The sequence below is a fragment of the Ruminococcus sp. RTP21204st1_B2_RTP21204_210225 genome (genome assembly GCF_040914135.1).
Taxonomy (GTDB): Bacteria; Bacillota; Clostridia; order Oscillospirales; family Ruminococcaceae; genus Hominimerdicola; species Hominimerdicola aceti.
Genome location: NZ_JBCPGA010000008.1, coordinates 57672 through 101494, shown reverse-complemented (window position 1 = coordinate 101494; position 43823 = coordinate 57672). Strand labels below are relative to the sequence as shown.

General features: G+C 44.9%; 40 protein-coding genes (1 of these 40 only partly in view). 23 read left to right on the top strand and 17 right to left on the bottom strand.

All coding sequences use genetic code 11. The annotated features are described in order from the left end of the window. Positions 1-97: 97 nt before the first annotated feature. On the bottom strand, positions 98-625 hold the full coding sequence (locus AB5123_RS05170) for a nitroreductase (protein WP_117863428.1): 528 nt from the start codon (positions 623-625) through the stop codon (positions 98-100). 432 nt (positions 626-1057) lie between these two features. Between AB5123_RS05170 and AB5123_RS05165 the strand changes: the two genes are divergently transcribed. The 7 genes from AB5123_RS05165 to AB5123_RS05135 all read left to right on the top strand — a co-directional run bounded on the left by AB5123_RS05165 (position 1058) and on the right by AB5123_RS05135 (position 11496). Further along, the gene (locus AB5123_RS05165) at positions 1058-2653 is read left to right on the top strand and encodes a peptide chain release factor 3 (protein ID WP_022287650.1); all 1596 of its coding nucleotides are present in this window, start codon (positions 1058-1060) and stop codon (positions 2651-2653) included. 170 nt (positions 2654-2823) lie between these two features. After that, entirely contained in the window at positions 2824-4377 is a 1554-nt protein-coding gene (locus tag AB5123_RS05160; RefSeq protein ID WP_337812588.1) for an NPXTG-anchored protein, read from the top strand. A 175-nt stretch (positions 4378-4552) separates the two neighbouring features. Beyond that, positions 4553-5272 (top strand): N-acetylmuramoyl-L-alanine amidase, encoded by a 720-nt coding sequence (locus AB5123_RS05155; RefSeq protein WP_303160178.1) that lies wholly within the window; start codon positions 4553-4555, stop codon positions 5270-5272. A 186-nt stretch (positions 5273-5458) separates the two neighbouring features. After that, the gene (gene secA, locus AB5123_RS05150) at positions 5459-8233 is read left to right on the top strand and encodes a preprotein translocase subunit SecA (protein ID WP_046439484.1); all 2775 of its coding nucleotides are present in this window, start codon (positions 5459-5461) and stop codon (positions 8231-8233) included. 68 nt (positions 8234-8301) lie between these two features. After that, positions 8302-9564: a DUF1015 domain-containing protein gene (locus tag AB5123_RS05145; RefSeq protein WP_368364581.1), complete on the top strand. Its 1263-nt coding sequence runs from the start codon at positions 8302-8304 to the stop codon at positions 9562-9564. A gap of 64 nt (positions 9565-9628) precedes the next feature. Beyond that, complete coding sequence (locus tag AB5123_RS05140) at positions 9629-10798, top strand: AGE family epimerase/isomerase (protein ID WP_041337365.1); 1170 nt, start codon at positions 9629-9631, stop codon at positions 10796-10798. Beyond that, entirely contained in the window at positions 10798-11496 is a 699-nt protein-coding gene (locus tag AB5123_RS05135; protein WP_278340352.1) for a PHP domain-containing protein, read from the top strand. The genes AB5123_RS05140 and AB5123_RS05135 overlap by 1 nt, the downstream gene beginning before the upstream one ends. 51 nt (positions 11497-11547) lie before the next feature. On the opposite strand, the gene AB5123_RS05130 is transcribed toward AB5123_RS05135, so the two are convergent. Continuing rightward, the gene (locus AB5123_RS05130) at positions 11548-12117 is read right to left on the bottom strand and encodes a hypothetical protein (RefSeq protein ID WP_041337367.1); all 570 of its coding nucleotides are present in this window, start codon (positions 12115-12117) and stop codon (positions 11548-11550) included. Positions 12118-12354: 237 nt separating this feature from the next. Between AB5123_RS05130 and AB5123_RS05125 the strand changes: the two genes are divergently transcribed. Next, positions 12355-13509, top strand: a complete 1155-nt coding sequence (locus tag AB5123_RS05125) for a glycoside hydrolase family 5 protein (RefSeq protein ID WP_368364580.1) — start codon at positions 12355-12357, stop codon at positions 13507-13509. Between the two features lie 309 nt (positions 13510-13818). Here the strand turns inward: AB5123_RS05125 and AB5123_RS05120 are convergent, their stop codons facing one another. Together AB5123_RS05120 and nadA are read right to left on the bottom strand one after the other, a co-directional pair. Beyond that, positions 13819-14253 carry a GNAT family N-acetyltransferase gene (locus AB5123_RS05120; protein WP_195247315.1) on the bottom strand — a complete coding sequence of 145 codons (435 nt, stop codon included), beginning with the start codon at positions 14251-14253 and terminating at the stop codon, positions 13819-13821. A gap of 4 nt (positions 14254-14257) precedes the next feature. Continuing rightward, a complete protein-coding gene (gene nadA / locus AB5123_RS05115; RefSeq protein WP_046439472.1) occupies positions 14258-15181 on the bottom strand; it encodes a quinolinate synthase NadA in 924 nt (307 codons plus the stop codon). Positions 15182-15395: 214 nt separating this feature from the next. Here nadA and AB5123_RS05110 point away from each other — a divergent pair, with 214 nt between their 5' ends. The 6 genes from AB5123_RS05110 to AB5123_RS05085 all read left to right on the top strand — a co-directional run bounded on the left by AB5123_RS05110 (position 15396) and on the right by AB5123_RS05085 (position 22354). Beyond that, entirely contained in the window at positions 15396-15839 is a 444-nt protein-coding gene (locus AB5123_RS05110; protein WP_117891553.1) for a MarR family winged helix-turn-helix transcriptional regulator, read from the top strand. Between the two features lie 20 nt (positions 15840-15859). Next, a complete protein-coding gene (locus tag AB5123_RS05105) occupies positions 15860-18391 on the top strand; it encodes an AMP-binding protein (RefSeq protein ID WP_117891552.1) in 2532 nt (843 codons plus the stop codon). Between the two features lie 277 nt (positions 18392-18668). Beyond that, entirely contained in the window at positions 18669-19379 is a 711-nt protein-coding gene (locus AB5123_RS05100; protein WP_022287742.1) for an amino acid ABC transporter permease, read from the top strand. A gap of 11 nt (positions 19380-19390) precedes the next feature. Then, positions 19391-20152, top strand: a complete 762-nt coding sequence (locus tag AB5123_RS05095; protein WP_041337373.1) for an amino acid ABC transporter ATP-binding protein — start codon at positions 19391-19393, stop codon at positions 20150-20152. Between the two features lie 206 nt (positions 20153-20358). Continuing rightward, positions 20359-21231, top strand: a complete 873-nt coding sequence (locus AB5123_RS05090) for an NPXTG-anchored protein (RefSeq protein WP_287286615.1) — start codon at positions 20359-20361, stop codon at positions 21229-21231. A gap of 250 nt (positions 21232-21481) precedes the next feature. Continuing rightward, positions 21482-22354, top strand: a complete 873-nt coding sequence (locus tag AB5123_RS05085) for a hypothetical protein (RefSeq protein ID WP_117857849.1) — start codon at positions 21482-21484, stop codon at positions 22352-22354. A gap of 46 nt (positions 22355-22400) precedes the next feature. Here the strand turns inward: AB5123_RS05085 and AB5123_RS05080 are convergent, their stop codons facing one another. From AB5123_RS05080 to AB5123_RS05040, 9 genes are all read right to left on the bottom strand, one after another. Beyond that, the gene (locus tag AB5123_RS05080) at positions 22401-22895 is read right to left on the bottom strand and encodes a hypothetical protein (RefSeq protein WP_288163006.1); all 495 of its coding nucleotides are present in this window, start codon (positions 22893-22895) and stop codon (positions 22401-22403) included. 60 nt (positions 22896-22955) lie between these two features. After that, positions 22956-24479 carry an NAD(P)H-hydrate dehydratase gene (locus tag AB5123_RS05075; RefSeq protein WP_337812384.1) on the bottom strand — a complete coding sequence of 508 codons (1524 nt, stop codon included), beginning with the start codon at positions 24477-24479 and terminating at the stop codon, positions 22956-22958. Continuing rightward, the gene (gene acpS / locus AB5123_RS05070; protein ID WP_337812383.1) at positions 24472-24855 is read right to left on the bottom strand and encodes a holo-ACP synthase; all 384 of its coding nucleotides are present in this window, start codon (positions 24853-24855) and stop codon (positions 24472-24474) included. Before acpS ends, AB5123_RS05075 begins: the two co-directional genes overlap by 8 nt. A 2-nt stretch (positions 24856-24857) precedes the next feature. Further along, positions 24858-25364 carry a DUF6106 family protein gene (locus tag AB5123_RS05065; RefSeq protein ID WP_117857854.1) on the bottom strand — a complete coding sequence of 169 codons (507 nt, stop codon included), beginning with the start codon at positions 25362-25364 and terminating at the stop codon, positions 24858-24860. A gap of 14 nt (positions 25365-25378) precedes the next feature. Further along, positions 25379-25606: an SH3 domain-containing protein gene (locus AB5123_RS05060; RefSeq protein WP_368364582.1), complete on the bottom strand. Its 228-nt coding sequence runs from the start codon at positions 25604-25606 to the stop codon at positions 25379-25381. 432 nt (positions 25607-26038) lie between these two features. Next, entirely contained in the window at positions 26039-26833 is a 795-nt protein-coding gene (locus AB5123_RS05055) for an amidohydrolase family protein (RefSeq protein ID WP_368364579.1), read from the bottom strand. 104 nt (positions 26834-26937) lie between these two features. Beyond that, positions 26938-27279: an arsenate reductase family protein gene (locus AB5123_RS05050; protein ID WP_022287732.1), complete on the bottom strand. Its 342-nt coding sequence runs from the start codon at positions 27277-27279 to the stop codon at positions 26938-26940. Then, the gene (gene dtd, locus AB5123_RS05045) at positions 27276-27737 is read right to left on the bottom strand and encodes a D-aminoacyl-tRNA deacylase (protein WP_041337381.1); all 462 of its coding nucleotides are present in this window, start codon (positions 27735-27737) and stop codon (positions 27276-27278) included. The genes AB5123_RS05050 and dtd overlap by 4 nt, the downstream gene beginning before the upstream one ends. Beyond that, complete coding sequence (locus AB5123_RS05040; RefSeq protein ID WP_117924546.1) at positions 27737-28579, bottom strand: aldose 1-epimerase family protein; 843 nt, start codon at positions 28577-28579, stop codon at positions 27737-27739. Before AB5123_RS05040 ends, dtd begins: the two co-directional genes overlap by 1 nt. A 354-nt stretch (positions 28580-28933) precedes the next feature. Between AB5123_RS05040 and AB5123_RS05035 the strand changes: the two genes are divergently transcribed. The 3 genes from AB5123_RS05035 to AB5123_RS05025 all read left to right on the top strand — a co-directional run bounded on the left by AB5123_RS05035 (position 28934) and on the right by AB5123_RS05025 (position 34911). Next, positions 28934-30460, top strand: a complete 1527-nt coding sequence (locus tag AB5123_RS05035) for an AAA family ATPase (protein WP_022287729.1) — start codon at positions 28934-28936, stop codon at positions 30458-30460. A 207-nt stretch (positions 30461-30667) separates the two neighbouring features. Further along, on the top strand, positions 30668-33646 hold the full coding sequence (locus tag AB5123_RS05030; protein ID WP_337812264.1) for an acyl-CoA dehydratase activase-related protein: 2979 nt from the start codon (positions 30668-30670) through the stop codon (positions 33644-33646). Then, positions 33646-34911, top strand: coding sequence for a 2-hydroxyacyl-CoA dehydratase (locus tag AB5123_RS05025; protein WP_022287727.1), 1266 nt, complete (start codon positions 33646-33648; stop codon positions 34909-34911). Before AB5123_RS05030 ends, AB5123_RS05025 begins: the two co-directional genes overlap by 1 nt. Before the next feature lie 52 nt (positions 34912-34963). Here AB5123_RS05025 and AB5123_RS05020 read toward each other — a convergent pair whose 3' ends face one another. From AB5123_RS05020 to AB5123_RS05010, 3 genes are read right to left on the bottom strand one after another with little or no spacing between them, the layout of a single operon-like run. Beyond that, entirely contained in the window at positions 34964-36448 is a 1485-nt protein-coding gene (locus AB5123_RS05020; RefSeq protein ID WP_368364578.1) for a hypothetical protein, read from the bottom strand. After that, positions 36429-37343, bottom strand: coding sequence for an ABC transporter ATP-binding protein (locus AB5123_RS05015; protein WP_368364577.1), 915 nt, complete (start codon positions 37341-37343; stop codon positions 36429-36431). Before AB5123_RS05015 ends, AB5123_RS05020 begins: the two co-directional genes overlap by 20 nt. Next, a complete protein-coding gene (locus tag AB5123_RS05010) occupies positions 37340-37717 on the bottom strand; it encodes a GntR family transcriptional regulator (protein ID WP_046439432.1) in 378 nt (125 codons plus the stop codon). The genes AB5123_RS05015 and AB5123_RS05010 overlap by 4 nt, the downstream gene beginning before the upstream one ends. Positions 37718-38083: 366 nt before the next feature. On the opposite strand from AB5123_RS05010, the gene AB5123_RS05005 reads away from it, so the two are divergent. The 3 genes from AB5123_RS05005 to AB5123_RS04995 all read left to right on the top strand — a co-directional run bounded on the left by AB5123_RS05005 (position 38084) and on the right by AB5123_RS04995 (position 41312). After that, a complete protein-coding gene (locus AB5123_RS05005) occupies positions 38084-39082 on the top strand; it encodes an aldolase catalytic domain-containing protein (protein ID WP_178086269.1) in 999 nt (332 codons plus the stop codon). A 200-nt stretch (positions 39083-39282) separates the two neighbouring features. Continuing rightward, positions 39283-39843, top strand: coding sequence for an RNA polymerase sigma factor (locus tag AB5123_RS05000; protein ID WP_022287725.1), 561 nt, complete (start codon positions 39283-39285; stop codon positions 39841-39843). After that, positions 39840-41312 carry a hypothetical protein gene (locus AB5123_RS04995; RefSeq protein WP_195220931.1) on the top strand — a complete coding sequence of 491 codons (1473 nt, stop codon included), beginning with the start codon at positions 39840-39842 and terminating at the stop codon, positions 41310-41312. Before AB5123_RS05000 ends, AB5123_RS04995 begins: the two co-directional genes overlap by 4 nt. A 90-nt stretch (positions 41313-41402) precedes the next feature. On the opposite strand, the gene AB5123_RS04990 is transcribed toward AB5123_RS04995, so the two are convergent. After that, on the bottom strand, positions 41403-41951 hold the full coding sequence (locus AB5123_RS04990) for a hypothetical protein (RefSeq protein ID WP_195220932.1): 549 nt from the start codon (positions 41949-41951) through the stop codon (positions 41403-41405). Between the two features lie 139 nt (positions 41952-42090). On the opposite strand from AB5123_RS04990, the gene AB5123_RS04985 reads away from it, so the two are divergent. The 3 genes from AB5123_RS04985 to AB5123_RS04975 form a co-directional block, all read left to right on the top strand. Continuing rightward, the gene (locus AB5123_RS04985; RefSeq protein WP_117897322.1) at positions 42091-42285 is read left to right on the top strand and encodes a hypothetical protein; all 195 of its coding nucleotides are present in this window, start codon (positions 42091-42093) and stop codon (positions 42283-42285) included. Positions 42286-42349: 64 nt separating this feature from the next. Beyond that, positions 42350-43081, top strand: a complete 732-nt coding sequence (fabG, locus tag AB5123_RS04980; protein ID WP_286960911.1) for a 3-oxoacyl-ACP reductase FabG — start codon at positions 42350-42352, stop codon at positions 43079-43081. Positions 43082-43535: 454 nt separating this feature from the next. Continuing rightward, on the top strand, positions 43536-43823 hold the beginning of the coding sequence (locus AB5123_RS04975; RefSeq protein WP_349197721.1) for a M15 family metallopeptidase. Its footprint extends 288 nt past the window's final position; 288 of the gene's 576 nt are visible here — the first part of the coding sequence; it begins with the start codon at positions 43536-43538; the stop codon falls past the right edge of the window.

The window sequence follows — 43823 nt, the reverse complement described above, 5'->3', positions numbered from 1 at the left end:
TGATATATTAAAGCCCGTGGGCTTCCATATCGAGGGAATCCACGGGCTTTGTTGCGCTTTTTTTACAGCGCCTTTTTTGTTAGATAGTTTGTCAGGATTATTTGATATAGTATACCCAATTGTCTTTTCTTTCGTGACCCTCGGGATATTCACCCTCAGTGTAGCCGAGTGCGCAGTGACCGATGCCCTCGTATTCGCCCTCGATACCAAGGCTGCGGAGGATCTCCTTGCCTTCTTCGGACTCAAATTCTTCCTTTGCACGATGTATCCAGCAGCTTCCAACGCCCTCGTTGTGAGCGGCAAGCATAAGATTTCCCATAACAAGACTTCCGTCATAAATATAAGTCGGGCAGGATTTGTCAGCTAGTACAATAAGAATAACAGGCGCACCATAGAACGGGTCGAAGCCCTCAGCCCAGCCGCCTATCTTTCTGTTCATCTCAGAAATTTTGTCACGCATTTCCTTGTTGGTGACAGCAATTATAATAGGTGACTGCAAGTTTCTTCCTGTGGCGGAATAAGTTCCTGCTATTATGATGCGGTCGAGAACGTCCTGAGGTATCATGTCAGGCTTGTATTTTCGTACACTCCTTCTGGTTTTCATAAGTTCGAGCAGATCTTTCATAAAACAGCCTCCTTTGTAGGTTTGATAGTTGATTGCTTATAATTTGATTTTAGCACAGTTTGTGGAGAATGTCAACGGCTGTTTAAGTGAGGAACGAAGTTAAGTGAGGAGCGGTTTAAGTGAGGAGTGAGGAGTGAGGAGTGAGGAGTGAGGAGTGAGGAATGACAGCGTCGCTCCCCTACATGGATTGAAAAATGCAAAAAATAATATGGGGGATAACGCAAGTTTGGCAAACAAGAAACAGGCGACCAGCGGTCGCCTCTACAAAAAAATTATCGCCGACAGGCGATACCATAATTCCTCATTCCTCATTCCTCACTCCTCATTCTACAAACGCCGCTTTCTTCATAAAAAATCTCTTGCAATTTAAGCGATACTGTGCTATACTAACAAGGTATGTTTAAAAATGCAATGAAATATGGAGGAATAATTTTGGGTAAGCTTGAAGATGAGATCAAACGCCGCCGTACTTTTGCGATAATTTCCCACCCTGACGCAGGTAAAACAACTCTTACGGAAAAATTTCTGCTCTATGGTGGTGCAATAGCTCAGGCAGGTGCTGTTAAAGGTAAAAAGAACTCCCGCCATGCTGTTTCAGACTGGATGGAAATAGAAAAACAAAGAGGTATCTCTGTTACTTCTTCTGTTATGCAGTTTCAGTATAAAAATTATTGTATAAATATCCTGGATACTCCTGGACATCAGGACTTCTCTGAGGATACCTACCGTACTCTTATGGCTGCAGACTCAGCCGTAATGGTAATAGACGCTTCAAAGGGTGTGGAAAATCAGACCAGAAAGCTTTTCAAGGTCTGCGTTATGCGCCATATCCCTATATTTACTTTCGTAAATAAAATGGACCGTGAGTCCAGAAATCCTTTCGATCTTATGGAGCAGATAGAGTCTGAGCTTGGTATCCAGACCTATCCTGTGAACTGGCCTATCGGCTCGGGCAAAGAGTTTAAGGGCGTTTATGACAGAGATAAAAAGCATATAATCTCTTTTGAGGCAAGCGGTGGACAGCATCAGGTGGCAGCTACAGAAGTCGACCTCTCCGACCCGTCACTTGACAGCCTTATCGGCGAGGATCTCCACTCAACTCTCTGCGATGATATCGAGCTTCTCGATGGCGCAAGCTATGAGTTCGATATCGAAAAGGTGAGAAAGGGTGAGCTTTCGCCTGTGTTCTTTGGCTCTGCTCTTACAAACTTCGGCGTCGAGCCGTTTTTGGAAAACTTCCTCGAAATGACAACTTCTCCTACTCCGAGAAATTCCTCTGCCGGTATCATAGATCCGTTCGACCCTGAGTTCTCGGCTTTCGTGTTCAAGATACAAGCTAATATGAACAAGGCTCACCGTGACCGTATCACTTTCCTGCGTATCTGCTCAGGAAAGTTCGATAAGGATATGGAAGTTCTCCATGTTCAGGGCAATAAAAAGCTCAGACTTTCTCAGCCTCAGCAGATAATGGCTCAGGAAAGAGAGATAATCGACGAAGCCTATGCAGGAGATATAATCGGTGTGTTTGACCCAGGTATCTTCGCTATTGGCGATACGATCTGCTCGCCAAAGAAAAAGTTCGAGTTCGAGTCTATCCCGACCTTTGCACCTGAGCATTTTATGAGAGTCCGTCAGAAGGATACCCTCAAAAGAAAGCAGTTCGTAAAGGGTACAACACAGATCGCACAAGAGGGTGCGATACAGATATTCCATGAGCCTGACAGCGGTATGGAAGAAGTTATCGTGGGCGTTGTGGGCGTTCTTCAGCTTGAAGTTTTTGAATACAGAATGAAAAATGAGTACAACGTTGACCTCTTCAAAGAGGGTCTGCCTTATTCTTATATCCGCTGGATAGATAACAAGGATATCGACCCTAAGACATTGAAGCTTTCAAGTGACACAAAGCTTGTCAAGGACTTCCGTGACAACTATCTGCTTCTTTTCACAAGCGAGTGGAATATCCGCTGGGCGCTTGAAAGAAACGAGGGTCTTGAGCTTTCAGAATTTAACAGAGGCGACCTGCAATAATACAATATTGCTAAATACCCTTTCCTAAAAAGTGATAAACTGACCAAAGTGTGTGCTTTGGTCAGTTTTTTTCTTGACTTTTTATTTGATATATGTTATATATTAAGTAGGTATATGTATGAAATATTAAGTAGGTATATGTATGAAAACTATTTTATGGGGTGATATGTATGATAAAAAAGATAAGTGCGGCGGCAATTGCGGTCATTATGTCAGCGAGCATGATGTTCACTACAGCTTCGGCAGACGCTTCCTATGTTCTTGATAAGGACGCAGGAGAAGACTTCGTCAATTTCATAGACGGCAAGCTGCCTGATATTTTAAAGAGTATGGACAGTGTTGCAGACGGCGATAAGACCTATTTCGACTATGGCTCATGGTTCATGGATCTGGATTATGACGGTGTGCCTGAGTTTATAATAGGCGGTGAAATGGCTGACGGCGACAGACATTATTCTATTCTTACCAGGGACGGCAAGGAGATAAAGATAGATGACACTGTTGCAAACGGACAGTATTTTCCGGGATTTATGGGCTTTGATTATATGCCTTACAGAGATCTTTATACAGGGGAGGTATCATATTTTTCAAGTAACGATAAGATAAAAACTATGACCTTTGACCCTGAAAAAGGCGTTACTGAAAAGGAGCTTTGCTCGGAAGAATACGATTTGGAAACTGACAGCACTGTTTACAAAACAGACGGCAAAGAGGTCAGCGAGAGCGAGTATTATAACTATAAATCCACCCTCAGCAGATTTATCCCTCTTGAAGTGGAAAATACAGAGCTGACATCAGATGAAACTGCAAAGGCTGACGCTGATAAGCTTCTGGAAATGTATAACGAGTATAACTGCGTTGTCATGACGGCGGAGAACAAAAAGGACGATATGACAAGCGTAATAGTCGAGATGCTCGATCTTCTTAAAGAGATAATGGCTGACGCTCCTTATGAAATTGCTAGTGATGTTGATTGGAGCTATAACAGTTGGTTTGAGGATTTAAACTTTGACGGCGTTCCTGACTTTGTTATCGGCGGTATTGCTGACCTCTTAGATGAAGGTACTGCTTTAAGGCTTTATGACGTTATCGGTATGGGCAATGCAGGCTTTTTGGCGGATACCAATGTGTCGAACGACCATGGCGACGGTGAGAACGGCTTCGGCTTCAAGCCTTATGTAAACAAGCAGACTGGCGAAAAAACATACCTCTCAGAGGATAGATATGCAGAGGACGGCAAGGAGCATTACGCAGTGAGAAAGCTTTTTAGCTGTCTTGGTGAATGTCTTACCGCTGATATCTGCACCGCAGAATATGACAGCAAAAAAGGCGTGACTTCATACACCATCAAGGGAAAGGAAGTCACATCAGAGGAGTTTCAGGCGTATCTTGCAAAGCTTAACAGCGACTATGATGAGCTTTCTGTAACAATAAGCACCATGGGCGAAAACAAAGTCCCTAATAATGAAAGCACCCTTGCAGAGTCATATGACGAGTATAAGCTTGGGGACGTTGTGGGCGGAGCAAACTTTACATATGTAGAAAAGAAGAACACTTCAAATGATATTTCTAACCCTGACAAAACAGCAGGCTCTCAGGCTTCAAAGAATTATAATACCGATTCGTCAACAAATCCGTCAACAGGTGCGGCGGCAGGCGTTACAGCCGCAATAATAGCCGCTGGAGCAGGTTTGGCGATATGTGCAAAGCGTAAAAAGAAATAGTCTTTTCAGCCTGATATATGCTGAGGTGAACAGCGTTCACCCGTATATTGGCATATTATCTGTGTGCTGAATATTTTATCACCGTACCCTCTCGTGGTGCGGTGATTTTTTTTTGCATAAGCCGTCCTTTGTCCGCATAACTTGTACAAAGGACAAAAACTAGGAGGGCGGATTTATGTTCAGAAGATTGCAGAATATTTTGTGCTGTGTGGTGATAGCAGGCTTTGCGGCAGTGTGCTGGTATGGCAAAAACAACGGTGAAGCCGTCATGACAGGTGGGGCGGTGAAAACGACCATGGATAAGCCTGTGGTGGTCATCGACCCAGGTCACGGCGGTATGGACGGAGGCTGTGTATCCGTTGACGGCACGCCTGAAAAGGGGATAAACCTTGCGGTGGCGGAAAGCCTCCGTGACGGTCTGAAGCTTCTCGGCTATGATGTTGTTTGCACCCGTGAAAGCGATATCTCTATCTATGACAAAGGCACAGAGGGGCTTGGGGAGCAGAAAAAGTCCGATATGAAAAACCGCCTTGCCATATTCTCGAAATATTCCGATGGTATATCAGTTTCCATACACCAAAATCAGTTTACCGACAGCCGCTACAGCGGTGCGCAGATGTTCTATTCTAAAGACAATGCCGAGGGTGAGAAGCTTGCGGGAGTGATGCAAAAACAGTTCGTTGCCCTCTTGCAGCCTGACAATACCAGAGAAACTAAACCCGTGGGCGACGAGCTTTATCTACTTAATAATACCAAAAATCCTGCGGTTATGATAGAGTGTGGTTTTCTTTCAAACCCTGAGGAGGCTCAGAAATTGGAGAACGAGGACTATCAGCGTCAGGTGGCGTTTACAGTGCTGACAGGTATCAGCGAATACAGGCTAATGCAGAAATAGTCCATTGGTGCAGCGGCAGTGAGAAAACACTGTCCGTCGTTTTTTGTTTGTAAAACGTCACATAAATTGCTTGACTTTTAAAAGGGGATATTGTATAATATAATAGTGTATTTATAGCATAGTATATTTTTTAACTTTTTCCTGCCATAAATTCTGGCAGGAGAATAAATAAAGGTGGATTGAAACATGGGATTATTTGATAAAATATTCGGCAACTATTCTAAAAAAGAGCTTGCCAAGATCGAGCCTATAAAGAATAAGGTACTCGAGCTTGAAAGTAAGTATGCCGATATGTCTGACGAGGAGCTGGGCGGACAGACTGCCATTCTGAGGGGCAAGCTGGACGAGCTTTCAACTCTTGATGACGTTCTTCCTGACGCTCTTGCGGTTTGCCGTGAAGCTGCGTTCAGAGTGCTTGGCAAAAAGCCTTATCCTGTTCAGATAATCGGTGCTATCGTTCTTCATCAGGGACGTATCGCCGAAATGAAAACAGGTGAAGGTAAAACTCTCGTTGCTTGTCTGGCGGCTTATGCTAACTCCCTTACAGGAAATGGCGTTCACGTTGTAACAGTAAACGACTATCTTGCTAAGTTCCAGTCTGAGGAAATGGGCAAGGTGTTCCACTTCCTGAACACTTCTATCGGCGTTGTGCTTACGGGCATGAACAAGGAGCAGAAGAGGGAAGCTTATAACGCCGATATTACATATGGTACAAATAACGAGTTCGGATTTGATTACCTCCGTGACAACATGGTTATCTATAAGAAAGATAAGGTTCAGAGAGAGCACGCTTTCGCTATCGTGGACGAGGTGGACTCTATCCTCATAGACGAAGCAAGAACTCCGCTTATCATTTCAGGTCAGGGCGACAAGTCAACAAAACTTTATTCACTTGCCGACAGATTTGCAAAGACCCTGAAACCTGTTACAGTTGTTGAAATGGACGATAAGGCAGATAACGACCTTCTGGACGGCGACTATATCATCGACGAAAAGGCTAAGACCGCAACTCTTACAAAGAGCGGTGTTAAGAAAGCAGAAAAGGCGTTCAACGTTATAAACCTTATGGACGCTGATAATATGACCCTTGCTCATCACATCAATCAGGCTATCAAGGCAAACGGCGTTATGAAAAAGGATATCGACTACGTTGTTAAGGACGGAGAAGTTCTTATCGTAGACGAGTTCACAGGCCGTATCATGCAGGGCAGACGTTTCAATGACGGTCTGCATCAGGCTATCGAAGCAAAAGAGGGCGTTGAGATAGCAAGAGAGTCAAAGACTATCGCTACTATCACATATCAGAACTACTTCCGTCTGTATGGCAAGCTGTCAGGTATGACAGGTACTGCACTTACTGAGGAGGACGAGTTCAGAGAGATCTATAAGCTCGACGTTATCGAGATACCGACAAATAAGCCTGTTATCAGAATTGACCACCCTGACGTTGTTTTCAAAACAGAAAAGGGCAAGTTCAACGCTGTTATCGAGCAGGTGATAGAGTGCCATAAAAAGGGACAGCCTGTCCTCGTTGGTACTGTTTCCGTTGAGAAGTCAGAGTATCTTTCAAGACTGCTGAAAAATAAGGGCATCAAGCATGAAGTGCTTAATGCCAAGCACCATGACCGTGAGGCTATGATAGTTGCACAGGCAGGTAAATACGGTGCTGTTACTATCGCTACCAACATGGCAGGACGTGGTACTGATATCATGCTTGGCGGTAATGCTGAGTATAAGTCCCTTGCAGATCTTCAGAAAATGGGCTATTCTGAGGAAGTGGCTGTCGAGGCAGCAGGCTTCTCAAATACTCAGGACGAGGAAGTTCTGGCTGCAAGAGCAGAGTATAAGAAGCTCTATGCAAAGTATTCAGAAGAGGTAAAGGAGCTTGCAGAAAAGGTTAGAGAAGCAGGCGGACTTTATATCATCGGTACAGAAAGACACGAGTCAAGACGTATCGACAATCAGCTCAGAGGACGTTCAGGCCGTCAGGGCGACCCGGGCGAAAGCACATTCTTCCTCTCACTTGAAGACGACCTTATGAGAATTTTCGGCGGCGAGAGAATAACAGCCATGATGGACACTCTCAAGGTGGACGAGAATACTCCTATCCAGTCAAAAATGCTCACAGGTGTTATCGAATCTTCACAGAAGAAGATAGAGGGCAGAAACTTCAACATCAGAAAGAACGTCCTTAACTACGACGACGTTATGAACACACAGCGTGAGATAATCTATAAGCAAAGACAGCAGGTGCTTGACGGAGAAGATCTCCATGAAAATATCCTCGGCATGATAAAGGAGTTCGTTGAGGATTCTGTAAATATGTATATCACTGACGAGGACGTTCAGGATAACTGGAACCTGCAGGGTCTTAAGGACAGACTTATGGGCATAATCACAGTTGAGGACGACTTCAACTATACCCCACAGGAGCTTGACGAGATAACAAAGAAGGATATCGTTGACCTCCTTGAAGACAGAGCTTTGAAGATATACGCAAAGCGTGAGGAAGACCTTGGTCAGGAGCTTCTTCATGAGATAGAGAGAGTCGTTTTGCTTAAAGTTGTCGATACAAAGTGGATGGCACATATCGACGATATGGACGAGCTGAAAAAGGGTATCGGTCTGCGTTCATACGGTCAGAAGAACCCAGTAGTCGAGTATCGTATGGAAGGTATGGATATGTTCGACGATATGGTAGCTTCTATCCGTGAAGATACTGTAAGAATGTTGTTCACCATTCAGGTAAGGAAGAACAGCGCCGCTCCAAAGAGAGAGGACGTTCTCAAGCCGGGCGAGCATCATAACATGACCGTAAGAAAAGCTAAGAAGCCGGGCAGGAACGATCTTTGCCCATGCGGAAGCGGCAAGAAGTATAAGAACTGCTGTGGTGCTGGAAACGGTGTACAGGCTGACGAAGCCGAGCAGGCAGAGAATAGCTCTGACAGCTCTGAGAAATAAAAACAATATGCAGGACGGTGAAAACAGCCGTCCTGTTTTGGATATAAGAATAATAGGAGTGTAGTGAAATGTCAACAGCATTTAAAAGCGCAGATATACTTCTGCCTAAGAACGCCGATATGTCAAAATGGGCAGTAGTTGCCTGCGACCAGTATACCTCTGAGCCTGAGTATTGGGCTGACGTGGAAAAGATAACAGAGGGTGCAAAAAGCGCACTTAACCTTATCCTGCCTGAGGTCTATCTGGAGGACGATAACGTTGATGAAAGAATAGCCGACATACATAAGAATATGGACAGCTATATCAGCGAGGGCGTTTTTGAAGAGTATAAGGACGCTATGATATACGTTGAAAGAACACAGTCTGACGGAAAGGTCAGAGCAGGCATTGTTGGCGCTATCGACCTTGAAGAGTATGACTACCGCAAAGGCTCGAAGTCTGCCGTAAGAGCAACAGAAGCCACAGTTGTGGAGAGAATACCGCCTAGAATAAAGGTAAGACGTGGCGCACCTGTTGAGCTGCCGCATATCATGATACTCGTTGACGATACAGAAAAAAACGTTGTTGAGCCGCTTGAAGCCCACAAGGGAGAAATGAAAAAGCTCTATGACTTTGACCTTATGAAAAAGGGTGGTCATATCGCAGGCTATCTTATTGAAAAGCCTATGCAGGAAAAGATAATAGCCGCACTTGAAAAGCTTGGTGATATCGACGCTTGCAATACAAAGTATGGTCTTAAGGAAACTTCACCGCTCGTTTACGCTATGGGTGACGGCAACCATTCTCTTGCTACTGCAAAGGAATTTTACGAGGAGCAGAAGAGAGAGAACCCTGATAAGGACATGAGCAATGCACTTTGCAGATATGCCCTTGTGGAGATAGTGAATCTCCATTCGCCTGCACTTGAATTTGAAGCTATCCATAGGATAGTTACAGACGTTGATACAAAGGCTCTTATGAGCGAAATGACAGCGGCTCTTGAGCTTTCTGAGGAAAAGTCAGAGCAGGCAATAGTTGTCTGCGACAACGGCGAGGAAAAGACTCTCTATATACATAAGCCAACTTCAAAGCTCACTGTCGGCTCATTGCAGAATTTCCTTGACAGCTATATCAAGGAAAAGGGCGGCAAGGTGGACTATATCCACGGTGCAGAGGTCATAAGAGAGCTTTCCGCAAAGGAAAACTCAATAGGCTTTATGCTCCCTGACATGGGCAAGGAAGAGCTTTTCCCTACAGTTATCGTTGACGGCGCACTGCCAAGAAAAACGTTCTCCATGGGTCATGCCGAGGATAAGAGATTTTATGTTGAGGCAAGAAAAATATTGAAATAGAAATATTAAAGAAATGTTGAAATAGAAAAATCGTAGACAATATATTTTAAAAGGAGTTTTTACGATGATAATTGAAGAAGTCAAAAAGGAACTTACAGGACATATCATTCCCTTCTGGAACAAGCTGAGAGATGATGAGAACGGTGGATTTTACGGTTTTATGAGCTATGACCTCAAGCTGGATAAGCAGGCTGATAAGGGCGTTATCCTCCACGCAAGAATACTTTGGTTCTATTCAAAAGCGTATATCACTCTGGGCGATAAGACACTTCTTGACAACGCACGCCACGCTTACGAGTTTATCAAAAACCACTGTATCGACTATGAGTACGGCGGAGTTTATTGGATGATGAACTATAAGGGCGAGCCTGCCGACACTATGAAGCATACATACAACATCGCATTTGCTATCTATGCACTGTCATGCTACTATAACGCAAGCGGAGATAAGGAAGCTCTGGAGCTTGCATATAAGCTTTTCCACGATATCGAGAACAACACTCTCGACGAGTATGGCTACAGAGAAGCTTTTGACAGACAGTGGAACCTGGTATCAAATGACGCTCTTTCTGAGAATGGCTTGCATGCTGATAAGACAATGAACGCTATCCTCCACCTTATCGAAGCTTATACCGAGCTTTATAAGGCAGACCACAACGAGGAAGTTGCTAAAAGGCTTAAATTCCAGCTTGGTCAGATGAGAGATATTGTTTATACTCCTGAAACAAACGCTCTGAAAGTTTTCTTTGACACAAAGTTTGACCTTGTGGGAGATATCCATTCATTTGGTCACGATATCGAAGCAACATGGCTTATGGACCTTGCCTGCGATACTTTGGGTGACGAGGAGCTTAAAAAGCAGTTTGCTGAAATGGATCTTAAGATCTCTCATAATATTCAGAACATCGCCCTTGATAACGGCGCACTGAACAACGAGCGTGAGAACGATAAGATAGACAAGAAGCGTGTATGGTGGGTAGAAGCCGAGTCTGTTGTTGGCTTCATCAACGCTTATCAGCACAGCGGAGAAAAGAAGTTCCTTGAAAGTGCAAGAAGCGTGTGGGAATATATCAAGGCTGAGATAATCGACAAGAGAGAAGGCTCAGAGTGGTATGCCGAGGTTTCCTATGACCATAAGCCGCATGATTGGAAAGAGATAGTAGGTCCATGGAAATGCCCTTATCATAACGGCAGAATGTGCATGGAGGTCATCAACAGAGGCGTGGACTTCTGATGTTCAGGTATGAAACACACCTGCATACCGCCGAGGGAAGCGGCTGTGCCTCTGCAAGCGGAGCAGAGCAGGCAAGGCGTTATAAAGCCCTAGGCTATGACGGGATCATCGTCACCGATCACTTTTTCAACGGCAACTGTGCTGTCACCAACTTTGACAGTTGGGAGGACAGAGTGAACAAGTTCTGCAAGGGCTATGAGAATGCCAAAGAAGTGGGTGACAAGATAGGTCTGAAAGTCTTTTTCGGTCTGGAGTATTCTTACTTTGGCGCAGACCTTTTGACCTATGGTATCGACAAGGACTTTCTTCTTGCCAATGATAACATCAGTGATATAAGCTTTTATCAGTTTGCCGACAGAGTGCATAAAGCAGGTGGCGTGTTAGTCCATGCCCACCCTTTTCGTGAAGCGGATTGGTATATCCATGAAATAAAGCTCCTGCCGAAGTGGATAGACGGCGTTGAGGTCTATAACAGCGGCAACGGCAAAGAGGTCTATAATCAGCGTGCAAAGTGGTATGCCGAACAGTTCGGCTTCAAGCAAACAGGCGGTACGGACAATCACCACCTGTGGGTGGAGGACAGCCGTATCAGCGGTGTTGCAACTGACGAGCCTATCAATTCCATAGAAGATTACATAGAATTTCTCCGTGACGGAAAGCTTACCCCGATAATTCCGGAAAAGCCGGCTGAAACATAAAACATAAATAAAAACTTCAATGACGTTTTTTCGCCATTGAAGTTTTTTTTACTATGAAATTTTGCTTTCATTTACCGAAACATCGTCGGAATAAGATTCCGATTCAGCGGCAGAATCGTCGGGAACACGAATGTAAGTATCAACGGCGACGAATGTGTTTTCATCAACATAATTAAATGCTAAAGCGAAAGCATTTTCATGTTTTCCATAGTCAAATTCAATTAGTATCTGATCTCTTGCTTCGTGATAGGTTTTAATAGTATATGTTCTGGTTTCAGACCACATTTTTATCGTATCCTGCTTTGCGGTCTCGTCATAAAACGTAAACAGCTTATTGCAAAGATATTCCGAATCTCCGCTGTATTTCAGAGTGTTGTTTTCTCCTATTATAAAATAATCTTTGCTTGTATCTCCGTTTGGATAATATTTTCCCATATTCAGCGTTGGTTCCTGATAGGTATCGTCATGGGGACAGCTGTAGTTAAAGGTATTTATCCCGCTTTCATCATCTTCAGGTTCATCAGAAGAAACTATGTTCTTTATGCCAAAATACCAAAAACAAAATATAAAAGAGGCAGCAACGATTATCCATATTATTATGCCAACGTGTTTAGCTTTCATAGTTGTACCCCCCCATATAATTTTCAAATTAAATACTCTATGTTTAAATTATACAGTTTATGATTATAATTGTCAATGGGCAAAATGAATAACAAAAAACAAATTTTGTATATATAGTCACATTTCAACAGAACTTTGTGCGTTTATCTAATTTTATTATTCCTATTGACAAATCCACATTAATGAGCTAAAATATAAATGTTATTATTTTATATGGTGAGAAAGGAAAACCAAAATATGAAAATCAAAAGACTACTTGCAGCAGTGCTTTCCCTTGCAATGGGCGTATCAATGATGACAGCCTGTGGCAGTTCGGACAACTCCTCAAAGGCTGAGAAAGATTCCTCAGCTACAGAAAATACTCAGAAGCATACCAATGACCCTATGACAGTGACCACTGCAAAAGACCTTGTGGCTCAGATGAAAGTGGGCTGGAGTCTTGGCAATACCATGGATTCCACAGGCGGCTCAGGCGTTGACGCTGAAACCTCATGGGGAAATGTGGAAACCACAAAATTGATGATAGACCAGGTCAAGGACGCAGGCTTCAACGTGTTCAGACTTCCTGTTTCATGGGGTACTCACATGGACGAGAACTATACAGTTGACGAAGCATGGATGAACAGAGTTCAGGAAATTGTCGATTACGGTATCGACAACGGAATGTTCGTTATCCTCAACACCCACCACGAGGAGTGGTATATGCCTAAGAAAGACCGTGCCGATAAGGATATAGAGCAGCTCAAAGCCCTCTGGAAGCAGATATGCGACAGATTTCAGGGCTATGACGAACACCTCATTTTCGAGGGCGTGAACGAGCCTAGACTTAGAGGCGAGGGCAACGAGTGGATAGGCGACGCTGAGTCAAGAGAGGTCGTAAATCAGTATGCAAAGGCGTTTGTTGAAACTGTCCGTGCTTCTGGCGGAAACAATCCTAACAGATGTATAATGGTGACACCATATGCCGCATCATCAACAAAGCAGAACATGGAAGCTTTGGAAGTTCCGCAGGGCGACGATAAGATAATAGTTTCTATCCACGCTTATCTGCCATATTCATTTGCACTTGATACCGCAGGCACAGATCAGTATACAAGTATCGACTCTTCTATCACAACACTCTTTACCGATATCAATGAAGTGTTCCTCAGCAAGGGAATACCTGTAATAATCGGTGAGTTCGGCTCTGTAAATAAGGTTAATACAGAAGCGAGAGTTCAGTGTGTAAAGGATTATCTCAGCACCGCAAAGCAGTATGGCGTACCATGCTGTTGGTGGGATAACGGCACAAGAATAGGAAACGGTGAGAACTTCGGACTTCTCAACAGATCCGAGGGCGGCTGGTATTTCCCTGAAATAGTTGACGCTATCAAGGAAACAGTAAATAGCTAAAAAAATCAAGGACGGAATCGCTTCCGTCCTTTTTTTGTGCGCAAATTATGTGCAATTTTTGTGGGGCGAATTGGTATCTTGCGAGCGGTGGGCAATCTTGCGGTAAACGGGCGAACGCTGTTCGCCCCTACAAAAATTTATATTATTATCGTTTTTTATCAATACATTTATGTAGGGGAGCGGCGCAATTTTTTTGTGTAGGGGACGGCGCCCTCGACGTCCCGCCACTCTCGTTCGTTTCAATTACAAACTGTTTTGTTCATTAAACGCCACAAAAAAAGGACGACCCCAAGTCGTCCTTTTTCATATCTATTCCCCTGAAAGGGTCTTTTTCATTGCAATGTGCGGACAGTATTCGTCCTTGTAAACATCACCATACGCAGTGTAGCCAAGCTTCTCGTAAAATTGCTGTACTCTCGTTTGCGCCGATAAGCCGACTTCCTTGTAGCCCACTTTTTCAGCCTGCTTTTCAAGGGCTTCCACTATCATTCTGCCAAGATCTCTGCCACGATATGCCTTTCTCACGCAGATACGTCCAATGTGCGCTTCGCCATTTTCGTCAAACAGCCTGCCTGTTGCAATGGGATATCCTCCTGTGTAGATAACAGCATGATAAGCCTCATGGTCGATATCGTCAAATTCGTTCACAAAGCCCTGCTCCTCAACGAATACCTGCTGTCTTATGAGTCTGGCGTCTGCGTTGTTTGCAAGCCCTTTTGCGATCTTTATGGTGTAATTATCCATTATATCAGCCCCCAAGACGTATCATTTCGTCGATACATTTTCTTGCAGAGGTTATCTCCTCGTCTGTCATCTTTATCTCAAAACCGCCGCCGTTGCCGATGCCCTCGCAAGTCTTGTAAACATCCATAAGAGTGGTGAGCTTCATGTTAGGACAAAGTATCTTCTTTGAGAGTATGTAAAACTCCTTCTCAGGGAATCTGTACTGCAAATGCTCCGCAATAGATATCTCAGTGCCTATGATGAACTCCTTTGCGTCAGACTCAGCCGCAAAATTCATTATTCCAGAAGTCGAACCAACATAATCAGCCATTTCGCTTACAGCAGGGATACACTCAGGGTGACAAAGCACCAGTGCATCAGGGTGAGCCGTCTTAGCCGCTATCATGTCAGCCTTTGTTACCGACGCATGAACAGGACATCCGCCCTGCAAAAGCATTATATCCTTTTCAGGACAGGCTTTTTTTACGAATGCACCAAGATTGCAGTCAGGAATGAACAGTATCTTGTCAGCGTCCATGTTCTTTACTATCTTCACCGCAGATGAGGAAGTAACGCAAACGTCGCAAACCCTCTTGAGTGCGGCTGTGGTGTTTATGTAGCATACTACCTTTCTGTCAGGCTCCTGCGCCTTTATCATTTCTATCATCTCAGGTTCCATTTGCTCTGCCATTGGACAGCCTGCCGATGGATTTGCAAGATATACGTTCTTGTCAGGGTTGAGCATTTTTGCCGCCTCAGCCATAAAATGCACTCCGCACATAAGTATATTTTTGTTTGAGACCTTCTGCGCCTCAACGCTTAGCTTGTATGAATCACCTGTAATATCTGCTATCTCCACTATCTCCTTAGCCTGATAGCTGTGCGCAAGTATACAAATATCGTTTTCTTTCTTTAACTGAAGAATTTTTTCCTGTACGTCCTTTATCATATCCAGATCATGCCTTTCGACCTTTGAAAAGCATATCCTCCTTTCGGTGTTTCGGCATTTGCCGAAAGATTTATACCATATTATTATAGTATGATATAGACATTTTGTCAAGGGCATTTGTACCATACCGCCCATAGCACTTGACAAATTCATCAACAGGGTGTATAATCAACAGTGTTGACGATCAACCGCCTTGACATTTGGAGGAATAACAATGAACGATAAAACAGCCCAGCGTTTTGGAGAAGTTTTCAGACGATTTTTTGAAACAGGATATATGGACGACCTTGCAGAGCTTTTTCAGGGCGAAAGCAAAGTGATAGTCTATCTTAGCACAGCCGAGGGCATAGTCTACCCCTCAGACATAAGCCGTGACCTTATGATATCACGTCAGCGTGTGACCTCTGTTCTCAGCACAATGGAGAAAAAAGGCTTTGTTAGCCTTGTGCGTGACCCTGAGGATAAACGCCGTGTGCAGGTGAAACTCCTCCCAAAAGGTGAAAAGTCAATTGAAGAAAAGCAGCAGCGTCTTGAAAAATATTTCAGCGTGTTCGTTGACGCACTGGGTGAGGAAAATCTCAAAAACCTCCTTGACAGCTCCGAAAAAGCTGTCGAGGCACTTGAACATACAATGAAGGGCAACTCTCAGAAAGTCTGAGGTGCGGAAAGGAAACTGCCATGAACATTTATAACGAATTTAGAAAAACGGCAATAAACCGCTATAGCAAGACCGCTCTCGTGATGATGAATGACGAGGGTGAAACAAAGGAATATACATTCGGACAAACTTTGCAGCAGGCTGATATTTTTTGCAGCCGCCTTAAAGCCATGGGCGTCGTGGCAGGGGATAGGGTCTGTATCGCCTCCGAGGGCAGACCTGAGTGGAATATCGCATTTCTCGCCTGTGCAAAGCTAAACGCCACAGCCGTCCTTTTGGATTATTCGCTTCCTGCGGCAGAGCTTGTCGCACTGGTGAAAAAGTCACAGCCTGTGTGCGTTGTCGCTTCTCAAAAGGCGGCAAAGAAGCTTACAAGCGTGAAAAATATACCTGTTCTCGATATCCAAAACCAGCTTGACAGACTAGACGGTTCAGGGGAAAATATACTCCGCCAAGGTGAAGTAGGCGACCCTGATATCGCAGTGATAATCTTCTCCAGCGGTACGACAAGAACAGCCTCAGGCATCATGCACACCCACGATTCACAAATAAATTCCTGCAAAATGGTCTGCCAGTGCAACGGCATAACCGATAACGAACGCTATCTCGGAATCCTGCCAAACAGCCATATCTACGGACTTTTTGCACAGGTCTTAGCCCCTCTCCTCACAGGTGGAACAGTGTGCTTTATTGAGTCTCTCAGTGCAAAGGGTCTTTCCGCAGGCTTCCAAAACTTCAAGCCGACAGTTTTCCCAGGCGTGCCAAAGGTCTATGAGCTTTTGAAAACCCAGATAATGCAGCAGATCAACGCAAGCAAAGTATCTTCAGCACTTTTCAAGAAAATGTTTCCTGTTGCACTTCATCAGCGTAAGATCTACGGCATAAACAGCGGCAAAAAGATCTTTGCAAAGATACACAAAGCCTTGGGCGGTGAGCTTAGATTTCTCTGCTCCGCAGGCTCGCCAATGTCAAAGGATACATTTGATTTCTTCTACGGCACAGGCTTTAATATTGTGAACAACTACGGTGCGACCGAAACGAGCATACCAACTATCGGCACATATGGCAAGCACGTCTATGCTGACACCTGCGGCAAGCCGTATCCTGATATAAAAGTCAAAATCGACCGCAGCGGTGAGCTTCTCATAAAGTCACCTTATATGATGATAGGCTACTATGGCGACAAAAAGTCCACAGATGAAGCTTTCAATCCTGACGGCTGGTTCAAGTCAGGAGACCTTGCAAGGTTCGATAAGCATAAAAATATCGTCATTCTCGGCAGATGTAAAGAAAATATCGTCCTATCCACAGGCAAAAAAGCCGCCCCTGACGATATCGAACAGGTCTATAGGGGCATCGAGAGCGTTGACGAGCTTGTGGTCTGCGGAGTGCCTGCGAAAGAGGGAAGCTATGACGAGGTGCACGCCTTTGTGGTCTGTGCTGAGGATAAGCGTGAGCAGACGGAAGAAAAGCTAAAAGAGATAAGCTCCTCCGCAGGTCAGGCAATGAAACTAAGCGGCATACATTTTGTGGATTCTATACCAAGAACAGCTATCGGCAAGCCAAAGCGTTATCTGCTGAAGAAAATGGTCATGGAGGATAACCTTGACAGCCTTACAAAGCAGGCGAAAAATAGTATCGACCCGTCGGATATCCCGTCAATGGTGAGAAACGCCGTGGCAAAAATAGCACACGTTCAGCCGAATGAAGTCAAGCTCAGTACAAAATTTTTGCAGGAGTTCACCATAGACTCCCTCTCAGCTATCGAGCTTGCATTGGAGATAGAGGAGTTCAGTGGTGTGCGTGTTGACGGCTGCATGGATAAAAACATGACAGTGGGCAAGCTTATCGCCCTCGTTCAAAACCCAAACCGCATAAAGCCGCAAACAGTGAGATCAATGCTCTATCCTCTGGACAAGAAGAAGATAGACTATCGTATTTACCGCTTTTACAGAAATCTCGTAACGGCGTTCTATGAGGTCAGGGTCACCAACGAGGAAAATCTACCTGATAAGGACGGTTATATAATCTGTGCAAATCACGTTTCAAATTTTGATTTTATCTTCCTCACCCTGAATTTCAGATACGAGCGTTTTGCAAAATTCTGCTGTATGGCGAAAAAAGAGCTTTTCAACGGCAGTTTAGCCAGCCGACTTATAGTAAGAATAGGCGGTATGGTGCCTGTTGACAGGGGCGGAAGAGTAGACGAAACCATGGCGGCTCTGCGTAAAAAGCTTGGTCAGAAATGGGGTGTGCTAGTTCACCCGGAGGGTACAAGAAGCAAAACTGGTGAAATGGGCAAGTTCAAAAGCGGTGCAGCCGTCCTTGCTATCGAAGCCAATGTACCTATAGTACCAGCCTACATCAAAGGCGGACACGAGATATTCCCGCCAGACAGAAAGCTCCCAAGGCTTTTCAACTGGAAGCGTCTTAGCAAATATAAAGTAAAAGTCGTTTACGGTGAGCCTATTTATCCTAATGGCGAAACCCCCGAAGAGCTTATGGCGAAAGTCCGTGATTCTGTGCTTGCCTTGAAAAACGAAGAGAACTGATTTAAAGTGAGGAGTGAGGAATGACAAATGAGAAATTAGGAATTAGCATAGCTGTGGTTTGAGATACTTCAAGAGGTAAGTTAATAAGAACGTTGGTGAGTTAATTGTACGAACGCAGTTCGCAATAAAAAAATCATCGCCGCAGGCGATACCTTCATTCCTCACTCCTCATTCCTCACTCTTTCCGTTTGACAAGTCGCAAAATATGTAGTATAATGTATTAATACGCTGATACGGTGACGTGTTATCGTAATATTTTGTTAAGGAATGAATATTTATGACTTTTGAGGAAGTAAAAAAGGTCACGGAGATCCTGCTGGAGTTCCTGCCTAATACACTGAAGCTTTTCGCATGGACCATCGTGCTTTCAATACCTGTGGGAGTGCTTGTGACAATGCTGAAAAAATGCCGCTTCAAGCCTATCTCGTGGCTGACAAATCTCTATATACTTGTCATGCGTGGCACACCGCTCATGCTTCAGATAATCGCTATCTACTATGCAGTACCGCTTATTATCGCAAGTGCTGCAAAGCAGGGCAAAACAGGCGGTATCTATGACGTGCTCACCAATATAAAAAACAACGAGAACTATATGTTTATCGCCCTTGTTACGGCTTTTGTCCTTAACTATGCGGCGTATTTCGCAGAGATATTCAGAGGCGGTATCGAGGCTATCCCAAAGGGACAGTACGAAGCGGCTTCAATGCTCGGCATGACGAAAATGCAGACATTTTTCAGAATAATCCTGCCCCAGGTCACAAAGCGTGTTATCCCTGCCACATCGAATGAGGTCATCGTCCTTGTAAAGGATACCTCACTCGCAAACGTTATCGCATTCGCTGAGATAACAATGAAGGCAAAACAGCAAATGAACCTGTATAGCTCAATAACACCGCTTTTTATCGCAGGCGCATTCTATTTTGTACTCAACGCTATTGTGACGGTGGCATTTGCCGTTATCGAAAAGAAATTCGATTATTATAAATAAGGAGAACTCATATGGCTATTCTTGAAGTGAAAAATATTTCTAAAAGCTTTGACAGCCTTAAGGTACTCAAAGATATTTCTTTTAACGTTGAGGTGGGCGAGGTAGTCGCAATAATAGGTCCGTCAGGAAGCGGTAAATCAACGCTTCTGCGCTGTATAAACCAGCTTGAAAAAGCAGACGGCGGAGAGATAAACGTTGACGGCGTGAATATGTTCCATACAGAAAATGGCAAGGCAGTGTATGCACCCTCTAAGACCCTCAGGGATATCCGCCTGAAAATAGGTCTTGTGTTCCAGAATTTCAACCTTTTTCCGCACTTTTCTGTAAATCAGAATATAATGGAAGCCCCTCTCCATGTCCTTAAACAGCCAAAAGCCGAGGCAAAAGCCAACTGTGAAGAGCTTCTGAAGAAAATGGGACTCGAAACTAAAGGCAAGTCTTATCCATGCGAGCTTTCAGGCGGTCAGCAGCAGCGAGTTTCTATCGCAAGAGCATTGGCTTTGAAACCGCAGATACTTTTCTTTGACGAGCCGACCTCCGCACTTGACCCTGAGCTGACGGGGGAGATATTAAAGGTAATAAAAGAGCTTGCCAAAGAGAAAATGACCATGGTCATCGTCACCCATGAAATGGCATTTGCCCGTGACGTGGCAAATCATGTTATCTTTATGGACGACGGCTATATCGTGGAGGAGGGTACTCCGGAGGAAGTTTTCGGTCAGACCCAGAATGAAAGAACAAAGCAGTTCTTGCAGAGATTCAATGACAGATAGGACGGGAAATTGTTGTAAAATATAAGAGATGATAACGTTTTCTGTGATTAATGCACAAAAGAAGTGTGACAATATTGTTAGAAATTTCAACACTTTTTGGAATAAAAAAAGTGAAAACCCCTTGATTTTAGGGAGAAAGTCTGCTATAATAAGACTAGAATTGAATGACAATTCATAAAACTATATTCATATGGAGGAGATTAACGATGAAAATTTCTAAGATTCTCGCTGGTATGTCAGCAGCAGCTATCGTAGCTTCTATGGCAATGATCCCAGCATCCGCAGCAGGCACAAAGCTCAACGTAAGCGATGACCTTCTTAAAATCGCTAGACAGACTCAGGATGACCTCTTCGCTGTATACTTCAATGGTAAGGACGAAGATATGCCTAACAAGGATGCTATTGCTGACCTTGGAACTGTTTACGGTGCTTCATTCACAATCAAGGTTGACAACAACGATTGGAACACGATCGGCGGTGGCGGATCAATCAACTTCAACTCAAAGTCTGGTGGCTGGAACGCTAAGGACTGGGCTGGCGGCTCATGGGTTGAGGACGATAAGCCAAAGGATACTCTCTGCTACACAACAGAAGAGGAAGGCACATACGTTCTTGAATACCTCGGCGACGCTCCTGTTTTCGCAACAACAGACGGCGATGCTGATAATTACGCAGCAGTTGGTATCAACAACTGGGCAGCAGACCTTAAGGGTATCGACGTTGTAGGTATGAAGGTTCTTGGCGCTGACGGCAACGTTCTCTTCGAGGCTGGTTCTAACAAGGACAAGAAGGAAGTTCAGAAGAAGCCAGTAGCTGAGGAGTCAAGCTCTGGAGCTGATTCAACACCTTCAGGCACAGATTCTAAGAAGGACGATTCTAAGAAGGACGACAAGTCTTCTGCAGCAGCTACATCTTCAACAGCAGCTGGCACAACATCTTCAAAGGCTGGCACAACAACAACAGCTACTTCTTCAGCAGCAGCTTCTGACAACGTAGCAGCTACAGGCGCAACAGCTGGTCTTGCACTCGCTGGCGTAGCACTTGCTGGTGCAGCTATCGTTATTTCTAAGAGAAAGTAATCTCTCACAGATAACACACTTGAATAAGTGAATTTATACAGAGCTTTCTGTCATTCGGGAAGCTCTGTTTTTTTGTTCGTTTGTGTAACCTGCACTAATTTGTAAACGATTTCTGTGCAAAACATATGAAATCATGTGCTTAAATTGTGCAAATAGTATATTGAAAATATGTGACAGTTGTGTTATAATACAAAGGTAAATATAGGTCAGGCTATGTGTATAGCATGACAATTAAACGGAGGTTATTAAAATGAAAAAGTTTTTAGCTTGCGCTCTTGCACTTACACTTACAAGTGCTATGTTCGCTTCTTGCGGCAGCTCTGATGATTCTTCATCAAAGGCTGAGGCAAAAACTACTACAACAACAACTACAGCTGCTACAACAACAGAGGCTACTACAACAACAGCCGCTCCCGAGTCAACAGCTGATTCAACAGCTGCTTCTGGCACAGAGTCTGAGGGCGATGCTGCAAAGGATATTTCCGAAATGCCAGCTACTCTGAAGAACTATGAGGAGGCTTCTGTATATTTCAAGAAGGATATGGACGTTGCTTCTATCGTTGAGCCTTTCGCTGAGAAGGATTACGAGAACGATGAGTCTCATGTAAACCTCTCTGTTGAGGAGCTTGCAGGCGTTCCAATGCTCAAGGTCGAGGTTCTTGATCAGGACGATCAGGGCAACTACAAGATCCCTAAGATCAAGTTCCACATGGAGAAGTTCTTTGAGGGTCACGAGGCTGATCTTGAGAAGATCTTCACTATCAAGGCTGATGTAGTTACAAAGGCAGTTGGCGAGTTCACAGGTGACGACGGCACAAAATCACTCGTTCCTGGTAACTTCATGGGTGCATTCGTTACACAGCCTACAACAGGTGAAGGTGAAAACAGTTGGAACGACCTCTATGACTTCGGCGAGGCTGAGTGGACTTCTGAGTGGGGTTCCTATGAGCTTACAATGAGACCTGGTATCAAGGACGGCGCTACATTTGTAAACTCAACTGAACCACAGTATGTTTCACTTATGAGATGGGGCATTCCAAACCAGGCTGATTTCTACATTGCTGACCTCAGATTTGAGGACGAGGACGGTAACGTTATCGCTTGCGCAAACTTTGGTAAATAATTCATTTCCATACATAAGAAAGGTGCAGATTTTCTCTGCACCTTTTTTATGTGAATTTTACGCTTATCTCCCCTGATATCTCCAAGCTTTTTACCTTTCCGCCTTTGATTTTAGCCGAAAAATCCTGCCCTTTTATTTGACCCGTGGCGGTGATATCTCCCTTGTCATTTTTGAGATACGTCACGCCTTTCTGCGAAATAAGCTTGTCAAGCACAGCGGCAGTCATTGTGACAGCGGAGCTTTCGGGTATGTTCCCTCGGTCAGTTTCGTAGGTCAAACCCTTGTATTCAAGTCGTGCGCTTTCTCCTGAGCAGGTTATCACCATACCGCTGACAGTTTCCGGCGCAGTTATCTCACACTCCCACATATCTGCGCCCTCACGGGTGAAGCTTGCGACGTATTCCGTGCCGTCAATGGTGAACTCAGCCGGGGTCTTGTAATCCTCTGCCAGCTTTACGGGTTTGACTTCGGTGCTTTCACCGCATGAGCATAAGCCCATTACCGCCAAAATCGTGAGAAAAAATGCCTTTGTTCTTTTCATTTTGCCCTCCATTAAAAAAGACCCTCTTCATAAGAAGAAGGTCTTTGTTTTTAGTACAGCCTAGTCGGCGTTTTCAAGGTCATACAAAAATCGTGGCAAAGCGTCAATAACATCTCTTGCAATGATTCCACGCTCAGATCTTTTGTATCCTGCAAGTAGAGCCGTCGAGCCAAGTGTGAACGACCCAAGTGCCGCCGCATCAAGAGCATCGCACCCCTGAGCCACATAGGAGGAAACAATGCCTGCAAGCATATCCCCTGAGCCACCCTTTGCAAGCGCAGTTGTGCCTTCGGTGCAAAGATAAACTTTCCCACCGTCCACAGCAAAGGTGTCAGCCGACTTCGCAAGCACTGTCACACCATATTTTTCTGACAGCCTATATGCAAACCCAAGTCTGTCCGACATGACCTCGCCCATCGTCACGCCACAAAGCCTTGCAAGCTCCGCAGGGTGAGGGGTGAGGATAACTGTACTTTTCTTCTTCAACAGTACATCTATATTCGGACAAAGTGAATTTATTCCGTCAGCGTCCAAAACTATGGGTATCTCCGCATTTTCAATAAGCTCCGCCACAAGCTTCTCTGTCTGAGCCGTGTGACCAAGCCCACAGCCTATCAGCAAACAGCTTGCCTTTTCACACTTTTTCAGTATCGCCTCCGCATTTTCAGCCACCATAAAGCCGTCCTTGTCGGTTTTCATTGCCGAGTATGTACATTCATACATACTCGCCGACAGGGAGTTGACTACGCTTTTTGCAGTGCAAAGCTCAAAAAGCCCCACGCCTGTTCGCATTGCCGCCATTGCTGAAAGCCCTGCCGCACCTATATAGCTCTCCGAGCCTGCCACGCTCACCACCTTGCCGAACGTGCCCTTGTGTCCGTCAGCAGGTCTAAAAGGCAGTGCCGCCCTTGCTTTTACCACGTCAAAAGGCGTTATAACAGGGTATAGGGTATTCTCGCAACGCTCGTCAATACCGATATCTTTTACCAGAATTTCACCGCAAACGTCCACCGCAGGCTGTAAATAAAGACCCAGCTTGCCACGATGAAAGGTCACTGTCACGTCAGCCATGAACGATAGCTTGTCAGCCTGACCATTCCGTGCATTGACTCCCGACGGCAGGTCGCAGGCTATCTTCATGCCTTCACATTTTTCACAAGCTCTGAACACTGGCAGGATATTTTCACGCAGGCTTCCGTGAAAACCCGTTCCGAAAATGCAGTCCACAAGCACGTCTGCACCCTCGATAAAATCCAGCGCATTTTCAGCTTTCAGCACCTCTACGCTCTTATCGAGCCTAGCATACGCTGCCGAGGAGAGGTCAGTGTCAGGCTCACCACAGCATAGGACCACCGCAGGCTTGAGGCCTTGTTCCGCAAGCAAATTTGCCGCCACAAGTCCGTCACCGCCATTGTTTCCCTTGCCAATAAGAAGCACTATCTTTGAGGACGAAGACGAGTTGCTTGCAATGACCTCCGAAAGCTGTGCCGCCGCATTGTCCATGAGCTGAGCAAGGCTCACGCCATATTTTTCAGCCTCATGCTCGCAAAATGTCATTTGCTCCACTGTTAATATCCTATCCATTTTTATCCTCCTTTTCATAAGCTATCACCACTGCCGAAGCGATATCCTTGATGTGGGAAAGTGACACCGCAAAGGTCAGCCCGCTATTTTCAGCCGCCAAAAGCGCATTCCCTGTAAGCTCCAGATAAGGACAGCCAAGCTCGTCACGCAAGCAGGACACCTCGTTTAAGGCGAAGCCCTCAACCCCCGTGCCTAAAGCCTTTGCGAAGCTTTCCTTAGCCGCCCAATTCGCCGCCATGGATTCGTATGGGTTTTTCTTCTGCGAAAAAAGGGTCAGCTCCTTTTCGGAGTAAACCCTTTCACAGAAACGTCGGCTCTGACAGCTTTTTTTTATGCGTTCGATCTCAATAAGATCAGTTCCGACAAATATTTTCATTTTTATTTCCTCAGTGTTCTCGGAAGCGCAGGCTTCATAAGCTCCAGCATATCGTCATCTGGTGTGAAAATAACAGTTGTAAGCCCGAGATTTTTGTGGTTGAATGTTATGTAGTAGTCTGTAAGGCTATCGTCACAAGCGCAGGCAAGGACCTGTGTTGCGCCCTCAGGTACAGAGAAATTCTCGTCAGCAATGCCGAAATCTGTCGCACTGCCGCAACGGAATGTGATAAGGCGTTTTCTTGAACGCTGAGCCGTTATCTTGTCAACGTCTATTTCTCCGTTTGTGAAAATGTATTCATACTCCACATCGAGTTTTGTTGTAAGATAATAACCGCCATAAAGTGCGGCGGCGGCAAGAAAAATGCCTATTACAGAAAACTGCGTGCCGAAAGGGAAGATAAAGCACAGTGCGGCAAGTGCCACGCTTGCTATCATGATGAAAATTTTCTGTATCTTATCGTTCTTTGTGGGAATCTTGCGAACTATCTGTTCCTTGAAGCTGTCCATTATTTGTCCTCCGTTTATTCAGTGCCGCTGAGAAGCTCTTTCATTACCCAGCCGCTTTTATTGTTATATTTTACATATACCCATATGTTTCCGTCACCGTCTGTTCTCTCGCCGTAGCCGTTTATGGTCTTTCCGTCAGGTATCTTTTCTATCACGTCATATTTCTTTGACGGACCGTATCTGAGATTAAGGTAAGAGATGTCTGACTTTACAAGAAATGGGATAGAATCAGGGTATTTCACATCATCACCCAAAGGGAAAAGTGCGTCCTTTTTGAACTTTGTGGTGGTGGTCTTTTTAGTCGCCTTTGTTTCGGCAGATGTTGTGGTTGTGGTGGTGGTCGTCCTCTTTGTTGCCGTTGCGATTATGTCAGGGTCGTAGCCTTCGTCAATGCTTACGTCTGGGTTTTCAAGTGTGCCTGCCGTCACGGAAGTGGTGGTGGTGTAGCCCTCGTAATCCTCATCGTCCTCATCATAATCGTCGCCCATTGTGGCGGTCTTTGTGGTCTCTATAACTCTCTGGGCGGCAGTACCCGTGGTGGTCTCCGTTTCGGAGGAGCTTTCTGGAAGCATTGCCCCACATGACGCAAGCCCGAAAACCGCAGAACAAGCCAGCACAGCCACAAGCAGTTTTGATCTCATTTTTTATATCCTCTTTTCAGAATTTACACAATTTTATTTTAAGCCAAGAAGTCTTTCTGCGTTGCCGCCGAGAATTTTATCTTTGTTATCCTCGGAAATGTTCAAACGCAGTATCTTTTCTTTTATAAGGTAGGAACTGTCCCAAGGGCAGTCGCTTGCAAAAAGTATCCTGTCAGCCCCATGCTTTTCAACGATAGCCTGCATAAGCTCGTCAGGACACATACTTGTGAAAGCGGTGTCAAAATAAACTTCACCGTCAACTCCTGCCAAAACGTCACGCACCTGCTCCCACATCATGTTTGCACCAAGATGTGCAAGAATGACCTTGAGCTTAGGGTGCTTTTTTATCATGTTCAGCGCCCTCTCAGGTGTGGAGTGGATAAGGTCAGGGGAAACGCAGTCATAGCCAGAATGGAATATAACAGGCAGGTCGGCTCTTTCAATGGCGTCATATATCTTGTCCATGCGCTCATCATCTATCATAAAGCCCTGATAATCAGGGTGAAGCTTTATGCCGTGAAGTCCAAGCTCCTTTATGTGGGCTATCTCCTGCTCATAGTCCTCAGCGTCAGGGTGTATTCCACCGAAGCTTATAAATCTTCCGCCGTCTTGCTCAGCGCACCAATCGTTTATAACTCTCTGCTGAGTAGGTTTTGTTGCCACTGATAACAGCACGCCCTTGTCAACGCCCCATTCGTCAAAACGCTGTATGGTTTCCTCTGCAGTGCCTCTTGTGAAAGGAGTTATTCCACTGCAAGCCTGAAGCTTTTCAACAGCCTTTTCCGCTACCTTTGGATTAAAGGCGTGAACGTGAAAATCAATTACCATTTAAAACATCTCTTTCTGAAATTACTTTTCCATATGGTATTATACCACACTTTCAAGCTTCTTTCAACGAATATCGGCAATTTTCACAGTATTTTCATCTAGGGCTATTCCCAGCTTTTCCACACCTCGGGGCAGAAGCCTACTGTGGCTTTCTTGCCGTTTCTTACGATAGGTGCGGCAAAAAGCTCGGGATAGTCAAGAAGCTTTTCTATTTTCTCTTCGGTGCTTCCAAGATATTTTATGAGCATTGCCTGTTCGCCCTTTGCCTTTGGGTCGATAAGCTTGTCGATATCGCCGACAGCCGCAAGCACTGAGTTAAGCTCGCCCTTGCTAAGCCCCTTTGTAGGCAGGTCAACAGATTGGAACTTTATTCCACGCTCTTTGAAATAACGCTCAGCCTTTTTGGTGTCAAAGGATTTTGACTTGCCGAATATCTGTATGTTCATGGAATTATCTCTCCGTTTCTGCATTCAAGAATGATAGTAAAAGGACCGTCATTGAGCAGTGAAACTTTCATGTCTGCACCGAAAACACCCTTTTCTACCTTGCCTGAAATTTTCTCACCGCAGACCTTGCAGAAGTATTCATAAAGTCTGTTGGCTTCATCAGGCTTGCCTGCATAGATAAATGACGGGCGGTTGCCGTGGTGACAATCTGCATAAAGGGTGAACTGTGAAACACAAAGAATATCTCCGCCAACATCATTTATAGAAAGATTTGTCTTGTCGTTCTCGTCAGCGAAAATGCGAAGCTTTGATATCTTGTCTGCAAGCTTGTCGCAGTCAGCCTCAGTGTCCTCCTGACCTACTCCGAAAAGTATCAGAAAGCCCTTTTCTATCTCGCCTGTGACCTTGCCCTCGACCTCAACTTTTGCACTTGTGACCCTCTGTATTACCGCTCTCATCAGCCCACCTCCACGGTGTAGCTGTAGGTGTAAACAGCTTCAGGCGCAAGCTTGATAGCGTGAGGCTTGTTTTCGATATCCTCAAAAGCGTCGTCCTCGTAAACAGGCACGCTAGTCCAAGGCTCAAGGCAGATAAACTGAGCATCAGGGTCACCGGTGGAAGTCCATACGGCAATGCAGTCAGAGTGTGGGAATGACAGCTTTACGAAACCGCCGTCAGACTTTTTCAGGGTGACAGCCTTTGAAGCAGGGTGGTCTTTCATGATAACGTCATAGTCGAAAAGCTCTCTTGTGAGAGTGATAGTCTTTTCACCGTCAAGAATAGTCCTCTCGCCGTTTGGGATAGGCTGAACGATATGCTCGTTTTTCTCGTACTCAACTGTGCATTTGCCACCTTGGATATCGCAGATAAAAGCAGGGTGACCGCCGAGATAAAAGTACATAGCCTTTTCATCAGTGTTTTTTACTGTGTTTGTGACGGTGACTTTTGAACCTTTTATGGAGTAGGTGACTTCAAGCTCAAAGTGGTATGGGTATTGAGCAAGTGTCACGTCATTGTCTTTGAGGAGAAAGCTCAGTGAATTTTTGGTGCTTCCAGCGTATGTAAATTCGCTGTCACGGGCGAAGCCGTGGTTTGCAGCCATGTGATATTCCTGACCGCCAGCCTTGTAGGTGCGGTCTTTAGGGGAGCATATGAACGGGAAGAGGATAGGAGCGTAGCGTTTCCAAGCGTCACCGCATTGCCAGAGATATTCTTTGCCGTCCAGTTTGATAGAGTGAAGCTCAGCACCGAAAGTGTCGGCTGAGATAGAGAGTTTATCATTTTTTATTTCATAAAGCATAGATCAGACCTCCGAGGGATAAATTTTATACCTTATTATTATAGCACATTGTTTGGGAGATGTCAAAACCAAGTGAGCAGTGAGGTTATGAGGTCTGCTGGGGTATGGGCGAAAACGTTTGAAAAAACTTAAAAGTCTGTTGAAAATTCTGTTTTGATATCAATATTTTAACAGTTAAATTTTATGACTTTGATACAGAATAACTAAAATATTTTCAATTGTTTGTGTAAGCTGACAAAACTTGTGATGACTATTGACTTTAATTTGGAGATAGTCTATAATAAAATGGTAAGATTATTTAATTGTGCAGTGCTTTTTGTTCACAGCTTCAGACTGCACTGAGGAGAAATGTTTATGAATATTAAAGAAGCAAAACAACAGATACTTAATGCAATACAAGCCTATCTCATTAAAGACGAATTTGGCGATTATCGAATTAGCATAGAACATCAGAGACCTGTGTTCCTGCTTGGCGCACCTGGTATCGGTAAGACCGCTATCATGGAGCAGATAGCTCAGGAGACTGGCGTAAACCTTGTTACCTACTCGATGTCCCACCACACAAGAGAGTCTGCCCTCGGTCTTCCTGTTATTGTACATAGAAACTACACCGGTGCTGACGTGCAGATATCCGAGTACACGATGAGTGAGATCGTGGCTACTCTTTATGACACTATCGAAGCCACTGGCATTAAAGAGGGTATTCTCTTCCTCGATGAGATCAACTGCGTTTCCGAGTCCCTTGCTCCTGCAATGCTCCAGTTCTTGCAGTATAAGGTTTTCGGACTTCATCAGGTTCCGGCAGGTTGGGTAGTTGTTACAGCAGGTAACCCGCCTGAGTTCAACAAGTCTGTTTCTGAGTTCGATATCGTTACTCTCGACCGTGTTAAGAGGGTCGAGTGTCAGCCTGATTTCGACGTTTGGAAAGAATATGCTTACTATGCAGGCGTTCACCCAGCTATCATATCATATCTTGAGCTTCACCCTGACCACTATTATATGGTAGACGCAAGCGATAAGAACAACTACCGCTTTGTTACTGCCCGTGGCTGGGAGGACCTTTCTGAAATGATGCAGCTTTATGAGGAGAGTGGTATCCTTGTTGACCACGCTCTTGCTGCTCAGTATGTACAGAACCCAGAGTTCTCAAAGGGCTTTGCGGAATATTATGACAGATTCAACTACTATCGTGAGAAATATGACGTTGACGCTATCCTCGAGGGCGGCATAACTGCTCAGAACATTGCTGACGCAAGAGCGGCAGGCACTGAAGAAGCTGTGGCTCTTATGAATCTGCTTATGGACGGCATCACATACACAATGAGAAGCTGTATCCAAATGGAGAAGATGATAAGACTTATCCACCCAAGAATGGAAGATATCCTTGTGAAGATAAACAATGGTCTTTCATGCCGTCAGATAATCAGTGAACACATCATGGACTGCAACAAGAGCCTTGACAAGGCGGTAAGAGCAAGAAACATCTCGCCGTCTAACAAGAAGATCCAGCACTGGATACTCCACAATCTGGAAGCTTATCTTGATAAGTGTACCAACGAGGGAAGAGATAACAAAAACCGCTGTACTGTTATTTTGCAGAACTCCTTCAACAATCTGCTCCATGGCGCAAACAACGTTACACAGCAGTCTATGAACGGTCTGAAATATGCTTTTGACTTCCTTGAGAATGCTTATGGCGCTGACAGCAATGTTATGAAGAAGTTTATCGAGGAGCTGAAAATAAATTGCCACACCACAAACTTCATCAAGAAGTACGGCTCAGAGCAGTTCTACAGACTTGCAGGTGAGCCTGTTCAGCAGCCTACCTACAACAATCTCTATGACCTTAATCTTACTGATTGCCTTTTAGAGCAGGAATAAGCATAGATAAAAAATGAATATTTACGGGCGAACGCATTTTGCCATACATTGTAATAGTTGCATTGTAGGGGCGAACAGTGTTCGCCCGTTTTAGCTTTATAGGTAGTTTTCAGATACATATTTGTTAATATAAAAAGCTTGTAATTTGCGAAAAAGTGTGATATAATAACTAAGAGTGTACAAACGAGAATCAGTGAGGTTTTTACTATGGGCAAGATTTATGATTTAGGCATAGACGTAGGTTCGACCACGGTCAAGACGGTAATTCTTGACGAGGGCGAGTTTATTTATAACAAATATGAAAGACACTTTTCAAAGGTCAGGGAAACGGTGGCTGAGCAGCTGCGTGCTATCAGAGAGCTTTATCCTGAGGACAAGTTCAGGATAGCCATAACAGGCTCGGCAGGTCTTGGCATCGCTGAGGCAAGCGGTATCTCTTTCGTGCAGGAGGTCTTTTCTGCTTTTATCGCTGTAAACAAGAAGTATCCAAAGGCTGACGTTGTGGTTGAGCTTGGCGGTGAGGACGCTAAGATAATCTTCCTCACAGGGGGCGTTGAACAGCGTATGAACGGCTCTTGCGCAGGTGGCACAGGTGCTTTTATCGACCAAATGGCAGGACTTTTGGGCGTTACCCCTGACGAGATGAACGACCTTGCTCTTAAGGCTGAAAAGACTTATCCTATCGCTTCAAGATGTGGTGTTTTCGCAAAGTCTGATATTCAGCCGCTTCTTAATCAGGGCGCAAGAAAAGAGGACATATCTGCGTCTATCTTTCAGGCTGTTGTGGATCAGACTGTTTCAGGTCTGGCGCAGGGCAGAAAGATCGGCGGTCAGGTGCTTTTCCTTGGGGGTCCGCTTACATATCTCAGTGCACTGAGAAAGGCATTCAGAACTACTTTAAACCTTGACGAGGAACACGCTATACTTCCTGAAAATTCTTCATGCTATATGGCTTTCGGTGCGGCACTTCATGCTGACACTCTTGCTGAGGAAATGACTATAGACGAAGCCCTTGACAAGATAGTGAACGCAAAGGCTACTGACAATATCGTGGTAGGCAAGCCACTGTTTGCAAGCCGTGAGGAATATAATGCTTTCGTGGAAAGACACAAGAAGTCTGACCTTAAATATGAAGACATCAGAACTTACAGGGGCGACGCTTATCTTGGCATCGACGCAGGCTCGACAACCACAAAGCTTGTGCTTATCACACCTGACGGAAAGCTTCTTTATCAGCACTACTGCTCAAACAAGGGTCAGCCGCTGGATATAATCGCTTCAAAGCTTGAGGAGATCTACAGCCTTGCTACCCCTGAGCTTAACATAAAGGCTTCTGCGGTAACAGGCTACGGTGAGGATCTTATAAAGGCAGGTCTGGGCGTTGACTATGGTATAGTTGAAACTGTTGCGCACTATAAGGCGGCGGCTTATTTCTGCCCTGACGTTGATTTTATCATCGACATCGGCGGACAGGATATAAAGTGCTTCAAGATAAAAAACAACGCTATCGACAGCATTATGCTCAACGAGGCTTGTTCATCAGGCTGTGGCTCGTTCATTCAGACTTTTGCAGGTGCAATGGGATATGATATCGCAGAGTTTGCAAGGCTCGGTCTGTTTGCAAAAGCACCTGTGGAGCTTGGCTCAAGATGTACAGTGTTCATGAACTCATCTGTAAAGCAGGCGCAAAAGGACGGAGCTTCCGTTGAGGATATCTCTGCAGGACTTTCTTCGTCTATCATCAAGAACGCAGTTTACAAGGTAATAAGAGCCAAGTCTATTGACGAGCTTGGCAAGAATATAGTCGTTCAGGGCGGAACGTTCCTTAACGACGCTGTGCTAAGGTCATTTGAAATGGAGCTTGGCAGAAACGTTATAAGACCTGCCATTGCGGGACTTATGGGTGCGTTCGGCTGTGCGCTTTTCGCAAAAGAAAAATCTCAGGGCAGGGACGGCAAGTCAGGCGTTCTTACAAAGGCTCAGCTTGAAGAATTTGCTTACAATTCAAGAGCCGTTCAGTGCGGTGGCTGTGGTGCGCACTGTAACCTTACTATAATAAGATTTAATGACGGCAGAAGATTTACTTCCGGAAACCGCTGTGAAAAGGGTGCAGGCATAAAGATAACCGACAGAACGGAAAACATGATAGAGTATAAGTATAACAAGATACTCTCTTATGCTGACAACAAGCCTGCAAAGCCTATTGCAAAGGTAGGTCTGCCGCTTGCGCTGTCTTATTATGACCTTATGCCGTTTTTCTCAACACTGCTCACAAGCCTTGGATTTGAAGTGGTGCTGTCTGAGGAGTCAACGAGAGATACATATTACAAGGGTCAGCAAACTATTCCGTCTGATACGGTATGTTATCCTGCAAAGCTTTGTCACGGTCATATAGAGAGCCTCCTTGACAAGGGCGTGGACTTTATATTCTATCCTTGCATGAGCTACAATGCTGACGAGGGTCAGTCGGACAATCACTATAACTGTCCTGTTGTTGCTTATTATCCTGAGCTTCTAAAGGCTAACAATGACAAGCTGAATGATGATAATTTCATCATGCCTTATCTTGACATAAACATCAAAAAGCACGTTGCAAAGGCAATGGCAAGAGCGCTTTCAAAGTATAACATCACTGCAAAGCAGGTGCTTGGAGTGCTTAACAAGGCTTATTCTGAGCAGGTGAGATACCATAGGGATATCGAGGCTAAGGCGCAGGAGATAATCGCTGAGGCAAGGGCGAAGTGTCAGAAAATAATCGTTCTGGCAGGCAGACCTTACCACATCGACCCTGAGATAAACCACGGCATACACAAGCTTATCGCTTCTCTTGGCTTTGCGGTCATCACTGAGGACAGCGTGGCAATGAAGGTGGACACTCCTGCCCTTGACGTTCTCAATCAGTGGACTTATCACTCAAGGCTTTACAGAGCGGCAGAGTATGTATGCGAGAATGATGATATGCAGCTCGTTCAGCTGGTATCCTTCGGCTGTGGTATCGACGCTGTTACAACAGACGAGGTGAGAGCTATACTTGAAGAAAAGGGCAAGCTTTACACTCAGCTAAAGATAGACGAGATAACGAATCTCGGTGCGGCTAAGATAAGACTCAGGTCTTTGGCGGCGGCACTGGAGGAAAAAGAAGCCAGCGCAAATGCTGAGAAGAAAATGGACAAGGAGGCAATGTAATGGCTGAAAAAGAGATAAAACACGCAGGCTCGGACAGAGTAAAAAGGTCTTATTTTGACAAGTCAAGACGTGAGGAATACACTATACTTATACCTGATATGCTTCCTATACACTTCAAGCTTATCATGGCGATATACAAAAAATACGGCTATAACATGGAGCTTTTGCAAAACTGCTCACGAAACGTTATAGACGAGGGACTTAAAAACACACATAATGACGCTTGCTATCCTGCACTTCTTGTTATCGGACAGTTTATGGACGCTCTCAAAAGCGGCAAGTATGACCTTGAACACACGGCTCTGCTTATGTCACAGACGGGCGGCGGCTGTCGTGCTTCAAACTATATCCACCTTATAAGAAAGGCGCTGTCAACGCAGTTCCCTGAAGTGCCTGTTCTGTCGCTGAATTTCAGCGGACTTGAAAAGGACGCTTCCATAGATATCACCCCTGCCATAGCAATGAAGCTTATTTATGCGGTGCTTTACGGTGATATGCTCATGCTTTTGTACAATCAGTGCAAGCCTTACGAGATAGAGAAAAATTCTACGGACGAGCTTTTGGCAAGGTGGCAGCACAGGCTTGGAAAGCTGTTTGCTACCCCGAGCAGATATATGCACACAAAGAGCATTTACAATGCTATGCTCAAAGACTTTGCGGCGCTTCCAAGGACAAAGGAGAAGAAGCCTAAGGTAGGTATCGTGGGAGAGATATACGTTAAGTATTCACCCCTTGCGAACAATCACCTTAACGACTTCCTGCTGTCTGAGGGCTGTGAGCCTAACGTGCCTGGACTGTTGGACTTCGTGCTTTACTGTGCGTCTGACGCTATCAATGACGAAAAGCTTTATGACAAGAAAACCAGCCGCACTCTTATGTACGGCATTGGTTATGATGTGCTTTACAAGTTCCAGAAGCAGCAGATAAAGGTCATCAACGAGCAGGGCATTTTCCAGCCGCCTCATGATTTTGAACACCTTAGAAAGTGTGCTGACAAGTATATTAGTCAGGGCGTAAAAATGGGCGAGGGCTGGCTTATCACTGCTGAAATGGCGGCTCTTGCAGAAACAGGCACAAAGAACATAATCTGCACTCAGCCGTTCGGCTGTCTGCCTAACCACATTGTTGCAAAGGGTATGTCAAGAACTATTAAGCAGGCTTATCCGGACGCAAATATAGTCGCTATCGACTATGACCCGGGTGCGACAAAGGTCAATCAGGAGAACCGTATCAAGCTTATGCTTGCTAATGCGGTCATGGATTAATAGAGAACAGAAAGATAAAACCCCCTTGGAGCGTGGCTCTGAGGGGGTTTTGTTAGTCATAGTATTCTTTCGTTTCAAGATAGGATATTTGTTCCGGTGAAATGAAATCAAGGGCTTTTATTTCCTCTGCCACCTGCTCGGTACTGTTCTTTGTCAGCCTGACGTCAATGTCGATCACATCAATGATGCTGTTATTGTCGCTGTAAATATCGTCCGAATTACGGGTGTATAAAGTTATGGAGGCGAAGTTGCCTGCAAGGTTGCGGTTTTTCAGACAGTCGATATAATCGCTAAAGCTCTTTTCACGGCTGTCCAGAGCTTTAATGTAAATGTCTGTAAGCTGCTCAGCCTGCTCTTTAGTGAGAGTTTTTCTGCCTTCTGGGTTTTTGTAGCTTGAGGTATAGGTCATTATATCTTCGTCTGTCTGCACCCACACCCAAACGTCGTCATAGTCGGTGAGCACTGACAGGTCAGGCTTGCCAGCGAAACCGTCGCAAAGATATGAAATGAAGTTAAAGGCAAATATCATGATCATATATACAGCAAAGACTGCTATCCATTTTACGAATTTCGCTATTGTCAAGGTGCTCTTTGCAGAGAATATCCTTATAAGAAGGTAGCTCAGTAGCACCACTGGCAGCAGAACTATGTTGTCAGGATCGGAAAGAACGTAGGTCGTCACGGTCACAATGCCGAGGATAAGAACTATCTCACGAAAAGCGGTGAATACAAATGGCTTGCCTGTGGCTCTGCCGTCACGCTTTTTGTAGATGAAATACAGCAGGCATATGAGTGCTGCCGAAAGCAGCGAGCTGCCCATGAGCATTAAAACCAGTGCGTTTGAATAGCCGTTATCCATAAGATAAGCAGGAAATGCACTCCACGCAAACCACTTATCTGTAATGATTTCAATATCATCACTGCCTCGTGTTGAGAAAATGCTGATAGATGAAAGAACTATGCACCTTGGCAGTATCGCCTCACAGGCTGTTATTATCACAGCTGTGTATATGACCTCCGCAAGCCTGCCGCAGCAGACAAGACACAGTATCACAACAAGGTCAACGAACAGGCAGGTAGAAAGCTCAGTGAGAAACAGCACTGCGGCATACCTTGCAAGTATCTTCAAAGATAGATCGGTGGTTATGATAGTGGAAATAAACTGAATGATGTTCCAAAAAACTACAGGCAAGATGTGCAGCTTTACAAGTGTGCAAAGCTTTGAGAAAAAGCGTTCCTTTGCACCTGCGGGCAGTGAGTAGGCAAGGTCTGCGTGACTTTTGCTGTAGCTCTCATGGAAAAGAGCGAACACAGTGAAAACTCCGCACAGTGCGACAGCGGCAACGCCAACGTATGCAAGGTCAGAACCCTCATAATGGTTTGTTGCACTTTCGCTGTAGTAGGTGATAAACTTTCGCATTGACATCTGCATTATAAAGTTCATGAACAGCACAAGGTTTGTGATGATGAAAAGCAGTTTGTTTACTCTGAAGTCACGGCGTGAGGTCTTTATTATTCTATTCTTCACTGACAGCATATCCACGCACCTCCATTTCGTAAATGAAAATCTCTTCAAGTGTGAGAGGGACAAGCTCCAGAACGGCAGGGGAGAGAGCAGAAAGCTTGGCGGTGATATCCGCCTTGTCGCCCTTTGTTATCACTGTGGAAACTCTGCCCAAGGTCTTGAAGCTCAGGACTTCGACGCCTGCGTTTTCTATGGCGGAGCGGTCAAGCTCGCCCTCAGGCAAGGCTATCTGCACCTTTTCAAAGCCCTCTCTTACATCATCGATATCCTTGGCGAAAATGACCTCGCCTTTGTGCAGGAGCATTGCTTTGTCGCAAAGCTCGCCTATCTCGGTGATGTTGTGGGAGGACACCACAAGGGTCGCACCACGGTCGAAAATATCGTCAACTATCATTGTACGGATAAGCTTTCGCATGGCAGGGTCAAGGCCGTCAAAAGCCTCGTCAAGGAGGATATACTTTGTTCGGCAGGCAAGTGCAGCCGCAACGATAGCCTGCCTTTTCATGCCCTTTGAAAACTGTGACAGCGGTTTCTTCCGTGGCAGGTCAAGCTTTGTCACAAGCTCGTCAAAGACCTCTTCATCGAAGCGTGGGTAGGTGAGCTTAAAAAAGCCTTTAAGGTCGTTTACTGACAGCCTTGAAAACTGCACAGTTTCGTCGCTGACAAAAAAGATGTTTTCTTTCGCCTGCGGCTGGTCATAGACGGCTTTTCCGTCTATTGTGACGCTTCCGCTGTCGGGACGGTATATTCCGCTTATGACACGCAAAAGCGTGGATTTTCCTGCACCGTTTGAGCCTACAAAGCCGTATATGCAGCCCTCGGGGATATCCAGGGTGACGGCTTTCAGTGCCTCGTGATCTTCGTCTGCGTTTTTGAATGTAAGTGACAGGTCTTTTATTTCTATCATTCTTTGTCACTCCTTTCTTTCTGTTCCTCCGCCAGTTCTTCAAGGACGGAGGTAAGCGATCCAAGGCTTATGCCTGCCTGCATTGCGGCGGCGGCATGGAGCTTAAATTCTTCCAGCAATTTTTTCTCTATAGAGCCTTTCTGCTTTGCCACAAAGCAGCCTTTTCCTGCCACAGAATAGATTATCTCGTCATGCTCAAGTCTACTGTAGGCTTTGGCGACTGTGTTTGGATTCAGACCCAGTTCCTTTGCCAACATTCTTGAGCTTGGCAGCTTATCGTTTTCTTTCAGCACGCCTTTTGATATAAGGCTTGAGAACTGGCTGCATATCTGTTCGTAGATAGGTGCTCTTCCTGTAAGATCAAGCGTTATCACCTTGAATACCTCCTTTCGATTTTGTTGTTTCGTTTCATTTGTTCTGCTGTACTAACTGTATTATCTGTTGTAGTACACTTAGAGTATACAACTATAAGTCTGATTTGTCAAGGAGCGTGGATATTTTTCAGCACTTATCACAATACTGCGTCGTTTTGATAGTTGGAAATGTACAAAAGTTCAGGCTTGAGGGAGGGAAATATTATCAAAATGTAAAAAATGTGTTTAAAGGGCTTTGGGACTATTGACAGGGATGAAAAATAGTGCTATACTTTAATACATAAAAGCTTAAAAGCATAAAACCTTTAAAGCGATGAATTTATACAGACATGGTAAGGGTCTGTTTTGGGAAAGGAAGTAATCACAATGGCAAATCAGGCAAAGACAATAAATCAGAAAGGTGACCTTATGTCATACCGTCCTGATATAAAGCTTCTGGACGCAACTATCCGTGACGGAGGTCTTGTAAATAATTTTGGATTTTCAGACGAGTTTGTAAAAGAACTCTATAAAACTAACATAAAATCAGGCGTTGAATACATGGAGTTCGGCTACAAGGCTTCTAAGGAGCTTTTTGACGTTAAGGAGTTCGGTAAGTGGAAGTTCTGTGATGAGGAGGATATCAGAGCTATCGTTGGTGAGAATGACAGTCCGCTGAAACTTTCTGTTATGGCTGACGTTGGCAGATGTGATTTCAAGAAAGATATCCTGCCAAAGAGCGAGAGCGTTATCGACATGATAAGAATCGCAACATATACTCATCAGATGCCTGGTGCGCTGGAGATGATAAACTACTGTCATGATATGGGCTATGAAACTACTATCAACATCATGGCTGTTTCTGCGAGCCGTGAGGACGATATCGCACAGGCTCTTGACCTTGTGGCAAAAAGCCCTGTTGACGTTATCTATCTTGTTGACAGCTACGGCTCACTTTTCCCAGAGCAGGTGAGAAGACTTACTGCGCAGTATTGCGAGGTGGCTGAGGCTAGTGGCAAAAAGGTGGGCGTTCATATGCACAACAATCAGCAGCTCGCTTTTGCAAACACTATCGAGAGCATTTCTCACGGCGCAAGCTTTGCGGACGCTACAATGAGCGGAATGGGCAGAGGTGCAGGAAACTGCTTTATGGAGCAGATGCTCAGCTTCCTGAGAAATCCTAACTACAAGCTTACTCCTACACTGAAATTTGTTGAAAAGTACGTTGCTGAGGAGAGGGCAAAGGGTTCACAGTGGGGATATGACGTGCCTTATATGCTCACAGGTGCGCTCAACCGCCACCCTCGTGCGGCTATCGCTTTCCTGAAAGACAACAGAACAGATTACAACGAATTGTATATGGATCTTCTTAACGAGTTGTCATAAAATCATTCTTCATATAAACGGCGTTTCCATAGTGATGTGGGACGTCGTTTTTGTGTTGCATAATTCTTTATCATATGTTATAATTATTTTATGTTTTCATAAAACCTTTTGGCGGATATCTCGTCATTATAGATGAAAGGACTTTCAATGAAGTTAGGCGTGTCTTGTGAGGTGTTGCTTAAATGTAAGGGGGCGGAAAAATGGAGGACAGCAGGATAATTGAGCTTTATGAAAGCAGAGATCAGCAGGCTATTTCACAATCGGATATGAAATACGGCGGATACTGTTATTCTGTGGGTTACAATATTCTTGGAGTCAGGGAGGACACGGAGGAGTGCGTGAACGAAACCTGGCTCAGGGCATGGAACTCCATTCCGCCACAGAAACCCAGAATGCTGTCGGCATTTTTCGGGCGGATAACAAGAAATATCGCATTTGACAGATATCGTGCGTCAAAGGCCGCAAAGCGTGGAAAAGGTGAGATAGCGGCGGTCTTGGAGGAGCTTGACGAGTGCATACCTGACAATGACACCACCGAGAGTCTTTGCGACGGCAGACATCTTGAGGGGCTTATAAACGAATTTCTTGGCGAGTTGCAGGAGAGAGACAGAAATATATTTCTCCAGCGATATTGGTTTGCAACGCCTATAAAAGAGATATCAAAAAAGTATGCTATGAACCTGAACACAGTTAAGGCGAGCCTTTTCAGAAGCAGAAATAAGTTAAAGGCTTTGCTTGAAAAGGAGGGAGTTCTTTTATGAAAACAACAGGAGAGGATATTTTCAAGGCTTTGGAAAATGTTGACGAGCATTACATTGAAGAATGCAGACAGAGCGGCAGCGGCGTAAAGATAAAAAACATATGGACAAAGTGGGCGGCTGTGGCGGCCTGCGGTGTTATCGCTGCGGCGACGGGTGTTATGATGTTTGCAGGCAAGTCGGATAAAGATATAAAGGCAAAGTCTGCGGCTGACCAGCAGATGGCAGACGAGGAAGCAACAGTGTCATATAGAGTTCCTTGGGACGAATATGCAATGAATGCAAAATATGAGACGTTTGAATATAACGATGTGGAATATGTTTCAATGGGACATGTTGATAAGTCTTTTCTTGACAGCAAGCTCACCACCATGACTCTTGAAACGGAAAACTATGAGACAAACAAAAAGGAAACAACAAAAGCGGATATTTATTCAATAAAGGACTTGTCACCAAGCGTTTATCTGGCGGTGGTCTTTGATGACGGCTCTGTGGCGTGGTATGATGATTGGGAATACTCACCTGATTACAAAGTCGATATGACCCTTGATGACATAATAAATGACGTAAGTCTTGATAAAACGGCTCGTGTGGACTATGCTTACAATGATGCAGGAATGGGCAGGCTCAGAAAGTATACTAATATTGACCTCTCAAAGCTGCTTGACCTGTTAAAGGACGATAATGGTTCATACAATGCGGTCTATGAGGGAGACGCTTATGAGAGCGACCCTGATATTAATTTGTCGGTAACAAATGATGATGAATATTACATTGAGGGCGGAATAACAATAAGCTTCTATGTAGAAAGACTTGACGTCAACGGTACGGCTTATTTTACTGCTAACGGAGATCTGTATGTTCAGCTTTTTGCAGGAGATATATTAAAATTTGATATAGGCGGTGAAAAGGCAGAAAAGCTTGAAAACTGGCTCAATGAGAACTGCGAATATACTGACGTAAAGAAAAACGCTGAGGTCGCTGACGATGTTGACCCTAGTGAGAAAGCTGTGACTTCTGTTGCCAAGGACGATTCTGATATGGCTGACGAAGTTGATATTGGATATATCGACTATTTTGAGGACGTTGGGGACAATACCTTTACAACAAAGGACGGCAGGCTCACGGCGAAATACTCCTATGAGGTAAGCGGAGGCGAGTTCATAAGCCATATTACCTACACAAACAACTGGGACAAGGACATGGCGCTTGACTTCACGACTGACCAGTATATCACCACAGAGGACAGTAAGGGCAATTCCACGAGCTATGGCGAAAATGGCGACAGAAACACCATGAACACTTTGCTCAAAGCCGGAGAGAGCTACACGTATGACAACAAGACGGATATTGGTGCCGACTACGTGAAAGGCACGGCAAAGATAACGCTTATCGCAAACACTGCAAGCGATAAAAACTGCAATGGAGTAAACTATGTGACGCTAAAAGATATAGAGATAGATTTTCAGTAATGAAATAGTTTAATGTATAGTGGAGAACTGAGTTTTTTCGATAAAAAAGATAAAAGCCTGTCGTATCGGACTGATACGGCAGGCTTGATTTTATTTGTGCTTGTAGACCACACGCTCTTTTACGTCTATCTGCTTGTAGGATATTTTGAAGCCTATCCATGTGGCAAACGGATAAAGGAGAGGGAAAATTGCTGTCATTATAAAAACCAGCGGTGACATATCCTTAACGTCGGCTGAATGGGCAGCCCAATCTATAAGAGGATAGAAGCAGGCGTCGAGAAGCTTATAGGCAGGCATGAAGTTGAACGAACCGCTGAATTTTGATATCATCAGCAGTATCATTGTTATGTAGCATGGTATGCTTGCAATAAGACCAAGTGTGAAGCCATAGTTAGGGCAATCCTTTTCACCGTGGAAGGTGACCTTATTTCTGGCTTCCTCTCCCTGTTTCAGACCAAAGTCAGCCATAAGGCAGACCACTGTGAGAAGTCCTGTAAGACCGAAAATTATATTTGCCAATGCACCGAAAGGCTTTGCAACTGCGATAAAAAAGAGAAATACGAAAATTCCGAAGAACTCTGTTTCCACCCATTTCAGCAGTGCGGTGAGTATAGCTTTTTGTTTGTTGTATTTTTCCATTTTAATACTCCCGATAAAAAAATAGTATAAGATGATTATACCACGTTATCGTGATATTTTCAACTGTTATGCAGATTTTTCATCTGATAATCACAAAAGCTTCGGGCAGGATAATAACATAAAAAGGAGAGTGATAGCCATGAAAAAGCGTGACAAGAGTCGTTTCCCGCAGGCGACAGACGGAACGAAGGTATACAAGCCCCATGATGTTATCTCGGCAGGTCAGGAATATGTTGTGACGGACAATTACACTGCGCCAAACGGCAGAGTATACAATCGTCAGGAGCAGAATGCAGGCTGGGCGAGAAAATGGGTAGACGAGAACGAAAAGTAGCCGTTGAAAAACCTCCGCAGGTGTGATATAATTACAGTATATCATAATCTGTGGGGGTATTTTTATGAAAAAGACAGCATTGGTAACAGGTGGCTCTGGTGGGATAGGCTCGGAGATATGCAGGGCGCTTGCTGAGGACGGCTGGCAGGTGGCTGTATGCTACAAGAATGGCAGGGCTGCGGCGGAAGCTTTGGTATCTGAGCTTAAAGAGCGTGGCTTATGTGCAGAGGTTTTTTACTGCGACATTGGCGACAAGGACAGTATAGATAAATGCGTGGCGGAAGTCAGGGACAGTTTGGGCTTTGTTACGCTTCTTGTAAACAACGCAGGCACAGCGGATATAGAGCTTTTCACTGACATGACTGACGAGAAGCTATGCGAGATGATGAACGTGAATCTGCTTGGCGCAATGCGTATGAGCAGGGCGGTGCTTCCTGAGATGATAAGGGAACACAGTGGAAATGTGATAAATATAACCTCTGTATGGGGCGAAAAGGGAGCTTCCTGCGAGGTTGCATACTCGGCGGCAAAGGCTGGGCTTATAGGATTTACGAAGGCGTTGGCGAGGGAAGTTGCCATAAGCGGTATAAGGGTGAACTGCGTATCATGCGGAATGATAGACACGAAAATGAACGGCGAGCTGACGGAGGAAGATGTTCGTGTGATAGTTGATGACATACCGGCAGGCAGGATAGGCAAGCCGAGAGATGTGGCGAATGTTGTGCGTTTTCTCAGTGGAGAGGGAGCAGATTACATTCACGGGCAGGTCGTCAGAGTTGACGGTTGCTGGATATAGGTCACTCGCCGTGACGGGCATTTTACGCTGCAATTTGTGATATGATGTAATTTTGCACCGCTTTTTGAAATGTGTAGGGGAGCGATGCCATGGTTGTCATATCCTTGATGCCAAATTATTTTTGGGTGACATTGTGTGATATTTTTCAACAATTCAACGGGCGAGAAATATCGGGCTGTCGCATTTCGGTGAAACCGAAATTGAGCCAAGCCCCTACAATTCTGAATTTCTACAAGTTCTGAGAACGGGCGAACGATGTTCGCCCCTACAGATTATTCTGGCAGGTTTGTTGTGCCGCAAAATCGCTACGCTTGGTGCTTGTGCACAACTTTGGTCAGCTATGCTAATTCCTCACTCCTTACTCCTCATTTAGCTTCGCCGTGTATACTCTCCACACGCATCTGCATATACTAAGTTAAAACATTTCTCCCCATCAGGACAAGGAGGTCAGTATATGGATTATCTTATGCTTGTGGATAAATTCAATCCCATAGATATGGGATTTTACGATCGTGTGGAGTTGACAGAGGTGAACGGCAAGTTTATGGAAGCTCAGGCAGGAAACAGGCTCAGGCTTCTGCTCAAAAAGGCGGAAGCTGACGGCATAAAGCTGAAAATTATTTCCGCCTATCGCTCTTTTGAATATCAGCAGATGCTTTGGGAGCGTGAAGTATCTCACGAAATGTGGGGCGGTCTGAGTTATGAAAAGGCTGTGGAAAAGGTGGGCAGAACTCTCGCTCTC

Bases quoted from the DNA above. Each gene is read 5' to 3' on its own strand.
- AB5123_RS05055 (WP_368364579.1), bottom strand. From the start codon at position 26,833: ATGGTAATTGATTTTCACGTTCACGCCTTTAATCCAAAGGTAGCGGAA.
- AB5123_RS04995 (WP_195220931.1), top strand. From the start codon at position 39,840: ATGAAAACAACAGGAGAGGATATTTTCAAGGCTTTGGAAAATGTTGAC.
- AB5123_RS04990 (WP_195220932.1), bottom strand. From the start codon at position 41,951: ATGGAAAAATACAACAAACAAAAAGCTATACTCACCGCACTGCTGAAA.
- AB5123_RS05090 (WP_287286615.1), top strand. From the start codon at position 20,359: ATGAAAATTTCTAAGATTCTCGCTGGTATGTCAGCAGCAGCTATCGTA.
- AB5123_RS05100 (WP_022287742.1), top strand. From the start codon at position 18,669: ATGACTTTTGAGGAAGTAAAAAAGGTCACGGAGATCCTGCTGGAGTTC.
- AB5123_RS05065 (WP_117857854.1), bottom strand. From the start codon at position 25,364: ATGGACAGCTTCAAGGAACAGATAGTTCGCAAGATTCCCACAAAGAAC.
- AB5123_RS05020 (WP_368364578.1), bottom strand. From the start codon at position 36,448: ATGCTGTCAGTGAAGAATAGAATAATAAAGACCTCACGCCGTGACTTC.
- AB5123_RS05135 (WP_278340352.1), top strand. From the start codon at position 10,798: ATGTTCAGGTATGAAACACACCTGCATACCGCCGAGGGAAGCGGCTGT.
- AB5123_RS04985 (WP_117897322.1), top strand. From the start codon at position 42,091: ATGAAAAAGCGTGACAAGAGTCGTTTCCCGCAGGCGACAGACGGAACG.
- AB5123_RS05120 (WP_195247315.1), bottom strand. From the start codon at position 14,253: ATGGATAATTACACCATAAAGATCGCAAAAGGGCTTGCAAACAACGCA.
- AB5123_RS05140 (WP_041337365.1), top strand. From the start codon at position 9,629: ATGATAATTGAAGAAGTCAAAAAGGAACTTACAGGACATATCATTCCC.
- AB5123_RS05145 (WP_368364581.1), top strand. From the start codon at position 8,302: ATGTCAACAGCATTTAAAAGCGCAGATATACTTCTGCCTAAGAACGCC.
- dtd (WP_041337381.1), bottom strand. From the start codon at position 27,737: ATGAGAGCGGTAATACAGAGGGTCACAAGTGCAAAAGTTGAGGTCGAG.
- AB5123_RS05050 (WP_022287732.1), bottom strand. From the start codon at position 27,279: ATGAACATACAGATATTCGGCAAGTCAAAATCCTTTGACACCAAAAAG.
- fabG (WP_286960911.1), top strand. From the start codon at position 42,350: ATGAAAAAGACAGCATTGGTAACAGGTGGCTCTGGTGGGATAGGCTCG.
- AB5123_RS05155 (WP_303160178.1), top strand. From the start codon at position 4,553: ATGTTCAGAAGATTGCAGAATATTTTGTGCTGTGTGGTGATAGCAGGC.
- AB5123_RS05015 (WP_368364577.1), bottom strand. From the start codon at position 37,343: ATGATAGAAATAAAAGACCTGTCACTTACATTCAAAAACGCAGACGAA.
- AB5123_RS05080 (WP_288163006.1), bottom strand. From the start codon at position 22,895: ATGAAAAGAACAAAGGCATTTTTTCTCACGATTTTGGCGGTAATGGGC.
- secA (WP_046439484.1), top strand. From the start codon at position 5,459: ATGGGATTATTTGATAAAATATTCGGCAACTATTCTAAAAAAGAGCTT.
- AB5123_RS05000 (WP_022287725.1), top strand. From the start codon at position 39,283: ATGGAGGACAGCAGGATAATTGAGCTTTATGAAAGCAGAGATCAGCAG.
- nadA (WP_046439472.1), bottom strand. From the start codon at position 15,181: ATGATAAAGGACGTACAGGAAAAAATTCTTCAGTTAAAGAAAGAAAAC.
- AB5123_RS05160 (WP_337812588.1), top strand. From the start codon at position 2,824: ATGATAAAAAAGATAAGTGCGGCGGCAATTGCGGTCATTATGTCAGCG.
- AB5123_RS05170 (WP_117863428.1), bottom strand. From the start codon at position 625: ATGAAAGATCTGCTCGAACTTATGAAAACCAGAAGGAGTGTACGAAAA.
- AB5123_RS05125 (WP_368364580.1), top strand. From the start codon at position 12,355: ATGAAAATCAAAAGACTACTTGCAGCAGTGCTTTCCCTTGCAATGGGC.
- AB5123_RS05110 (WP_117891553.1), top strand. From the start codon at position 15,396: ATGAACGATAAAACAGCCCAGCGTTTTGGAGAAGTTTTCAGACGATTT.
- AB5123_RS05085 (WP_117857849.1), top strand. From the start codon at position 21,482: ATGAAAAAGTTTTTAGCTTGCGCTCTTGCACTTACACTTACAAGTGCT.
- AB5123_RS05040 (WP_117924546.1), bottom strand. From the start codon at position 28,579: ATGCTTTATGAAATAAAAAATGATAAACTCTCTATCTCAGCCGACACT.
- AB5123_RS05030 (WP_337812264.1), top strand. From the start codon at position 30,668: ATGGGCAAGATTTATGATTTAGGCATAGACGTAGGTTCGACCACGGTC.
- AB5123_RS05095 (WP_041337373.1), top strand. From the start codon at position 19,391: ATGGCTATTCTTGAAGTGAAAAATATTTCTAAAAGCTTTGACAGCCTT.
- acpS (WP_337812383.1), bottom strand. From the start codon at position 24,855: ATGAAAATATTTGTCGGAACTGATCTTATTGAGATCGAACGCATAAAA.
- AB5123_RS05075 (WP_337812384.1), bottom strand. From the start codon at position 24,479: ATGGATAGGATATTAACAGTGGAGCAAATGACATTTTGCGAGCATGAG.
- AB5123_RS05130 (WP_041337367.1), bottom strand. From the start codon at position 12,117: ATGAAAGCTAAACACGTTGGCATAATAATATGGATAATCGTTGCTGCC.
- AB5123_RS05105 (WP_117891552.1), top strand. From the start codon at position 15,860: ATGAACATTTATAACGAATTTAGAAAAACGGCAATAAACCGCTATAGC.
- AB5123_RS05025 (WP_022287727.1), top strand. From the start codon at position 33,646: ATGGCTGAAAAAGAGATAAAACACGCAGGCTCGGACAGAGTAAAAAGG.
- AB5123_RS05005 (WP_178086269.1), top strand. From the start codon at position 38,084: ATGGCAAATCAGGCAAAGACAATAAATCAGAAAGGTGACCTTATGTCA.
- AB5123_RS05035 (WP_022287729.1), top strand. From the start codon at position 28,934: ATGAATATTAAAGAAGCAAAACAACAGATACTTAATGCAATACAAGCC.